A 57,671-nucleotide genomic window follows, 5' to 3' on the forward strand; every position below is an offset into this window, starting at 1 on the left:
TGTACAGTCGGGTTTGTTTGCCAAAACTTGCGATCTAAAAATTCGTTCTTTGTTTGTGCAGCAATCATTCCTACACAAAAAATGAAAATAGCGGTAAGTTGTTTTCTGTTCATTTGGTAAAAGAACTATAATAGTTTATAAATTAATAAATGATTCTATAATTTGATTGATATCTTCCTCTTTAGATACTTTATCAGAAAATAGATGCTTGTATAAAGCCTTATTATCAACTTTTTTCTTTAATGATAAGTTTGTATTTCTTCCATATACGTCACTCCATTTGTTTCTTACAGTTTGCCATTTAGCAGAGTGAGAAGTCCACCAATCTTGAGCAGCTTTACATCTACTATCTGGAACACGTACATAAGTATTGTATCCTTTTTCATGAGCTAAAACAAAATCTTTCTCATTTGCCTTTCTCACAACTTTCTGATTGTCTTGATCATGTAGCCATCCATAATCAGTAATTTCGTGTCTGTTTCCTCTTACAGTTACGTTATAATCGCTTCTTTTAGTGTATTCACGTCGAGGTAATGGAGCATCTGTAGTACTTTCCCAGTAGCTTTTACCGTTTAAGTGTACCCAATGTCCAGAACCTTCATATCTTGGGCTGTCGTCCACTTGAAACACTTTTTGAGTCCATTGTTTCTTTACATCCTTTTTTGATTTGTTTTCATAAATCCAAACATTATCACCATTATACATGTAAAAATCTTGATTTTGATAAGCCCAGTCCTGACGCCAGTGCTTTACGATATGAGGTGATGCAGGGTTTCCTACTTGTAATAAATGTTGAATTGAAATTTTGTTGCTTTCATTTTCAACTAGTTGAGCCCATTCTAAAGCCTTGTCGGACTTAGTTTTTGACGGCTTATAAAGAGAGTCTTTACTATTATTGAAAGTTTCAGCAAAATTAAATGTAACCTCAAAGCATCCACACATTTTTTTTATTGCTTCTCTGTCTTTACTCTTTTGAGCTTGAACAGCACTGATAGAGAGTGCTAAAGCAATAATTGATAAAATACTTTTCTTCATTTGTTTCTTTATTTAGATTAAATATATTCGCAAAAATATAAAATTTATTTAGACCGATTCAAAATAACTTATATATTTGCATCAAAAAATTATTAAGAATGTTTCTAAATAAACTGTGTTTGACATCTATGTTATTCAGTGTTACGATGTTTTCTCAAGTAGATCTTGAAAAAAAGAAAGACACTATTAAGAATAACGATCTTGATGAGGTTATTGTAACGGCTACAAGGACCAAAAGACAGTTATCGTCAGTACCTATGCCAGTGACTTTGGTTTCAAAAAAGCAAATTCAAAGATCAGGTTCAGTCAGGTTAAAAGACATATTATTAGAACAAACAGGAATTACCATTGTACAGGATGTAGGTAACTCAGAAGGAGTTCAGCTACAAGGTGTAGCAGCAGACTATACTTTAATTATGATAGATGGAGTTCCAATCGTGGGAAGAGTTGCTGGAAATATTGACTTGAATAGAATTACAGTCAATAATATAAAACAAATTGAAATTGTGAAAGGGCCGTCTTCTGCGCTCTATGGTTCTGAAGCTATGGGAGGAGTTATTAATATAATAACGGAAAAACCTGTAAGAGAAAGTCTAGATGGCCAATTTCACGTTTTGACTCGTGGAGGTGCTAGAAATGAACTAGATGTAAATAGTAACTTTACTTATAGAAGAAACAAAATAGGGCTTGTTGCTGGGGTTAATTTAAACTCAAGTGGAGGTTTTGATTTAACTCCATTATCACTTTCCAAAACTGTTAATCCTCATCAAAATTATACTTTCAATTCGAGATTTTTATATGATATATCTGAATCGTTAGAGTTCGATTTATCTGGAAGATATTATAATCAAGAGCAGTATGTAGGTGATATAACCAATATCCAAACAGACTGGAACTTTAATGCATTATTGAAGCAGAAAATTTCAGATAGATGGGATGTAACCTATACTTTATATGGTACTCAGTTTAAAACTAAAAGCTCGTTTAACGGTGAATCAGCAGTAAACAAGAGAAGTTTATTAAGACCAGAAGTTCGAAGTACTTATCGTTTTGAAAATTCAAGTACAATAGTAGGTGGTTTTGGAGGAAACTTTGATAAGTTGGATAGAACTTCAATAAATGGTGAAAAAGAGTTTAAATCTTGGTATGCCTACGGACAGTATGATTTTAATCCAATATCTAAATTAAATGTAATCTTAGGAGCAAGGTATGAAGGAAGCGATAGTTACCAATCGGCATTTAGCCCTAAAATATCTACTAGTTACGAGTTAAACGATAGGCTTACTTTAAAAGGTTCGGTTGGATACGGATTTAAAATCCCAGATTTTAGACAGCTATATTTTGATTTTAGAAATGTAAATAGTGGTTATATAGTTTTAGGAACTTATACCATTCATAATCTATTCGGAGGATTAGCCAATTTAAGTGCGATTCCAAAAGAATTGAAAACGGAATCATCAATAGGATATAATTTTGGATTTCAATGGGAACCAATTGATGGATTGAAGGTAAATGTAAACGGTTTTAGAAATAATATAAAAGACCTGATAGATACATTTGATACACAACTTCCTTATGATGTTTTAGGGTTACCTCAAGGAACCAGAACATTTTCATATAGAAACATTAGTAGTGTGTTCACTCAGGGAATTGAGCTAGATCTTAACTACAGGCTAAACAAAAACTTTCGATTATTAGCTGGGTATCAATTTTTGGATACAGGAAGTAATGAAGATCTAGATAAAATTGAAGATGGAATATTTTACAGAGATGAAAATGGAATTTCTCAAGAGTTATTGTCATCCTCTTACTTTGGATTGCCAAACCGTTCAAGACACATGATTAATGCAAGGTTGTTCTACGATAATTTCGAGCATAAATTTTCTGTTAGTTTAAGAGGTACCTATAGAAGTGAATATGTGCCATTTGATACCAATGGTAACACAGTAATTGATGACTTCGATAACTTTGTAAAGCCACTTACCCAAATTAATTTAACTGTTAATAAAACCATATTTAACAACATTGATTTACAATTAGGTATTGATAATGTGCTAAACGAAACTGCCATTAATAATAAAGAGCTATTTAATTTCACTGATTCAAATGGAAATGTTATAGCGAATGATGCCTATTTGCAACTAGGGAGAACAATTTTTGGAAGAATACAAATAAACATATAAATACAAACAAAGGATTATACAATGAAAAATTTAAGAACAGTTTTAGGGAGTTTAATTATAGCTTTCGTTTTTGCTTCTTGTAGCAGTAACGAAAATCAAGAACCAGATCAACAACTTCAACCAGTTGAGAGTAAAAAAATAGAAAATTTACACGCTCCAGCGGAAGGAAGAGGTAATTATACAGGTCCTTTTACAAAGTTTAATTTTTCTGAAGGAAAACAAGTAGAAGGAGATAATTGGGATATCGCATTTAGAGCTACCGAGATTATTGTAAACGGAGGAGAGAAAGGTTTTTTATTAGAAGATATTGATAGGGTTCACGATGCTTCAATGGTGTTAGTTGAATCAACTTTTGCTGGAATCACCGAAGCACCAGTAGACTCAGAATTTAGACAGGACGCAGCAGATGCTCTAGCGGTTACAAAAGGTAGTGGAAATGGATGGTATACTTATAATTTCAGTTCACATCTTATTACCCCGACTCCTGGAAGAATATTAATTGTAAAAACACATGATGGACACTACGCTAAAGTAGAAATTTTAAACTACTATAAAGACGAGGATACTTCATCAGAATCAAAATATTTCACCTTTACTTATACATACAATCCTAATAAAGGTGATAAAGCACTTCAGTAAGTATATTTATTGAATTTTGTTAGTTTTTGTTACGTAGAATAGCCTAATCTGGAAGATTAGGCTATTCTTTTTTAAAGCAAAAAACAGAAGCTTTTATAACCTCCGTTTTATTCGTTTGTTTTGTAACAATTACCTCGTATAATCTATTGCAATATCTAATTTAATAATAGCCGTAGCACCTCCTTGAGAAATATTTTGATCTATTGATTTTCTCAATTTTAAAGAATTCGAGGTTAGTTCAATAATTTCAAGGTCTCCATCACCAATATTTGTAAAAGAACTAATTTCATCAGGTAAATCAACTTCAACTAGCTCTCCGTTTGAAAGGATTAAAAGATTGTCTCTAAGTTCCCAATCTACAACACTTGTGGTGTTACCTATAACATAAGTGTCTTGCGTTGTTTGTCCATTAGAGTCAGATTGTTGTACGCTAAGATCATACGATCCAGAATAGTTTGCCTTATTTGGGTTTTCAGTAAAAGTAGTAGTCGCATCAATGTTAATAGCTCTACCTTCAAAGTTTCCGGTATATAGAGATATTGTGCCATTTGAAACATCAAAGTTTCCTGAATAGGTATAACTCGCTAAATTCCATTCTCCAAGGAGATCATCTGAGTTATAATTAATATCTTCATCAGATTTTGAACAGCTCATCAAGACTGTCATAGAGATTAACATTATGAAACTCTTTAAAAATGTTTTTTTCATATTATTTTTTAATTTAATGATTTAAAATACGCCGAAAAAGAGTACGATTCTATATTTATTGAGGGATAAAATATATCATAGCAGCTTTTTTTGGTTTTACAAAGTTATCATTTTTAGTGAAATATGTGGTTTCGGCTGGTTGTTTTTTTTAAAATAAGGATAAAGTACTTGTAAGAAACAGAATTAATTTTTGGTTTATTGGAAAAATTTAAACTCTGATTTGTCCTTATAAGTCTAATATAAAGCTTTGCATGTTGCTTATATTCGTAAACTCTATTAAATATTCTTGAAACTAATCAATTGATAAGAATGAAAAAGATAATAACTATTTTATACATTTTTATAGCCCTTATGAGTTGTAGAAAGGAAAACCAAAATCTAAAAATGTTACTGGCTACAGATGAAGTTCCTAAAGATATACCAATAGACTTTAAATATGGTTTAATTCCTGAAAATAAGCTAATCCATAAAGGGGCATTCAGTCCTAATTTACAAGAATATTATTATACAATTTCCGATAAGAATTTTGATAATTTTGATGTACATGTAATTAAAAAACTAGAAAAAGGTTGGTCTGAACCTGAAAAGGCATTTTTTGACAGTGACCATAATGAACATGGAATGAGTTTTTCCCCAGATGGAAAAGTACTTTATTTTAGTTCAACCAGACCTGTCGGTATTGAAAAGGTTCTTTCTACTTGGCATATTTGGAAATCGGAAAAAGTTAACGGGAAATGGACTAGCCCGACTTTTGTCGATATTCCGAATTTAAGAGATAAATTAGTTTCACACCCTGTAATGACAAATAATGGTAATTTATTTTTTCATGTGAGTAATTTAGATTACAGTGAAATGGATATTTATTATTCGAAAGAAGAAGGGAGTCATTTTAGGGATGCTGAAAAGGTTTCGTTTTCCAACATCGAAGATCAGAGAAAGTGTACCCCATATGTTTCTCCTAATGAAGATTTTCTAATTTATGCGGCAATTGGAAGTCAACTTGATTTATATATTAGTTTTAATGATGGGAAAGGAAATTGGGGAGAACCGAAAAAATTAAACGATCGAATCAACGATTCGGGACAGGGAAATCCTTATGTTACACCAGATAATAAATATCTATTTTTTACGATTGGAAAGCATGAAGACAAAAATTGGAAAGTGAAATGGGTTAATATTGAAAATGAGTTACGATAAAGTTAATTAAAATGAGCCACATGTTTGTAAGAAAAGTTTTGGTAATAATCTTAGTATTCGCAATTGTAAGTTGTAAATCAAGTAGAGTTGTTTCTCTAGAAGAAAGGAATGTATTATTCATTGGAAATAGCCTTACTTATTATAATGATATGCCCCAAATCCTTCAACAGATGTTAAATGAAACTGATTCGAAAATTAAGGTTGATCAAATAACGAATCCAGGACAATCATTATCAGGACATTTATCTGATATCATAGTTTCAAGAACAGAGAATGGAATTAGTGTAAGAAAAAAGGCAGAACATGAACTCACAGAAACTGAGAAAAAAATAAAGGGGAAAAGTTGGGATATTATAATACTTCAAACAGGAACTGTTGCTGTCATGATTCCTGAAAATAGAAGATTAAAAACTGCTATAGCTATTTCGGAGATTAAGGAGCTTGCAATTAATCCTAAATGTAAGTTTATTCTTTTTAATACATGGCCATCAAAAGATGAGTATCCGAAGCAATATTGTTACCCATCTCAGTTTATAGATCATGCTATTAAAAAAGAGAAGTGTTGTTCATTGATAATGGAAAATTTGGAAGACGAAATCAAATTAATAAACAATTCATACGATGAAATTTCCAAGGAGCTAGGACTGTTAAACTCGGATAATGGGAATAAGTTTTATAGAGTTTTAAAAGAATACCCAGAAATAGAGTTATATGAAGATGATTCTCATCCCAATAAATATGGAGCTTTTTTAAACGCATGTATCTTTTATCAACTTTTAACAAAAAGAAAACCGTCCGATTTAAAATTTATTGGAGAAATTGAACCCAAGAAAGCCGATTTTTTGAAGAGAATATCAGAATAAGAGAAAATCAATGCTAAGAAGTACTAATCATAGATGTTTTGAAAATAAATGTCATACCAGAAAGCTGAATAATATTATCAAAATCTATAAATAATTTTGTATAGTATTTGTAATAATTGATTTTAACCAATTAATCATTATTGTTGCTCGATAAGGCGTTAGGAGAAAGTAAATGTTAATTAGACAAATGTCCTTTCTAAGGGGGGGGTACTGCTGTACTTTGTAAAAAAATAAAGAACAAATTATGAAGCAAGTTTTAATAATCAATTTAAACTAGCAACGCTTGAGTTTTGCGGTATTAGTCCTGTAAATTTCACCTATATTTCTACAATCACTGGTTCTAGTGAAGAATTCAGAAAAACGTGGCTAGATAAGGTATATCAATTAGGTGCAGACCTAAAATAATTACTGTTAGTACGACATAATTAGCTCGTTAAATTAAAAGATTAATATTCGAATGATGTTTATTAATTAGAAATATTCTGTATTTGATAGAAAACAAATGCAGAATATTTTTATTTAAGGAAATAAGAAACATGACATAAAAGAAATTCTTTAGATTTCTTATGCTTAAACGAAGCATGCATTTTATGAAAATATTAAAAAAACTTAACTAAAGAAGTTATTCTAAAATCGCAAATTCGTAGTGTGAGTAATGATATAAATTGTCATAAAAAAAGAGCATAAACAAACCCACTAACAACTATTAAGAATTATATGAAATTACAGAAAGAAACGAATATTGAATTTGAAAAAATTGCAATAAAAAGAATTGATAAATTTCCTGACAGACCAACTATAATTTTTTTGCACGATTCTTTAGGATGTATAAAATTATGGAGAGACTTTCCCTTTAAATTGGGTGAACTTACGAAATGTAACGTTCTTGTTTATGATCGCCAGGGATATGGTGAATCTTGTGGGTTCTCATATTCTAAAAGGAACAATTATTATATGGAACAGGAGGCGGATATACTTTCGGAACTATTAGACTTTTGGCAAATTGATGACGCTATTCTTTTTGGACATAGTGATGGAGGATCAATTGCTTTGATAACAGCTGGAAAGTATCCAGAAAAAATTCGAGGAGTAATTGCAGAAGGAGCGCACATTTTTGTAGAGGATATTACTATCAAAGGAATTGAAGAAGCTATTCAACTCTATAAAACCACTAATTTAAAATCAAGGTTGGAGAAATATCATGGAGCTAAAACAAACGAAATGTTTTGGGCTTGGGCTTTTACATGGACAACAAAAGAATTCAGAAACTGGAATATTGAAGAATTTTTAAAAGATATTCAATGCCCCTCCCTTATAATTCAAGGTGGGGAAGATGAATATGGAACTTTAAAGCAAGTAACCGAAATTGTTAGACAAACAAAAGGGGAGTCAACTCAATTGGTTTTATCAGGAGTTAAACACACACCGCATAAAGAAGTACCAGAAATAATTTTTGAAAGAGTGAGCAGGTTTATAGATCAAAAAATGAGGTAAAAAAAGTGACACTTAAATGACTGAAACGACTTAGTCTTGAGAAAAATGTTCTTCAAAATTAGAAATAAAATCGTGCAGATATTTTTTTGATTTATCTGAGTTACGATATACTAAATAATGCGTTCTCTTTAGTCCATTTTTACCTATTTGTTTAAACATTATGTCGTTCGAAAGCTTGAATGAATTTATAGCCCACTTGGGCATACATATAATTCCCATATTGGCTTGAACCATTTCTAATGCAACTTCTGTGAGAGGAATGGCAGAAATCTTCTTTGGAGTTATTTTATTAGGTTTTAAAAATTGCTCATATACAGAAACGGTTTCTAAAGGAAAAGAATGAATTATTAAGTGGGTATTCTCAAAATCGAAAGGTTCTATAATTTTTTTTTCACTCAAAGGATTCTCTTTGTGTATTATGGCAAAAATTTCATCTTCATATATTTCTATACTTGATATAGTATCACTTGAAGGTTTTGTTGTAACCAAGGCAATGTCAATTTCATTTGATAAAATTTTAGGTATAGGTTGATGAGTCGCTTCAAGAATTAAATCAATATTAATTTCAGGATATAACACCGCCATTTTTTGGATAAAAGAAGCGAGTCCTTGATAAAAACTGTAACATTCTGTACTTACCTTAATTGTTCCAGCAGATCCATTTTGCAACTGTTTAATATTCTGGAAACCGATATCTATTTTTTCAAGTATTTCATTGCCTAGTTTATAAAGTTCAGAACCTTCATCTGTTAGTTTCCATTTATTGCGAGATCTGATAAAAACCTTAAAGCCTAGCCTTTCTTCGAGATCTTTTAATTGATGACTTAAGGCTGATTGAGTTAAAAATAGTTTTCCCGCAGAATTAGCGATGCTACCTTCATCGACAATGGTTTTTATTAATCTAAAATACTTGATTTCCATAGAAATCAAAGTTAAGGTTTTGTAGTTAATAGATTAATTGAAAAAAAATCACATTTACATTAAAAAGGATCAATCTATCGATGTAAAAATGCTTTGGTGTTACCCTTAATTTTGACAAAAACTAAATTTAATATCATGCAGAAACAAGAAGTTAGTTCGGTGAATAATTTATTGAAAGCAATACATACCTATTTTGAAGCCATTCATTATTGCGATACAGAAAAATTGAATAAAGTATTTCATAAGAGTTCAAGTCTTTTTGATGTAGATGGTGAAAATGTCTTTGTTGAACCAATAGAAAGCTTTAGCAATGATGTTGGAGGAAGAATATCACCAGCGAGTACAGGACAAGATTTAGAAGCAGAAATTTTAATGATAGATTGGTTATCACCAAAGTGTGCGACTGTAAAAATTAGAATCAGAGCACATCAAAACATATTTGTTGACCATTTGGGATTTGTTAATGGGGATAATGGATGGCAAATAGTTTCAAAAATTTGGCATTTAGAAACTATTATAAAGTAACAGAAAAGCACCTCGAAAGAGGTGCTTTAATTTATATGGTCTAATTGAATTAGCTCAATTTTTCAGCTAAATATTTTGCTGTGAATGATTTTTCATTCTTAATCAATTCTTCAGGAGTACCTGAAAAAATAAGATTACCCCCTTTTTTACCACCTTCAGCACCAAGGTCAATAATATAATCGGCACATTTTATAAGTTCAATATTATGTTCAATGACGATAATAGAATGCCCTTTTTCTATTAATGCATTAAAAGAATTCAAAAGCTTTTTAATATCATGAAAATGAAGCCCCGTCGTAGGTTCATCAAAAATGAACAATGCTTTATCTTTTGTATTCCCTTTAACCAAGAATGAGGCAAGTTTAATTCTTTGAGCCTCTCCACCTGATAAAGTAGAAGACGACTGTCCAAGTTGGACATAGCCTAATCCTACATCCTGCAACGGCTTTAGTTTTCGGGCGATTCGAGTCTCATTATGAAGCGTAAAAAAGGCCACGGCATCATCAATGGTTAGGTTAAGAATATCATCAATATTTTTCCCTTCAAAATTAACTTCTAAGACTTCTTTTTTGAAACGCTTTCCATTACAAGCTTCACATTCCAAATGAACGTCAGCCATAAATTGCATTTCAATAGTAACTTCTCCTTCACCTTTACAAACTTCACATCGTCCTCCTTCCACATTAAATGAAAAATGCTTCGGTTGATAGTTTCTTATTTTAGATAACTTCTGAGAAGACAATAATTTTCTAATATCGTCGTAAGCCTTGATATAGGTTACTGGATTTGACCTTGAAGACCTACCAATAGGGTTTTGATCGATAAACTCTACATGCTTCAAGAAATCGTAACTTCCGTTAACATCAGAATGCTGACCAAGTTTGTCGCCATAACCTATTAGTTTTTTCTGCATGGCCGGATATAGAATCTTTTTTACCAGAGTACTTTTTCCACTTCCAGATACTCCTGTAATAACCGTTAGATTATTTAAAGGAAAAGAAACATCAATATTTTTCAAATTATTTTCCCTAGCACCAATAACATTTATCATGTCCTTGGAAGCCCTTCGCTTCTTTGGAAGCTCAATATTTAATCTTTCAGATAGGTATTGCGATGTTAAAGATTCTGATTTTAAGATATCTTTAAAAGTACCCTCAGCAACAACATTCCCTCCATAAGTTCCCGCCTCAGGGCCAATATCAATAATATAATCGGCCTCTTTCATGATGTCTTCATCATGCTCAACAACAATTACAGTATTTCCAAGGTCTCGAAGATTTTTTAGAACTTTGATAAGGCGTTCTGTGTCTTTCGGATGCAACCCAATACTTGGTTCATCTAAAATATACATTGATCCTACCAAACTACTACCTAATGAAGTTGCTAAATTAATACGTTGGCTTTCTCCTCCTGATAGGGTGTTTGAAGTCCTGTTAAGTGTTAAATAACTTAATCCAACATCTCTTAAAAATTGCAATCTACTGTTAATTTCGGCGAGAAGTCTTTTACCAATTTTTTCTTCATGAGTAGATAGTTTGATGGAAGCAAAATAATCGGCTAATTCATCTAAAGGAAGTTCAACCAGTTCTGAAATGGTTTTTCCGTACACTTGAACATAATTGGCTTCTTTCCTCAAACGTTTACCATGGCACTCAGGACAAGTAGTTTTTCCTCGGTATCGAGAAAGCATTACCCGATTTTGAATTTTATAGCTTTTTTCTTCTAAGGTTTTAAAAAGATGATTGATACCTTTAAACCTTTTTGTTCCATTCCAAACCAATTCTTGTTGTTCTTCAGAAAGTTCAAACCAAGGTTTATGTATGGGAATTCCAAATTCTTCTGCATGAAGAATGAGGCTATTTTTATATTTTTTATAACTATCTGTTTTAAAAGGGAAGATGGCATCTTCATAAATAGATAAACCCGTGTTCGGAATTACAAGTTCTTCATCAATACCAACAACACTTCCATATCCTTCGCAAGTAGGGCAAGCACCATAAGGATTGTTAAAACTAAAAAAATGAGTGTTGGGTTCTAAAAACGTAATTCCGTCAAGCTCGAATTTATTGCTAAATTCAGCTGTGTTTTCAGTAGATAGGTTATGAATTTGACAAATTCCTTTCCCTTCAAAAAAAGCAGTCTGAACGGCATCACCTAATCGATTGTAAAAATCTTCTTCATGTTTAACCACAATTCTATCAACAACCAAGAAAAAATGGTCTCCACTAAAATCATTAATAGGAAAATCATCAATTCTATAGACAGTTTCCTTATATTTTAAACGGGCATACCCTTGTTGTTTTAATACCTGTAAAACTGTTTCTAACTTTCTGTTTTCGTTAATAGAAATAGGAGCAAGTAACAATAACTTTGTCCTTTCTTCAAACTCTTTAACAAAGTTAATTACATCAGTTACCGTATGTTTTTTAACCTCTTTACCAGAAATAGGAGAGTAGGTTTTACCAATACGAGCATACAATAATTTGATATAATCGTAAATTTCAGTGGATGTTCCTACTGTAGATCTTGGATTGGTAGAGTTCACCTTTTGTTCAATAGCAATTGCAGGAGCAATTCCCTTAATATAATCTACCTTAGGTTTATGAAGTTTTCCTAAGAACTGTCGGGCATATGAAGACAAACTTTCCACATAACGTCTTTGACCTTCAGCATATAAAGTATCAAAGGCTAAAGAAGATTTTCCCGAACCAGAGAGTCCAGTGATAACAACTAATTTATTTCTTGGGATTACAACATCAATATCTTTTAGGTTATGGAGCTTGGCCCCTTTTATGATGATATTTTCCTTAGGGTTAACCTTAGAAATGTCTTTTTTCATTTGTTTGTTTTTGCTACCTTCAATTATCAGTTGTGGATACTTATTTTAAAATATAAGCTTCTGAATTAGAGATATAATTAAAATAAAAATGTATGATCCACACGCTCTAAAAAATGAGGCATAAAAATACGGCTTTATTTCATATGAATAAAAAGAAGTTTTGAGGATATTGCATAAAAAAAGAACACCTATTTCTAGGTGTTCAAAATTATTTTATGGACATAAAACTAATTAACTGGCTCTAGTTCTTCTTCTTGAGCAGCAACCGCAGAAGCAAGTTGCTCTAAGTTTTCAGGAGCCACTAATTCTACTTTTTGATTTCTTAATCTAATCCACTCCTTTCCGTTATAAAAAGAATAGTTAGCTACACCAGATTTCCAATCTTTATCTAAAAATAACTGAAGAGTTACGTTTTTCTGCTGAGGCACAATTGGAATAAAAGGGTTAAAACCTTCGGCATTAACTAATATTTGATAAGTTCCTAATAAAGGAGAATACTCACCATTAATGTTAGTGGCTACATTTACAGGAGGATTTGTTGCTTGTGTAATATTTCCAGCTCCGTGAACTGTTTTTCTTACAACATCAACAACAAATTGAAGTTTGAAAGTGTAACCTCCGCTTAATCCATTTCCTATTACATATGGACCAGCTTGAAAAAGACCGATGTTATTCTTATTAGACATAGTTAATTATTTAAAATTTTATCCTTACTCATAAGGCTTTTCGGGGGAACGCCTCGTTTTTTTAGTAGTTTCTGAACTCTACTGGTTAGTTTATTTTAGAAAACATTATAGCGCTAAAAATGGTTTTCTTGATATAGCTTTTATCACTATATAGAACAAATTTAAATAGTAACTATCTGAAAAACAATACCTAAGCTACCTGAAAGATAGGTGAGGGGTTTTCCCAAATAACTTCAGGGGAAACCATCAAGGATTTTTCCTGTTACAAATGAAGAGTTAAATTTAAGATAACCTTTATTTAGTTAGTATATTCTTAAATATAACAATGGTAGTATTAAAAATTCTCTATACTATAATAAATAGCATTCGGAATATTTTGTAAATGGATTAAACAAGTTAAATATAAGAAAGAATGAAGAAAGAGCATGTCAATACACGGTGTGAGAAATAACTAGGCTTTTTGATCAACTAAACATATTATTAATGGAAATTAAATTCTTTATTACCCAGGGAAAAATTCTATTGTTACATTGCTCTTTTTGTCAGAAGAAGATAGGTTTATTATAAAAATTCGTTGAGAGTTCCATCGAGCTCTAAATTGAAATTTGTTATTAGGAATAGGTTTCAGGTTTTTGATTTTTCTCATATGTTCTGGAATGTCTTTATTATCAGTGTTTAATGCAACAGGAACAATTGAGTCGATTCCAAAAATACAGTAAATTAAACTTTCTTCAGTGCTTTTACTATTTAAACGAATTGTAGCTAAATTACTTGGAGTATATTCGACAGATTGAAATTGGTCTAGAATTACTTTTCCAGCATTTATAATTGTGGTATCTGCATTATAAATTGGTGAATATAAACCTACTTGTATAGTTCCATTATTATTAGATAAGTTTGTTGTTTGGTGAAACCCATTTTTAGCATATTGCCAAAAAGTATAATTTACTTGGGTGCCTACAGGGGTTTTTAACAACGTATCCCATTTAGACGAATAAATCGATATTTGATGAGATTCGTCATTTTCAACTTTTACAGACCAAATAATAGGACTGGGAAGGTTTAGATAGGTTTTAGCATGATCAAATTTCTTAAGGTGAGTAATTCCATTTATGTTTAGTTTTAATAGTTTTACTCTTTTGAAAGAGAGTGAAATACCTGTTAGGAAAAGCCCTACCAGTATATAGCTATAATGGTAGGGTTTTAATTCAAATTTATTGTAATCTAACTTCAAAATTTGCATTTTTATCAGAAGAAGCATTCACGATAAAAATTGTTTTATTGTGGTAGTTTCTTTCTTCTGCTTCGTATTCATTACCAGTGAACTTTGCATTATCAGAATTAATGAGAGCTTGCCACTGTTCTGGAACATCATCTTCATCAGTATTTAAAAATACAGGGTAAGGTTTTTCTGAACCGACAAATACAAGTGCTAACGAATTGACAGTTGTGTCACTTTTAATAGTTAATGTTTGTTTGCTGGATCCAGATTTTCCTTTAATAGATTGAAGTGTGTTTACTTTTTGAAAGCTACTTGTTAGTTTATGATCGACTTTCCCAGTAATACCAAACCATCCAGTTTTGAAATTGTGGTCTTCTTCTCCTGAGGTGTTTTGAATTTCAACATAATTACCTTCGGAATCGAAAATGAAAGGATATGGTACAGATCCTCCTTCTGATAATGTTTTCTTCTTTGAAAAGGTACTGGACTTAATGCTGAATTTAACAGAAGAGTCATCCTTAGGCTTAATAGTAAAAACATTATACCCATCAGGACGATCATTTGTTTTAGCTTCATCTCCTTGTTTTAATAAAATTGGCTTTTCGTTTTTTTTTAACTTCGTTGGAGTCAGGGTATCATTACTCATGATTTTAAGTTTTAAAAATTAATTCCTTACTCATAAGGCTTTTCGGGGGGCGCCTCGTTTTTTTAAGTAGTTTCTGAACTCTACTGTTTTGGTTAGATTATGAAAACATGGATAGCGCAATATGTTTTCATTATGGTAATTTTAGATTACCACATCAAAATTTTGATAGTTCAAAGTTCATTTATTTTTACCTGAAAAAATATATCAAGCTATATCATGTTGAATTTTGAAAAAGAGGGTGTTAGGTTTTGGGAGGGAGGTTTTTATAATAAAACAAAAATCCCCTTCATGAGAAGAGGATTTTATATTTTAAAAGGTAGTTTTTAGTGTGTTTTTTCTAGTTGTAAACTCACTTTTTCTTCTGTAATATTAGCCGAGTTAACGTTAAAAGGCATCCAATTTTCTTTTTCTAAGTCAAAGTAGTTTTCTAATACGGCTTCCGCGGTCCATAACGCTCCTTCAATCCAACCTTGAAATATTGAATATCCTTCTCCCACAACATAAATATTATCAAATTTTTCCGAAACGCCTTCGATATGATATGGACGCATGGTATTCCAATATTCTTTTGAAACATCTACGCCAACATTCCAGAAATTAACTCCACCACCATATGGAGCAACTCCCCAGTCCATACACGCTCCGGCTTCTGGAAGATTAATATTAGATAAATCAATCGTCTCTCCCTTACTTTCTGCTACTTTTTGAACGAAATTTTTGAATTGTTCATGAGCTGTTGAAAATAGCGGGTGGTTTTGTTGGAATTTGACATTGTCAGTTCCGAAACTATTTCTAATGAGTGGCATAACTTCAGCATAACTTGATTGACCTATTTCAGTATAAGCATCACCAAAAATACCTGTATCAATAATACCTCCAGATTCTTTTGATAAGAGTCCTGCCCAGTATCCAGGATTTAAATCGTCATCATATGATATTTGTAAAACAGCATATTTTTTTTCTTGAGGACCTTCCATCCAATATCTATGGATATAAGTTCCAAAGTTATAAATTTGACGCAACGGTAAATCGGTTGTCATTCGAGTATACTGATCTATTTTTCCAACATAGTTTTCCCACCAACCTTTATCATTTTTAAGTTCATACATTAAGTAAATTTTTAAAAGAGGTATTGGGGTAACTTGTTTTAATCGTTGGTTAACAGTTTTAATAATTTCTTCTTTCTTGTAAATACCTTCGTTATTATTGAAAATACCTTGTTTCCCACCAATTAATTTTTTTGCTACTACTGGAGGAACAGCTAAAACAACAGCATCTGAATTGTATACTATTCCGTTAACATTAACGATATAGTTATCGTTAGTATAAGTTATGTTCTGAACAGCAGAAGCTCTATGAATACACGACGGATCTAATTTGGAAATTAGGTACTCTAAGGTAGCAGGAATGGATCTTAAACCACCAGCCAGAGTTTTATATTTAGGGTCTCCAGCAAAATCTAAACCTACAATTGATGAAGCAGTGGATGCGTTCCAACTTGCGGGTACAGTATCATAACCTCCAGCATCTGTAAAAAGTTTAAAGTATTGATTGGAAATGTTCCCGTTTTCAGGCGAGTTAAAGTTACCACTTGTGTTTATAACATCTGAAAATCCAAATTTGTACAAATCTTGTTGTTCACCTTGAATAGGAATTTTTCTTTTTAAGGTATTACTTACAAATTGAAAAAGAGCATCTTTTCTATCGCTGTTATTTGGTAGTTGATTTTTATCAATTAGAGGGCGCTCATCGTTTTCAATGGCATTACGCATTGGTCCACTCATACCATCCTCGGAGTTGATTAATTTCTTTTCTTGGTCTTCAAGCTTATAAGGAACGTACCCATCTTTATAAACACCATATTTTTCCTTATTGTTTAAATCTTCTGTTTTTTGAACAAAACCTCTTAAATAATGCCAGTTTTCTGGTTTATCTGTAGGGAAATCTACCTTTGTAAGACCTAAATGCAAGTAATCGGCTTTGTTATCTTTCTCTTTGTATTTTTCTAGCTCCTTGCTTAGCTCATCAACTAAACTCAACGTATATGTTTCATATGATTCCTGACTTGGTAATCTCATTCCTCCTAGTTCACAATGTGTTGGAGAGATGTTTTTTGGATTGAGAAGTTCACCGTTATACTTACCCTCTAAGAGATTTTCTGGAGAAACTGTCATTAAACGCCCTCCAACGTGCTCTGTTGCTTCGAACAATGTTACTTTCTGACCATTTTTTAATAAACGCCATGCAGTGTATAATCCGGATACACCACCACCTACAATAATTGTATTTTTATTATTGTTTGCTCTTTCTTTCATTTTTTATATTATTTAATAGTTATAGATCATTTTTATATACTGCTATGAAATCAATTAGCAGTATTTTTCATAACCTAAAACTCGTAATAATTATCTGAAAAAAATATTTCACCGTATATCATACCCTTTTTAAGAAGAGTATTAATGAGGGCTACAGGAGAAAAATGTTAAAATAAAAATCCCCCTCGCAGAAGGGGGAAAGGAGGTTATATTATCGTTTTTCTGGTTCGAAAATGATTAAACGGATCTTCTGAATAGTTTTCTTTTATCTTGATTAGTTTATCATAGCTATCAGCAAAATAAGTTTTAGTAGGAATAGAGCTATCTTTAAAACTTATAAAAGCACCAGAGGTATTTGGAATATCGAAATCTCTACAAACTTCTATCCAATCTAACGCCCTGTTAGTATAGTCATATAACGTATTGTCTTGGAAATTCTTTATTTTTTCTTCGATATATTTTTTCATAGCAGGATCCATGTTTGCATCTAAAGCTTCCCACCAACATTGATATTGAATAGTATATTGTTTATCGTTATATGGAAAAGCACTATTGGTCTCAGGATGATTCTTATAAAAATCGCCTGTAATAGCTCCTAAAGTAATATAAGAAGTAATGGTGTTTTTTCTGTTATGCTCGTTTAATAAGAAAGAGCATAAACTTTCAATTAACTTTTGATGTCCGTTTTTACCATGCGCATTTAAACCATCATGATCTACCAAGCGAGAGGTTATTTTATGTGGAGCAGGAAGATCTAAATCTGGTTGTAAAGGAGTACCCATTAATAAATCATGACCTAATAAGGCAGTTCTGATTTCATTAAAAGATTCTCTATCCCATGAACTCATTAAATTTTCACCGTAATTACTTTTGTTTTTGAAATCAGCACCTGTTGCAGGTTCTATCGTTAGCATATCCTCAGAAACGGCAAGTACCCCTGTAAAGTTGGATTGAATATATTTTCTTAAACTATCTTCATTTCCTTCCCAATAACCATTAAATTGACAATTTAAATTAATGGTTTTATAAGGAACAGGAGTGTTTTCATTCCAAGATCTTGCACTCATTTTTAAGTTTGTACCAATAAGTTGAGGCGAGTTAATTGGTTGAATAAGCTCTTCCCATTTTTCCAATACCGCAAGAGCAGGAACATCTCCCACAACTTCATCAGGATTGATGCTACTATATGGATTCCAAACAATATTGAATCGGTGTAATACTTTGGGTAATTCGAATGTTTTAATTCTGAGCTCCGTTACTATTCCGTAACTCATTCCGCCTCCACCTCTTAATGCCCAAAGCAAATCTGGAACCTCACTGTTTTTTTCATCGAGTTCTAAAAATTCTCCATTACCAAGTAAAATCGTAGCTCCAACTAGACGTTCGCAGCACATACCATATTTACGAGTCCATGGACCCCAGCCACCACCCATGGTGAACCCAGCAATACCAACAGTAGCGCAAGTACCATGAGGAATCATCACATCTTGGTCAGCAAGTCTTGAGGTAAGATCTTTGAAGCGAATACCTGGACGGATGTAGGCAATTTTGTCACCATCAACATTTTTAACAAAGACCTTTTCATTATCATGTTCAGGGTAGTTCATTTTTGAAACATCAATAAGAACTACATTCGTTCCAGTACACTCTCCTTCATGATCATGCCCTCCAGCTCTTACTTTAAATGGAAGTTTATTATTTTTTGCTGCCTTGAATGTATTTTGAACATCTTCTGGACTTTCACAATAAACAATAACAAAAGGATTGAATTGGAGTCTCCTATTGAAAATACGGCTATTTTTAAAATGTTCGTAAACATTATCCAAGCTTCCCCAGTTTGTGGATACCGTTACATTTACTGGTAAAGACTTTTGAATTTCTTTTAAAAAATTATCAATGTTTTCTTTTAGTAATTTATTTACTTCTTCTTGAATATCGGTTTTCATAGATATTGTAATTTAAGGATTAAAGCTTAAAAATACCTTTTGTTAGACCTCTCATTTAAAAGAGTTCTTTAAGCGATTAAAAATTCGATTTAAGTATATAAAAAAGGGGTATGAGTGAGATTCTAAAATGAAGAAAGAGTATTTTAAAAGATACTCTAATATTCGATCTAATAAAAAAGAGGCGAACTTAACTTTTTAAGTGACCTCTTTTTCGTTTTAAGGAGTTAAACTTGTAATATTAACTTAAGTTAGGGTAAAAGAAACTTAAGATTTCCGTTGGGTTTTTCGAGTTAGACATAGTAGCTCTTGCATTGACAGCTTGTATGTCGTCTAAATTATTAAGCCATGCAACTGCTTCCTGACAAGCGGACTGTAATCCACCTTTATTCGTTCCTTTAGAAGTAAATTTATACGAGGCAACTGGTTGATTACTAGAGTCACAAATGACTTCCGCTTTGTCGAAAAAAATAACAGCATGAGCATTTTCACTTCGGCGATCATCTTGAACCACTTTATAGGTTTTTCTTTGTTCACTCGTTAAAGTATTAATAAAGTTAGCCACTTTATCATTATTTGGACTTCCTGTTTCGATAATTTTAAAATCCCATTTGGTATTCTTAGACATAATTTTAAGTTTTTAGTTTTCCTACTCATAAGGCTTTTCGGATTACGCCTCGTTTTTTAAGTAGTTTCTGAACTCTACCAAGTTTTTTGTATTATACTTTATTGTTCAAATAGAAGGCTTAGCCATTAACTGTGAAATAACCGTTTGCTGGATGTCCGCTTCTGTCCTCAACCTTTGCACCAACAATAATAGGAGCATCTTTTGGTGATAAACTCGCCTCAGCCTTATTTTTACCAATCAATGGACAGCTCATGTAAAATCCTATTTTTACCTTTTTACCATTGGAAATAGTTTCAAAATAGGCTGTTCCTTCTGCTCCCTTTGAGGTACCACCAACATCGTTGAGGTCGAACCTATAAGTTGCTCCAGGCTCAATAGTAGAGGGAGGATCAAGTTTGATATTGTGCCAGTTTCCATCGATAATATTATCGCTTGAAAAAATTAATGGCTTAGAGGTATTATTTGTTACGTTAAAATGACAACTGAAATTAGGCATAATTTTAAGTTTTTAGTTTTCCTACTCATAAGGCTTTTCGGATTACGCCTCGTTTTTTTAATACCATTAGTTGTTTAAAATTGTAAATGATATAAGTAGTTTCTGAACTCTACTGTTTGATTAGATTAGGTTTTGAAAACTAATACTAGCGCCAGTGGTTGTTTTCTGAGGTAAAACTACTGGTTAAAAGGATGAGGAAAGAGTTGTATGTTGCGAATACGGGATTTTATGTTGTAAAAACCGATTTTTATGTTGTGAATAGCTTTTGATCTGTTTTGAAGAGCGGGAGAGATAAGAAAAACTAAGAGGATTCATCCCCTTATTAAATTTTTGATGATTACTTTAAATGATTATTCGTAATTGATAATAAAACGAAATTGTCAACTTGAACTCGTTTCAGATTCTCATCATAAACATTTGCTTCATAGTATGATGGGATTCCGAAATAAATTCGGAATGGCGCAATATCGTAATAATGACCTTAATGGATAATCAAATTATTTCATAAGAAAACTAAAACTTATTTTAAAATGTCAAACTTTTTAATAGTGTCTTTGTACTTATCACTAAAGGACAGAATATGGTTTTTTCTTAAAGTTATTGAATGATCTGTAAGCGAAAATTCTTCAACCATACCTAAATTCACTACGAATTTTCGATGTACCTGTTTAAAAATAGTATTGTTAATGTACTTTAGTATTTTACTCAGTGAAATTTGTATGACAAAGCTTTCTTTTTCCGTTACTATGGTACAATATCTATTTTCAACTTCAATATAAATAATGGTTGATAGCTGTACTTTTTTTAGCGAGTCTTTCTTTTTAACAAACAAAAAATCATCACTTATTACGGTATTTTCTTGGTTTCCGGCGAACACATTAGGTTGCTCGTAAAACTTTTCAATTGCCATTTCAATGACGTATAAAAGCTCCAGTTCATTAAAAGGCTTTAATAGATAACGAAAGGGCTTGGTTAATTTGGCTCGTTCAAAAATGGAACGATCTTTTGAACCTGTTAAAAAAATAAAAGGTTTTAAGGAGTTGGGTACCGTCGAAATGGTTTCGGCAAAGGTAATTCCTTCGGGATTTTCACCTAAAAAGATATCTACAATTACTAAATCTACTGGTAATTTATAAAATAGGGTTAAAGCTTCCTGATATGTTTCAGCGATAGCCAAAACCTGATACCCATTTTTTTCTAAAGTTTCTTTTAGTTCACTTGAAATTTCGGGGTTATCTTCAATAATTAAAATATTAATTTGATCCATGGATTGAGGGTTTAGGGAAACAAATACTAAATTTTGAACCTTTGTTAGGAGAGCTTTCAATAAAAAGCTCTGCGTTGTTCTTTTTTATGAGTGATTTACATAAATGAATGCCTAAGCCAGTACCTAGTTCATTTTGATTTTTCTTTTTGTTTAGTAAAGGACTTTCTTTTTGTAGTTCAACGATAGTTTCTTTATTCATCCCAATTCCCGAATCTTCAATAACAAATTCCTCAAATAACTCAGAAGAAGTATTATAAATTTTAATAGTTCCTCCTGAATTAGAAAATTTAATGGCATTATCTAACAAATTTCTAATAATGATTTTTAAAGAATCTAAATCTGCCAAAACAAAACTGGAAGGTTGTACAAAGTTTTCAAAAGTCAATTCTTTGCTGTCAAACAAGGGTTGGTAATTAAAAGAAACTTGATTTACTACAGAATTAAGATCCAGCGATTCTATATGAAAATACAATTGTTCGGTTTGCATGGTTGCCCAGTTTAGCAAATTGTCTAATAAATTATAGGAGCTATTGGCAATAGCGGCATTTTTAACGATAATACCTCCTAAATCCTGATAATTCTTGTCTTGAATTTTACCAAGTAAAGTAGCATTACTTTTTTTCATAAGGTTCACGGAAGAACGTAAATCATGACTTACTACCGAAAAAAGTTTGTCTTTGGTTTGATTTAAAAGCGCTAATTCTTCTTTTTGAGATGAAATAATTTTATGCGATTTGTTTTTTTGAACAAATGAATAGACACCAACTATTAATAGTAATAATAATAGGACAGAGGCTACAATAAAACCATTTCGTTGAGCCAATTTAGTTTTGTTTTCTAAAGCTAACAAATCAATTTCTTTTTGTTTTTCTTGTTCTATTATTTTTTTTTCTAATTCATATACCTCTTGAAGCTTTTCCGGATCGAAAATAGAATCCTTCCATCTTTTTTCCTCTTTCAAATATTCCAAAGCTTTTTCGAAATTTTTTCTGTTTTTTTCGACAATAGACATATTTTTGGCAGTTTTCCTTTTCAAATCGTAGCTACTGGTTTCAAGAGCTAAATTATAGGCTTTAGTAAAATAGCGTATTGCAATAGCATCTTTATATTGCTCGTAATAGAGATTGGCTATGTTGTTATAAGCTTCGGTAAGTTCTATTTTGTTTTGATTTTTTTCTATGAGGTTCAAATATTTAGATAAATAGCTGTTGGCATTTTCGTAATCTTTAAGATGTATATAGCAAACACCAATATCATTTAGAAGAGAGGTTTCTTTGATTTCATCAAAGAAAGAAAGTTTTTTAGTTTCTATTTGTTTAAAATAACTAAGTGCCTCTTTAAAATTATTTTTTTCAAGAGCAATTCCTCCCAAATTATTTATTACTTTATAAAAAAATGGAAATTGTTTGGGTATTTTTTTAAATAGCGCTTTTGATTCCTTGAAGATACTTTTCCTCATAAAACTATATCCTCGCATATAGTGATAGTAACTAAAAATAGCTGAGTCATTTTTGTTTAAAAGGGCTTTGGAAGAGTTTACCAAAACAGAATCCCATAGCCCAGTTTTAAAATATTGACTAGTAGTTTTTAATAACTTTTTTTTATTGCTTAAACTATCTAGCTTTTGAAAAAAATAGGTGTGTTTTTTTATTTTTATTTCTTGTGAAATTAAAACGCAACAATACAACAACGATAGTAATACTAGCGTTTTTTTAAAAAACATAAAATAAGTTTTATTTAAAAATTAGTCTTTCGTAGTTTTAACTGTTGTTTCAGTTCCTCTAGATGTTTCAGGGTCTATATCCCACAAGAAAACTTGAGCTTTAGAAATTTCTTCGAAACCAATTCCTTGTGGTAATGAGATATCATTTTCTTTAACGATGAATCTTATTGTGTAGGCATTAAATTCTCCATAACTCTGATATTTTTCAGGATATTTTTCAATAGGAAACTTAGTGTATAGGTCTTCGGTATTATGAATAAAAGACTGAACTTTTGGTTTTCCTTTACTATTTATTGAAAAAATAGAGGATACATTAATATATTCAAACTTTTCTTCTTCTTTTAGTTCATTTATAGGGTGTTGTTTTGGAATAAATACAAGAGTTTTAATATTTATTCCATGAAACTTTTTAGTCCTATAAGCCTCTACCATAGTTGGTAGTGGTTGATTAAAATTATTTGGAAAGTAAATATGTCCACTGTATTGAATAGAAACTATTTTTGTGGGTACAATATCACAAGGAGGTTTTTTAATAACGTATTCAAAATGCTTCTTAGTTATCTGATAGGCATTGCTTTCTATTAACATAAATAGTGTTTTTATAATTAAGTATGGTTAAGGTAAAAATACTGATATGAGATTAAAAAACAAATAAAAATACTTATTACATGTTTGTTCACCATTCAAATTTAGGTAAGCTATTCTTCTTTATTTAATTAAGGAAGAGAGCCTTTAAAACTTAATATTTTCATTTAAAAATTGCATGTAAAGAAAAGGTGATTTCTTAAATAAAATTTAAAATATATTTGCATTTCATTGTAAAAAAAGCAATATTTGTAACAGTTTATAAATCAATATTTAACGCCTATAGTACATAATTACTTTTAAAAAAGAGTTTTACCCCTAATCAAAAAGATGGTTCCAACCGTCTTTTATAAAAGTAATTATATGGACAAAAATGTAGTAAAAGATAGTTCTTTAGTCAAAGACTATATAAATGGAAATGAAAATGCCATTGCAATATTGATTAAAAGACATCAGCAAAAATTGTATAGCTTCATATACAGCAAAATTCAAGACAGAGATTCTACCGAAGATATTTTTCAAGACACCTTTATTAAAGTAATCAGAACACTCAAGCGTGGTCATTATAATGAAGAAGGTAAGTTTTTACCTTGGGTAATGAGAATTGCGCATAATTTGGTAATTGATCATTTTAGAAAGAATAACAGGATGCCAATGTTTAGTGGTTCTGATGACTTTGATATTTTTTCTGTAATCAGTGATGGCGAGCTAAACGCAGAAGCAAAAATTATAAGAAAGCAGATATTGAACGATGTTAAAAAGTTAATTGATGAACTTCCTGAAGAGCAAAGAGAAGTTTTAGTAATGCGTATGTATAATGATTTAAGTTTTAACGAAATCTCTGAAAACACAGGAGTTAGCATCAATACAGCTTTAGGAAGAATGCGTTATGCTCTAATTAATTTAAGAAAGATCGTTGAAAAAAATAATGTAATTTTAGTGAACTAAGCAATAAATGCAAAAACTTAGCGTTAAGTGTTTGATAACAAATTAATAAATAAGAAATACATGACGCAACTTTACTCTAGAGAAAAGTCTAATGACTCAAAAAATAACCCCAGAAAAGAAACAATTCAATTTTTACTTGATTTTTCAAAAAGCCTCAAAGTAATAAAATCAAAATCAAACTATCTCATTGAATTGAATTTGAATTAAGAGTGGAAAAAGCTTCAACAGATGTTGGAGCTTTTTTTATTTATATTTTTTTATGATAGTTCTAAAATAGAAAGAGAGGTAGATAGAATGAAATACGTATCTTTGCTGATAATATTTAATGATTAAAAATAAATTGAGAAGAATGAGAAATTTGAAAAGATTGCTGATTTTGTTGGTTATAATGACTAATATTAAGTGTTCTAACAATGAGGAGCTTACAGGCACAAGCAGAACCAATAAGGAATTATTAAGCTCTAAAGAATGGAAGTTTGATAAATTCATCTTTATAAGCTCTGATTATAATCCAGGGAACTTCAGTACTGAAAAGATTGAGGAGTATGTAAATTCGCTTTACCTTAACAAGATTGTTTACAAATTTAATTCAGATAACTCTGGTTATCTCTTATTTAATACAGAAAATAGAATTTTTACTTGGCAGTTGAATAATAATGAGTTGAAATTAGATTTTGAAAATAATGATTATGATACTGATTATCTTTTAAATTCGATCGATGAAAATACATTAAACATGACGTTTGACCATAGCTCAACGGGAATTATAGATGGAGTAGAAACGACATTCAAAGGAAACTACTTTTATAAATAAAACTAAATCTACAAAAAAATTAAATAAAAAACATCTTATCTCGTAAGATGTTTTTTATTTAATCAAAGATTTTCTTCCTACAGTTTTGGTAATGATATCCTTTTCAATATCCCATCCACGGGCAGGAGAGTATTCTCTTCCATAATATATTATTTGAAGATGTAATTTATTCCAAAGTTCTTTAGGAAATAATCGTTTGGCATCTTTTTCAGTTTGATTAACACTTTTTCCATTGGATAAGTTCCAACGATACATTAATCTATGAATATGGGTGTCAACTGGAAAAGCAGGAATGTCAAAAGCTTGTGCCATAACTACACTAGCTGTCTTATGACCAACGGCGGGGAGTTCTTCTAAAGCATCGAAATCAACAGGTACCTCACCATTGTGTTTTTCAATTAAAATTTTTGATAAACCATGAATTCCTTTTGATTTCATAGGAGAAAGTCCAACAGGTCTAATAATCTCTTTAATTTCCTCTACGGTAAGCTTAACCATGTCATAAGGGTTATCAGCCTTTTCAAAAAGTAACGGTGTAATGGTGTTAACCCTAGCATCTGTACTTTGTGCTGAAAGTAAAACAGCGATTAGTAAAGTATAGGGGTCTTTGTGATCTAAAGGAATTGGAGTTTCAGGGTATAACTCTTCTAGAGTATCGATTACAAATTGAACTTTTTCAGCTTTAGTCATATAAATAAAATTTTATAAACGATTTATTTATCAAATATCTTAAACAAATGTACAAACTTAAAGTGCTAAGTTTTATCATTTATCGACTTATTTGTAAATTTGAATATTAAAAAAAATCACAAATATCTAGAATATGACTACATTACAAATAGGTGATAAAGCTCCAAATTTTGAAGCGAAAGACGAAAAAGGAAACGAAAGAAAATTATCTGATTATTCAGGTAAAAAATTAGTGTTATTCTTTTATCCTAAAGCAAGTACACCTGGTTGTACAGCTGAGGCATGTAATTTGAGAGATAATTACCAGAGTTTTTTAGCAAAAGGATATGAAATTCTTGGAGTAAGTGCTGATAGCGCAAAACGCCAACAAAACTGGATAAATAAGCACGAACTACCTTTTTCTTTACTTGCGGATGAAGAAAAGGAAGTAATTAATGCTTTCGGTGTTTGGGGTCCTAAAAAGTTTATGGGAAGAGAGTATGATGGAATTCATAGAACTACGTTTGTAATTGATGAAAATGGCGTAATTGAAGACGTTATCGCCAAAGTAAAGACTAAGGAACATACTAGTCAGATATTAAAATAAAAAAAGAGCGATTTTAAATCGCTCTTTTTTTATGCTTCTTGTAATTCTCTTTTTATTTCAGATTGAGAGCTTTTTGCTAAATTATCTCTCAATTCTTTTTGTAGTTCTTTACTAGTTTTACTACTTCCGTCGTGACTCCACCCTGGCGGCATAAAAACATATTTTAAACGGGTAGCAAGGGGTAATCCTTTCTTTCGCACGAAAAAGTCTTTAAAAATCTCTTTCCACTCATGGAAAATAACGTTGATAGGACCTTTATCTTCTAAATCTTTTGTCAAGCCAAATTTTAACTTTTCATACTCAGTTTCATCTTCTTCGGCCTGAAAAGTTCCAAATATTCTATCCCAAATAATTAAAACCATTCCCATGTTTTTATCTAAGTACTTTGTATTTGAGGCATGATGCACTCTGTGATGAGAAGGTGTTACGAAAAAGTATCCCCACCATCCTAATTTACTTTTAATAAAGTTTGTATGACAAAGTGTACCATAATTTTGGTTCATAGCATAAGCAAACATAATATGTAATGGCGCAATACCAGCAAACGCTAATGGTAAGAAAAACATATATCGAAATAATGGTTGTAGTACAGGAGATCTAAATCCAGTAGATATATTATAAAACTGAGAATTATGATGAGTTACATGAACTGCCCAAAAGAATCGAGAGTGATGATCTACATAATGATGTATATAGTATAAAAAGTCTTGACCTATAAAAGCTACTAACCAATATACAACTTGATTATCCCAAGTAACAAATCTGTATTTGTAACACAGTCCCATTACTAGGAAAGAAAAGGCTTTCATCAGTAAATCTAAACTAAAATTCGCTAGTGCAAAATACACATTCGTAGCGGTGTCCTTAAATTCATAGTTTTTAGCCTTTGTTCTATAGCTAAAGTACATTTCTACGAATATTACTAATAAGAAGAACGGGGCGCTCCAGTAATAAAGGGTGTCTTGATTTAAAATATCAAACATAATTTTCACTTAAATTTAGACAAAAGTATTTTTTTTCTTTTTAATAGAACTGATAAATATCATTTTTATCAACCAACTTATTGTTAACTTTTTATTTTTTCTACGATATCGAAAAGTCAAGAATGAGTTCAGTTATAACCTTTGTTGAATCCAAGCTTTAAAACTATAAAAATTTTGCGGAGCAACACCATGACCTACAGGATATTCTGAATACTCGTGCCCTAAGTTGTTTTCAGAAAGAAAAACAGGGGCTTTTCTTGCCCACTCTATAGGTAACACTTGATCCACAGTACCATGAGAGATATAATAATCAGTTTTTATCTCTGGATGTATTTCAATAGGTAATAATTCGTCATTAATATAACCACTCAAAGCAACGACATGTTCAACTTTATTAGGGTAATTTAAACTTAAAGCATAGCTTAAAATAGCACCTTGGCTAAACCCTAGTAAAAAAGTTTTGTCAGAAGCAGTATTATATTTCTTCTTTACTTCATCAATAAAGTTAGCAATTTTGTCTACCGATTCTTTTGCTTGAGGAATGTCTGAAAATTTTCCATTGACTGAATCGAAATTAATAGCATACCAAGCATATGCGCCATATCCCATTTCATAAGGAGCTTGGGCACTTATAATTAGTAATTCATCAGGTAGTTCTTCTGCAAATGAAAATAAATCTTGCTCATTGCTTCCATACCCATGTAGTAAAATTAATAACGGAGGATTTGCAACCGTTGTTTTTGGTTGTCTAACGATGTATTGTAAACTCATTATTGAATTCCTTTAAACCAATCTTGAAATTGTTCACCTAAAAATGGAACTAATTTTTCTTCTTCATTAATAGCTCCAATAAGGCTAACGAACCAAAAAGCAACTAATAGAGCCGTAATAGCCCAAGAAACAACTCCACTTACATATCCTCTGATGAACCATTCATTTATGAATGATAATAAATGTAAGCCTACCATTTGTCTTAAATAAAAACTGGTAAATTCATTTTTAGAGCTGTTATTTAATACAAAAGCAATTATGGTTCCTATAATAGTGATATGTGCGATAATTGCATTGGTTTTTCCGTCTTGTGCTGCAGATAAGTTACGCATGGTTTGCTAAAATTAATTGGTTATTATTATAAGATCCGTACACTTTTCCTTTTAATGTTTTATCAAAGAAAATACTATTCTTTGAAGTTGATAAAACATCTTTTTCTGAAAAAGTATATTCATCTTTTGTTGAGAATAAAGATAAATTGGCTTTACTATTTTCCTGTATACCATTAAATTCAATTCCAAAGCGTTGCTTTGGAGTTATAGATAAGGATCTTTGGATAGTTTCTAAGTCTAAAATAGTATTCAATGCACCAAAAGCACTTTCAAAACCAATGGTTCCGTCTTTGGCGGTTGAAAACTCTACTTTTTTATATTCAATGTCAATAGGATTGTGATCAGTAGTGATAATATCTATGATACCATTTTTAACACCTTCAATTAGGGCTGCCGTATCCTCTTTGGTACGCAATGGAGGGTTAACTTTTTTGCGGGCATCAAAACCATGAAGTTCATCATCTGTTAAAAACAAATTATGAATGCTTACACTGCATGTTATGTCCAATCCTTTTTCTTTAGCTTCTTTAATCAAATTAACAGATTTAGCTGTTGATATCGTTGGAATATGAAGTTTTCCTCCAGTATACTCCAATAAAAAGAGATCTCTTGCAACTTGAATTTCTTCTGCTAGGGAAGGAATGCCCTTCAAACCAAGAATAGTGCTGTTTACACCTTCATTGGCAACACCTTCACCTGCAATAGCTTTATTTTTAGGAAAGCTCATAACCAAACCATTGAAGTTTTGCGCATATAATAAGGCAATCTTTAAAAGATTATCATTGGCAATAGGTTTTTTATAATCTCCAAAAGCTATTGCTCCTGATTGTTGCATGTCAAACAACTCAGCCATTTCAACACCTTCGCTTTTCTGAGTAAGAGCTCCAATAGGAAATAAATCAGTAGCAAAACCATTGGCTTTGTTTATCAAAAATTCAATAGCTGCTTTGTTTTCCGTAATAGGTTGTGTGTTTGGATTCACAGCAACTGCAGTAAAACCACTTTGAGCTGCAACATTCAATCCATGTTTTATTGTTTCTCTTTCTTCATATCCAGGTTCTCCTAATGATACACTAGTGTCAAACCAACCTGTAGAAACATGTAAATCATTTAATTCTACTGTTTGATATCCGTCTTCAGTAGAAATATTATCGTCAATTTTTGAAATGGTTCCGTCAATAATTAAAATATCTTTAGTTTGATTATGAAACGGACTAGAAGTGTCTATAATAGTAGCCGATTTAAGCAGCGTTGTCATGATTTGAAGAATTTTAAGATCAAAATTTCAAAAAACAAAGATACAATGGAAAGTGCTAAAAACCATTTCCAAAGCCATTGAACTTCATTTTTTTTCTTAATACTATCAAGCGTACTTTTTACGGAAGTAGAAAAATTGAGCTTTTCTTTTTGATTTACAAAGTTTTGAGTGTCTGTAAATGCAAGTAAACTTTCTTTAGTATTATAATTAAAAGCGATTCGTTTTAAGGTATCCTTCTGTTTTAAAATATAATTAAACCCAGATTCAGTCGGTTGCTCAGTAGTTGTAACCCTTACTTTGTTTTGAAAAACCTGTTGAAGAGGAATAAAAGAATTGTTTTTATTGGCAATAGTTAACACAGCGTCTTTACCGAAAGAATCATTAATATCGATACTATTTTCCTTTTCTACTGTATAATATAATTCTGTTATTTTCAAGCTTTGTTTACCAATATTATAAAAAACAGGTACAATCAAAGGAGAGTTACTAAAATTGCTAAACTTTTTATCTAGAGGACTTGATACCCAGAAAACAGAAGCTGTCTGTAATTTAATCTGAGAAATAAAATCCTTTCTATTTTCAAAGGAAAGAATACTACTTGCTCTAGGTAAGATTGTGCTATAAGAAATAGTAGTATGTGGGTATTGAAAATTACGAACATTTTTTTCAAAAACATTAGAAAATATTGGATGTCCGAAATTAATATTAGTAATTTTTAAACTGTCTGTATTTTTCTTGAAAGGTGTTGTTTTTATATCTAGCTTTCCAAATAAATTTCTGTAAGAAGAAATATTGCTATTAGCATTTGGAATAACAAGTAAGTTGCCACCTTTTTGAACATAATCTTTTATACTTTCTTGTAATGAAAGGGGGATTTCCTCTAATTCATTTAAAATAACAAGTTGTTGTTTTGCAATGGCGTTGTAATTTGTTTTTTGTAATGATGATTGGGTAAAATTGAATTCATCAGAAGTATAAATTTTGGGTAATGAAGAACTTGTTGCTCCGATTGATAAAATATTAGTTTTTTCGTTTGTAGTTAACGTAAAATAAAAGCTATTATCAAAAGCATAAGCATCGCTATAATTTAATAGTAACTTCCCCAATAGAATTGGTGTTTTTTGAACAGAAAAAGCCACATTTTTAATGGTGTTTTCTTCAATATCAAACGTCTGCTTATTCACTAAAGATTCATCATTATAAATGGCAATAGGAATATTCTTTTTCGCTATACCTTGATTCTTTACAATGATATTGACTTCCATTGTATTGGCTTTTTTCTTTTCAATATATACACTGTCTATAGAAAGATTTTCTTTTAGCTGGGGTACGAGTTGAACCAAAGAAGTATTATAATTTATATCATTCAATTCATTTTCTTGAATATTTTGAAAATCAGAAATAAGAACTCTTTTAAACGATTCAATATCATTATTTTTTTGAGTAGTCATTTTTAATAAAACATCCTTAATGCTCTTTTGAGAAGCAGAGTTCTTTATTTGAAAAAGAATGTTTTTTAACTCGTTAGCAGTTTTTTCTGGGTAAAAATTTGTATTCGTTTGTAATGAATATAGGCTGTTATCAGATAGGCTCTCTACTAAATCTTGAATGGCTATTTGTAAAAGATCTCCTCTTTTCCCTTTCGTTTGCGTACTTAATGAATTGTCTAAATAAATGGAATAGTGTAATTTTTCATTAGCTTTTCTATTGCTAAAATAGGGTTGAGCAAAAGCTAAGATTAAAAATGTTAACAGCAATAATCTGGTTAGTAAAATCAACCACTTTTTAATACGAGAGCTTTTACGAGTTTGTAAAGCTAGCTTTTGTAAAAATGCTACATTAGTAAAAGGTACTTTTACAAAACGTTGCAATTGAAATAGATGTACTATTATAGGGATTAATAGTAGTGCTAAAAAATATAAAACTTCCGGGTGTTTAAACTGCATATTTTATGACTAAGAAATATTCGTTATCGATACCATTTTTTCAATTTTTTTCTTCAAATATTGTATTCAATAATAATATCGAGGATCACTTAGCGAGTAAAAATAATCAAAAACATGATTAATTAACAAACAAGTTAAAAATATGTTAGAAGCCTGTATGATTTTCAGTCAAAAGTGAAATTTTACTATTTTTGATTCATGACTACAAACCAAAGTGACTGTATAACTCCGAAAGAACTTAATCTTGAAAAATATAAAGCCTACACAAACCATGTATTAAAATATTCTCGGGAGGATAAAGAATATGTTAAGCGTAATATAGATTTATCTTTTATAAATGGTAGTTTATTAAGAATAAGCTTTAACAATCAAATACCTCAGCATTAATGGAGGTAATCTATTATACAGTTACATGTCCTTATCCTAGAAAAACCCAATAATGAAAACATACCAAATTCCTTTTAAAAGCACAGGTTTCTTTTCGAAAACAATGCTTCATTATCTTGAAAAGAACACCTTGATTCAGCCATTTTACAATAACTTTCCTTCATTTGAAGGTTTTGAAAAACAAATAGCGGAAAAAAAATCCTCATATAGTTTAGATACAAGAAATAATTTATTTACTGTACTTACAAATCAGTATAAAAATGTTAATGTTTCTGAAGAAACACAAGCGAATTTAGCAAAGTTAAAAGAAGCCAATACATTTACCATAACAACAGGACATCAGTTAAATCTATTTACAGGACCGCTATATTTTCTTTACAAAATAGTGTCAGCCATTAATTTATGTGAAGAGTTGTCCGTGAAGTTTCCTGAAGAAAATTTTGTTCCAGTATATTGGATGGCAACTGAAGATCATGATTTCGATGAAATCAATTATTTTAACTTTAAAGGGAAAAAAGTACGTTGGAATTCTGAGCAAAAAGGTGGGGTAGGGCGATTTAAAACAGAAGGGTTAAATGAAGTTTTTTCTGTGTTGTTAGACCATTTTGGAACTTCAAAAAATGCAGAATATTTAAAAGGTCTTTTCCAAAAAGGGTATTTAGAGCATGATAGGCTAGCGGATGCAACAAGGTATATAGCAAATGAACTATTTGGAAAGTACGGTTTAGTTATTGTTGAGGCAGATGATGCTCACTTGAAAAGAGAATTAATTCCTTTCGTAAAAGAGGAGTTGTTTCATCAAACCTCATATAGCACTGTTTCGGAAACATCGAAATTACTTGAGAAGAATTATAAGATTCAAGTAAACCCAAGGGAAATAAATTTATTTTACTTACTAGATGAATTACGAGAGAGAATTGTTTTTGAAAATAATACTTACAAAGTAAATAACACAGATATTTCTTTTACTAGAGAAGAAATTGAATTAGAACTTGAAAAACATCCAGAAAGGTTTTCTCCTAATGTTATTGTTCGTCCTTTATATCAGGAAGTCATTTTGCCAAACCTTTGTTATATCGGAGGAGGTGGAGAATTGGCTTATTGGATGCAATTAAAGGAGTATTTTAATAAGGTATCAGTTCCTTTTCCAATTTTATTACTAAGAAATTCCGTTCAAGTGCTCACAGAGAAACAAGAGCGCAAATTATCCAATTTAAACATCAGTACAGAGGAGTTGTTTTTTAAACAGAACGACTTATTAAAGTTAAAAGTTAATGAGAATGCTAAAGAAACGGTTAATTTTAAAGAGCAAAGAAAATTTTTAGAAGATCAATTCGTTATGCTTAGAAAGGTTGCTGAAAAAACGGATGTCTCATTTATTGGAGCTGTGAATGCTCAAGAAAAAAAGCAGTTAAAAGGATTGCAAAATTTAGAAAAACGATTGTTACGAGCTGAAAAACGTAAGCAACAAGATTTAGTGTCTCGTATAACAATGCTTCAAGATGAAGTTTTACCGAATCAAAGTTTGGAGGAGCGACAACGAAATTTTTCAGAATATTATTTGGAATATGGAGCTTCATTTATTGATGCACTAAAAGAAAATTTAAAGCCTTTAGATTTGGAGTTTACCGTTTTGGTGATGAAGTAAAGCGTATTTCATAAGCCTCCGTCAATTTTGATGCCCTCTGATATACTTCCGAAGCATAGATAGTTTGAATAATAAAAAATAAACAGATGAAAGGGAAAATGATAATTGCGATTTGCTTAATGTTCTTTAAAGTGTCATTTGGACAAACAAAGACAGTTCATGTATACGTTGCGTTGTGTGACAATAAATTTCAAGGTATTGTTCCTGTTCCAAAAAAACTAGGAGATGGAAAAGACCCTAAAAATAATTTGTATTGGGGAGCTGCTTATGGCGTAAAATCATATTTGAAATATAAAACTAAAGATTGGCAACTTGTAAAAAAGATTGCATCCTCAAAATCTGAAGTTTTAGAAAAACTACTGTTTAAACATACAGTAATGGATGTCTATTTGTTGGCAGAAGCCTATGATGGAGAATTTATTAAAGAATGTATTGGAGATTTTTTAAAGGCTTTGAATACTCAAAATAGAGAAAGAATTTTATACAATAATAAAAAGCTTGATTTTGGAGGTAGTGCTAATTTAGTAGCCTATATCGGTCACGATGGTTTAATGGATTTCAATATAGATATTGATTATAAGAATGTAGACAACGATACTAAGAAAGACGCGATAATTCTAGCTTGCTTTAGTAAAGATTATTTTTCAACAGAAGTAAAAAAGTCTGGAGCAAATCCATTGTTATGGACTACGCATTTAATGGCTCCAGAAGCCTACACTTTGAAATCTGCGATTGATGGTTGGATATTAAACGAAGCAGGAAGCCAAGTAAAAGAAAGAGCAGCTCAGGTTTATAATAAATACCAAAAGTGTGGTATACGAGGAGCAAGGAACTTATTTACAACTGGATTTTAAGGTTTCAAATTTGAGTTTTTGGCTGAACATATTGTTGAAATTGCTTCTTGCTGGGTTCATATTATTTACGATGTATGGACATGGTTGGCTTATTTTTCTTTATGTCATTTTAGGAGATTCAAGTTTTGCTGGGAATTTTAAACCTCACCTTCCTATTTTTGCTAGTTTAAGTTTTGTTCTCTTTTCAATATTTTATTTAAAGGAGCTGTTTTTGGGATATGAAGATGTCTCAAGACAAAAGACTATTCGTTCTCTTATTTTAATTAGCCTATTAATAATACCTTATTTTATCGGTCATAGATATTTTGTTTTAAGTCAGATAGATAGAGATGGTATTGAGATGTATATTGTATTAATTTTTACTATTATGGTGCCAATAGCACTTTTGGTTCATAGAATTTCGGCATTTAGAAAGAATAATTAGTGAGGCTATTCTATAAAAAGTAAATTCTTTTTAGTTGTTTTGCACTCTGAAACTGGATAATTAGTTAAATTACCATGAAATCATTACACCCAAAAAATATTCATAATAAAGGTTACGATTTTCAATTACTTTTAAAAAGTAATTCGAATTTAAAACCATTTATCCAAGAAAAGCATGGGAAATTAACTATTGACTTCTCAAACCCTGTTGCAGTTAAAATCTTAAACAAGGCAATTCTTAAAACACATTATAATATTGGTTTTTGGGAGTTTCCTGATGAAAACTTATGCCCACCTATCCCTGGAAGGGTCGATTATATTCATTATTTAGCGGATTTGGTAAGTGGAGTATCTAACGTGAAGGTTTTAGATATAGGTACTGGAGCTACATGTATTTATCCACTTTTAGGAACAGCTGTTTATAATTGGAGTTTTATAGCTTCTGATATTAATAAAAGATCGCTAGAAGTGGCAAAAAAGAACATTGATGAAAATCAGCTACAAGATAAGATTGAACTTCGACATCAAAAGAATTTGGCAAATATTTTAGAAGGAATAATTAAGGAAGAAGATAAGTTCGCAGTTACGATGTGTAATCCTCCTTTTTATGCTTCGGCAGAAGAGGCCAGAGGAGCAAATAAAAGGAAAACTAAGAACTTAGGAAATACTGCTGTTCGAAATTTTGCGGGTGTTGATAATGAATTATGGTACAAGGGAGGAGAAAAAGCGTTTCTTCATAATTATTTGTATCAAAGTTCTTTATTTCCTAAGGCAAGTTTATGGTTTACTAGCTTGGTTTCAAAAAAAGAGAACGTTAAAAGTTTAGAATTATCAGGTAAAAAACTCGGGGTAACATCGTTTAAAAGTATTCAAATGAATCAAGGAAACAAGGTTACCCGCATAGTTTGTTGGCAATTTTAATCGTAGGGAGATAGCCAAGGAGTTAATTTCCCATATGTTTATTTAGCTATTTTCTAAATCGTTTTTAATATCTGAAATCTCTTTAAGTTTTTTCATTTCCTTTTGAACACCCTTACGAATTACGAAAAACAGGATTATTCCAATAATTACATAGGATATATTCATTAGAATCACTTGCCATTTTTGTAAGTAAATACTAAATTCAGGAGTAATCATAAAAAAGCCTACGGTATATAGAGTGATAATTATAGGGGCAATAATTTCATGAATAAATTTTCTATATGAATGAAATTTAGCAGTATTTTCAGTTGTTTTTAAAATATCATCAAGCTCGTTTATTTTTCTTGCTTTACCAATACTTATTATTTCTATACATATTCTAACGATAAGCCCTGAGATCATTAATCCTGCACCAATTCTACTCAGTAAATGCTTTACTGGGGCTACATAGTAAAAGAATAATGATATTCCAATACACGTTATCATTAGGATTAGAATTGTCCCGTAATAGAAAAAGAAGTTTTCTTGTTGTTTCTTTTTAATTTTATTGTAAATACTATTAATATATTCGGAATTTGGTTTTCTACTTTCTTTATCGTTATTCCAGTTTTCTTGTAGTTGTTTAAAATCCATACTCATCACTAAATATTTTTAAGAATTTTTTCAAGACGCTTTTTTACTCTATGTATTTTAACTCGAACGTTAATGGCAGAAATACCCATTATTTCGGCTATGGTATCATTATCTTCATTTTCCAAAACCATCATGATTAACAAACGATCTACTTTTTTTAGTTGACCTATGGCCTTATATAAATCAGATATAGGATTTTTATGAGAAGCCTCATCTTGAGTTTCTTCAACTACTTCTTTAAACTCCTGTGTTCTAATTTCTCCTTTTTTGTTTTCTTTTTTTACAAATTGTAGACAAGTGTTTACAGTAATTCGATAAATCCAAGTTTTATAAGAAGACAATCCCTTGAACTTATGTAGGTTGTTCCATACACTGATAAAAACCTCTTGAGATAAATCATTGGCACTATCTTCATCACCCTTAACAAAACCAAGGCACATTTGTAGTACCATCCCTTGGTTTTGCTGGTATATTCGCTCGAAAACTTCTTTGTTATTGGTTGTCATTAGCAAGAAAATTATTCAAGGTTTGGTTAAACCACTCTGGTTGGTCAAACATAACAAAGTGTTTACTATTTGATGCCATGACAATAGATTTATTTTTTAGGTTTTCATATTGTTTTTCAAAGTTCTTCTGAGCAATATCAACACTAGGAAAAGAGGCTCCAATGACAAGTGTTTTGCATTGTATCTTCTTTAAAGAATCTCTTAAATCTAATTTCAATAAATCTGTATACCCATATACCCAAGTTTTTCTATCCGCTTCAAGAATCCAGTTACTAATAGCCTCTTTTTTATCTTTATTATTTGTCATGTTATTTGCCATCATGGTAGCCATTCCTTTGAATTGGTTTTCATCCATTTCCAACATTTGCTTATTATACGGACTTTCGTAAAACAAATACTCCGCTTTAACATTTGGCATCATTACCTCTCTCATACAAGGAAGTGAGTCCACTAAAACAATCTTATTTACTTTATTTGGAAATGCAGCGGCAATATCAATAGCAAGATTTCCGCCCATACTATGACCAATAATGATTATATTTTCTAGTTTGTTTTTTCTAATGTATTCAATAATAGCGTTTTTCACATTTGAATACCAAGGCATTTTGATGGGAGCGTTCCCGTTAAATCCAGCATAAGAAAAATAAAATGCTTTTCCTTTATTTTTTAGTTGGCTATTAGTTTCTTTCCAAACAGATCCTGAAACAGTAAAACCAGGTAAGTAGAGTATAGGCGTACCTTTTCCTTCGATAGTAACATGAATTGGACTTTTCGAATTATTGTTTTTTATGTCATTCTGAAAAGAATAACTGAAAGAAGAAAGTAGAATGGTAATTACTAATAATGTTGTTTTGATAAAACGTGTCATAATATGTTTTTTAGTTGGTTTTACCCTTTGATTCCAAAAAACATATTTGTTACACTTTTAAATTTAATTTTTTTGATTTTTTTCTGAAAAAGATTTTTTTTTAAAAAATACTCCTATTTAATGGGGTGTTTTTTAGAGTTTAAAAAGTTTATGAGTTTCAGTTTTTCCGTTATGACGAATTTTTAAAAAATAAATTCCCGAAGCAAGTTTCGGCAGTGGAATAGTGATTTTATTATTTATTGAACTTTTATTATCATTTAAAATGAGTTGCCCTCTACTATTAAATAATTGATAAGAAGTTGAAAAAGATTCTTCCAAGGTATTCAAGTACAGTTTATCATTGAAAGGGTTGGGGTAAACAAACCACTTTTTTTCATGATTATTGATCGGGCTGTCGTAAGAAGATAATGTATCACCTAAACAATTTGAAGCAACGGAATGTGATTCCTTCAGGAGCTCTGAAACTTTAGAATCGGTGAAACTTTGATTAAATGAATGATTGAAGAAAGTTGTATCAATAACTAAATTACTTGCTCCTAAAAAATCCTGTAAAAGTGTACCAAATATTTGACGATAATCATATTGTACGGTTTCGATTTGGTAATTGTTATCACTGGTAGCTTCAGATAGGCTAACATTTACACCTGAAACACCACCTTTAACAGGATTGCCAAAAACGAACATAGGTGCAATTTCACCATGGTCGGTACCTAAATTACCATTTTCTTTAGCCTTTCTTCCAAATTCAGAAAAGGTAAGACCAACAACATCGTCGGCAATTGTTTGTGAAGTTAAATCATTCATAAAGGCCTTAACAGACTCAGATACATTATTTAATAAGTCGTGATGTTTTCCTTGAATATCATTTGTTGCTTGATTTTGACTATTATGAGTATCAAATCCACCAATTCTCACCATATAAACTTTAGATTTCAAGCCGCCACTTATTAGTCGAGCAACGGTTTTTAGCTGATTGGAAAGGTCTGTGTCTGGATAAGTAACATCATTTCTACCGCTATTAAAAGCATCTGAAATAGATTGAGAGTATTGATTTGATAAATTACTAGTGTTAATAATATATTGTAATTCAGTTCCAAAATCGGAGTTTGGAATATTGGAAGGAGCAGTTCCGCCTAAACCGTTAAGTTCAGTGTAAAATCCAGCAGGATCTTGTCCTGATATATTGATAGAGAGTCCATGTTCTTCTTCTCCATGAAACCCTAATTCAGTTTTACTAGAACCTATTTGAACCCCCAGAGGATAGTTTTCTCTTAATTCTTCTGAATAATACTTTTCAATGAATCTACCAATCCATCCTGAATCATTTCCATTTTCCCAGCTATTTCCATCGTTTCCGGTAGAGTAGAGGTCCTTGGATGCAAAATGACTTTTATTTTGAGAAGGATAGCCCACCGATTGTAAGATTCTTAGTGTTCCTTGGTCATATAACGATTTGAAACCTTCCAAAGCTGGGTGTAAACCTAATTGTTGATTTTCTGATAATGTACTATCTAAGGTAATAAAGCCATTATTACCAGAGTTTGGAATTTTAATAGTAGGTCTTAAATTTACGTATTGGTCGTATTGATTTATTGGAATTAAGGTGTTTAATCCATCATTTCCTCCTGCTAAGTTAATCAGAACCAATTTACGGTTTGACAGATCACCACAATCGGTAAGAGTATTCGATTTTAGCATAGCTCTTAACTCAAAAGGCATTAACCCTAAAACAGAAACAGTAGAAGTAAGTTTTAAAAAGGAGCGTCTTTTCATCTTGTTATAATTTTAGAGGTTACATTAATTGAAATTCAGGAGCATTAATCATTCTCGTTATTAAAGCATTTAAGCGAGATTTTACAACAGAGTCATCACCAGTTCCTTCATATTGTAACCAAGCATTGGTCCAGTAGTAGTCAGGAAATCCTTCTAATAGGTTTTCTACAAAGTAATCTTTTCTGTCACTATCAATTCCTTCGGAATACAGATAATCAGAAAGTTCTGTTATGAGTTCCGTTGCATTTGAAGGATTAGTCATATTTGCTTTTATAAAGTTTGGTAGATCTAATTCTACTCGAATTCTTCCATTATTACCAACTCTATTTCTTCCTGAAATCAAGGAATCGATCATTTTGTATCTCGATAACACGGTGTTAGAAGAAAACCAATGACGATCAAAATCGGGTTCTTGATAATGAGCAGGATAGCCTGCTACAGAATCTGGTCCCCAAAGATTCATTCCGGCCGCGGCCAAATAAGAATTGTGAATGAAACTGAAAAAAGTATAAAAATCACTACTGTTGTCAGTAGGATGTGGTATGTCAAGTTTAAAGAATGAAATCGTCTCACTAATTAATTGTAGAGGGCTTTTTACAATGCTACCCAAAATTTCATCAGTTGAGTCCGAATCATCTAAATCATAAAAATGTTGAGAAGTTAATAATGTTTTTAATGTTGGAAGTATGTTGTAATTATCATTTTTAAGCTGAGCAGCAAGTGGCGTTATAATGTTATTTTCCACATTTTCATCCCACTCACTTTTAACAAAAAAGCGATAAAGTTTTCTACAGTAAGAAATAGCGGTGGCATCCATAGAAAAAACCATCTCTACATATTCATTAAGTTCATCTACAATACCATTTTCTGTGTTTCTTCCTGTAATAGTTTGATAATTAAAAGCACTGCTAAAGGTTTTATCGTTTTGGTCATGTTGATTTATAACGATTCTTCCCATAGGTAAATTCGTATCTGAATCTATTATACTACGATCTGCCTTGGTTTTGATACCTGAAAATACTTTCGCCGTTTGTTGAATATCGTGTTCTGTATAATTGGTGTAATTTCCATTACCATTTTGCGGTCCTTTTAAAATTGTAAATAATTCTAAAAATTCTCTGGCATAGTTTTCATTTGGGTTATTCGCATTATTTTGGGTATTATCCAGATAGTTTAACATGGAGTTGTCAAACGTAATTTTTTTCGCTAATGCTTTTAAGTTACCAAAAGCATAATATTCCAAAAGCCTTAAATGATCAAAAAAATGCGTTGAACTTCCTGCTCCATCGTCCTTAGAAACAGTAAAAGAAGTATGTAGGAAAAATGTGAGTTTAGCTTTGAGAGAACTCTTGTTAATTGTGTTATACCACCACCAAGAAGTTACAATACGTCTTTTTCTTCCTTGACCACTAAAAGAATTCGGATTTTCAGAAGAAGAAGTCCAATTACCATCTGGCGAACCATTAGGAAGAGGGTCATAAGGTTCTGTCCATTCTATATTCTGATTTTCAGTGAGCTTTGAGAAAGCCTGTTCAGGAGTTAATTCAGCAAATTGATTCAGTGCTTCAACAGAATAATTAAAAGAAGCTCGGCGTAAAAGGTGCTTCGCTTTTCGAAGCCCTAAAGCTTGCGTATATTGTTGTAAACCATTCATTAATTTAGGGGATAGAAATGTTTACTCAATATAGTTAAAAAATATTAAAGTATTGTAAAACAGGTGTTAAGTGCTGTTTTTCGGCGTTCTTCGAAGGAAATTAACTGTTAAAAGACTACTTCTTTACAAATTGGACTCCATATTTTTTAGCAATGCTATCTACAATGCTTTTTGAAGGTCTTCCATTTTTAGAAACTTTGGCCATTTCACTAAAAAAATTTTCAAACCCTCCAGGTGTAATTGTATTCATTGTAATACCAGTTATTGTATCTGTATTTACGAATTTATGAGGTACACCTCTTGGTAGTCGGATGAAATCCCCTTGCTTGGCGTTAATTTCTTTTTTTCCACAAGTAAAGGTGTAGGTTCCTTTTAGTACATAAAATAGCTCATCTTCATTTGAATGTACATGTAATGGTGGACCACCTTCTGGAGGTGTTTCAGTAACAATAACAGAATATTCGCCATTCGATTGACTACTGATAATTTTACCCGTTATTTTTACACCAAGTAGATTCCATTGTTCTCCCTTATCAGAAGAAATATAAATAGGCTGGGTATTGTTATGGCTATGAGAGTGTGTTTTTTTACAGCAAAAACTTAATACTGAAATTAAAGTTAGAAAAAGAATATGTTTGATATTCATATTTGAAGGGGTGTTATTTGAATAATTTCTATAAATACTTGTGGTTAAATATATAAAATGTTGCTTTTTAGCGGGACCTTTTCTGAAATTATCTTTTGTGATTTTCTTAAGATGGATATTGTTATTTTTGATTTTTAACAAACTGATACTATCCACTACAAAACAAATTAATTTATAAAGAATGAAAGAGATCGATAAGATAGCATTTATTGAAACAAAAAATGGACAAATATTAAGTACACGTTCAAAAGGGAAAAGTACATTTTATATTCCAGGAGGTAAGAGAGATGAAGGAGAGAGCGATGAAGAAACGCTAATACGTGAAATGCATGAAGAGTTAAAAGTAAATATTAAGAAAGAGACAATTAATTACATTGGAACTTTTAGTGCTCAGGCTGATGGCGCTAGAGATGGAGTATTTGTAAAAATGACTTGCTATGAAGCAGAATATACAGGGGCTTTAGAAGCATCAAGTGAAATAGAAGAATTCAAATGGCTGAATTATAAGGATATTGACATAGTTTCTGAAGTTGATAAAGTAATTTTCGATTTTTTAAAAGAAAAAGGTGAACTTCAGTAGTAAGAAAAGACTGATTTATGTTGATAAAAAAGAAAAGCAAGTAAAAACTTAGAGATAGGCGTATTTACTTGCTTTCGGGGGACAACACTAAAAGTTTGGTTAGTATGATTCACTACATTGTCATAGCAAACATAGCTATTCTTTTTTGAAAAATTTTACGGATTTCCGTAGATATGGTGATTTTTTTTGAAAAAAAATATGTTAAAGTTTAGGGGCTATTTTATTGAACATGAGTTTAATAAAAAATGATTTGACTTAGGTGCATAAAAAAACAATCACCGAGTGAACGGTGATTGAATGCTATCGGGGGACAACACTAAAGTACATACATTTTGTATATACGAGATTGTAAGTTTGAATGTATTACGGGGGCAAATCTACAAGCTCTTTTTGTAATTTTCTTACGGGTATCCGTAGAAACCTAAATTTTTTAAAAAAAAATTAAAGAGCCTATTTTTTGTATAAAATCTATTGTAATATCAATAAAAAGAATGTAGGTTTAATAGCTTGTCTTTTAGTGTTTTGTATTTGCTGTGAGCTCATCGAAGAGAGTTTCAAATTGATTTACTGAAGTATAAGGAGAATGACCACTAAAGTAATAGGAGGCCAAATCATGGATCAATTCATACGCTTTGATATAATATTCTTTGGGAAATTTCTTTGGGAAGTTTGTGTGGGAAGACCAATCTTGAATGAAATAAGAAATATACCAAACACCTTCAGCAATATTTCTATTTAGCTTTGATTTTTTAGTGATCTTTTTACATTCTTCTGAAAGCTTTATAAGAAGATTTAAAAAAGCATTGTGGTTCCAATTTAATTCCGTTCTTAATTCGAGTAAAAAAGAACCTTCTTCGGCGTTTAATTCGTCAATTAGTTTCATATCGAGCAAAATATGAATTATAAGAAGATCAAAAAATTGATTAATCTAATTTGTTAACTATAAAAAATATAGTTACATAAGTAATTTAAGTTTAGTATTTTTGTTGAAACTATATAAGTAAAATATGTATCAAATAAAAGGTAAAGAATATCCTTGTTGTACAAGTGTAACCATGGGGATTATTGGAGGGAAGTGGAAAACAGTTATTTTATTTTACTTAATGGATGGTAAGCTTCGTTACAACGAGCTTCGAAAAAAAATGAAAGGAGTTACGGAAAGAACTTTGAGTTTACAATTGCAACAACTACAGGAAGATGGAGTGGTAAAAAGAAAAGTATATACTTCGAAACCACCCTTAAAAGTAGAATATTCGTTAACTGAATTTGGAACCACCTTAATTCCTCTACTTAAAGCGATTGCAGATTGGGGAGTGGTGGCTGTCGAAAATTACTCTGAAAACCCAATAAAAAATTAATCGTAATAACGTATTATTCTTCCATTGTCTTGACCTAAAACACTGCGTGCGTAGGCGTTTATAACTTTATTCATTGGAATAGGGTTATGTCCAGGAAAGTAATCTTTGTACTTTTCATAAGCATCTTGAACAACTCCTAATGATACGGCATTAACTCTTAAATTGTTTGGTAATTCAAGGGAAACGGCTTTTACAAAACTATGAATAGCACCATTTACCATGGCAGCACTTGATGTTTTTAAAACAGGATCATCAGCTAAAATACCCGTTGATAGTGTAATCGAACCACCAGGTGTTAAATACTTTTGAGCAATTCTAACCAAATTAACTTGGCCCATTAACTTACTTTTTATTCCAATATAAAAGTCTTCTTCAGTTAAGTTCTTAAAAAAGTCCCATTTCGCTTCACCTGCAATACAAATAACGGCATCAAGACTATCCACGTTTTTCATTACATTTTCTATTGACTCACTATCTGTTATATCAATAGTTACATCTCCTGTCTTTCTTCCAGCTATAATAACATCATGGTTCTCTGAAAAGTGAGCAGATACTTTTTTGCCAATGATTCCTTGTCCTCCAATAATAAGAATTTTCATACTTTATGTTTTTTGATTTGTCATAGCCAACAATGTTGTCATGGCTTTTTCTTTGTCTTTTACATCAACGAAAATATGATCATGATAATATCCAGCAATAACATTACAACTAATGTTATTATTTCCTAACTCATTAGAAAAAGCAGCCGTTAAACCAACAGCTTCTAGTGAGGAATGAATATTAAGTGTAATCCAAGCAGCTGTGTATTGATAGGTTAATCCATATCTGTCCGCATTCTCTTTCGAAAGCACTAGCGTTATTCCTTCAGGTTCCTTTACTTCACAAATAGTAATTTCTCGAGGAATATGGTTGATATCTTTTAAAGTAGTAAAAACATATTCCCCCTTATTTAAAACAGGTTCCATATTACTTATAAGAGCATTGAGGTTAGTTTCTCCTGACATAAATTAGAGTTTCGCTGTTGATTGATCATTTCAGAGAGATTATCGTGTTAAACAAATATCTCTGAACTTTTCTATGAAAGTAAATTTAGGGATATTATTTAATAAAAAAGGCAGTAATTTTTGGTTACTGCCTTTTCTTTATTTTTTAGATAATTACTTGATATTCTTTAGTATTTCTTCAGGGTTCGCTCTTTCAGTATAATCTTCAGGAACAAAAGCGTATTTTATTATTCCTTCAGAATTTACAACATAAGTAGCGGGCATTGGAAGTTCATAATCTTCATTTCCGTTATGTTTCGGTACATCAATATTAAAAGAATGATAAACCTCTCTTAAATCATCTGGTAATTGAAAAACGAGTCCTAATTGCTTGGCTACCTTATTATCGATATCACTTAAAACTTCAAATGATAAATTGTTTTTTTCAACTGTGTTTAACGAATTATCTGGAGTTTCTGGAGAAATAGCTATCAGAGAAGTATTATATTTTTCAAATTCTGGTAATAAGTTTTGTAAAGCACGAAGTTCTATGTTGCAATATGGACACCATCCTCCTCGGTAAAAAGAAATTACAACTGATCCTTTGGAAAGGAGGCTTTTAAGGCTTATTTTATTTCCTAAAGCATTAGGTAATTCAAAATCCGGAATTAAATCTCCAACTTTTAAAGCTTTCTCAGACAAACTATTATTTTTTAAGGCCTCTGTACCTCGAGCCATGATTTCTAATTTTTCTTTAGGAATGGCTTTTGATGATGCCTCTTTTTTGGCTTTTAACTCTTCTATTAAGTTCATAATTCTATCTTTTTTAATAATTATAAGACAAAGATCAATTAGAATAGGAAGCGAAAAAATGTGAAATTTGTCTAAAAGATGTCATATTTTCCTAATGCTGTTTTCTATATTGAGTTGGTGTTACTCCAACATTTCGTTTGAAATATTTTATAAAATAATAAGGTTCTCGAAAGCCTAATTGATAGGCGATTGTTTTGCTTGAGTCTTTTGTAGCTATTAATAGCTCTTTAGCCTTTTTAATAACTTGCTGGCTAATCACTGTACAAGGAGTTGTATTGGTTTCTTTTTTAACCTCGTTTATCAATTTTTTTAGCGGAATGTTAAGCATTTCCGCATAGGTAGCAGCACAATAATTATTTTCAATGTTTTCTTCTATAAGGTTTATGAAGTTTTTGACAATTGAAGTTTTATCTTTTTGGAGAAAACTTTCTTCAATTTTTTCAAATATGATGGTTAAGTAACTATGAATTAATGCAATGTTGTCCTTTTTTTCAGAGGATAATGATAACAAGAGTGATTTTACTAGTTGAATATTGTTTAAGTTATTGGTCTTATGTTTGTTCGGAAAGCAAGAAAGCAAAGGGAGTAAATCTTCTACAAATTCTTTTTTGAGAGTTAAAATATAACCTTCATAAAAAGGAGACACACTTGTTACCTTGAAGGTGTTTTCAAAACAAAAAAAACTCTTTTTAGGAATTTTATAAGTGTTTTCTTGCGATTGAATTGATATGTCACCTGCAATCATAAACAGGATGTTTAAATCTAAACCAGTGTAGTTAGATTGATTTTCTAATTTTTGTACAGACCACATAAAAGCTTCAGTTGAAATTATAGAATTAAAAAGTCGCTTTTTTGAGTGAAACTTACGTTTTGGAAAGTTGCTTTGCTACTTTTAATTCGCAAAAAATCAATACACATATAATTGAAAGCTCGAGTAGGATATAAGCCCAAGCTAAATAGGTTAGTTTGTCTCGATGGATAGCCACTAAAATTAAGGATATAATACAATAAAGAAAGTTAAAAAGAGCAATAACTCTCAAATTGATATGACTCTTTCTTTTACTGTTAAAATAAAAATAAGCGTCCAATAAAGCAAAAAAGCAAGGAATGCTGGCAAGTACGTATAAACTTGAAATAGGAATTCCAACGAGTTTATTAAATTGAGTGAAAATAATACCTAAGAAGAAGGCAGAGCACAAAGCTCCAATACCATCAATTAAAAATAAGTTTTTGGGTGAAATTTTTGTTTTTTTATTAAGCAATTTTAGTTCCATTTTTTACTTTTCTTTCAGGGCTTAATAAAGTTACTTCTTTTTCATCTCCTAAACCACCTAGAATAAGACACTCGCTCATAATATTCGCAATTTGTTTTTTAGGAAAATTGACAACGGCTACAACTTGTTTACCAATTAGGTCTTCAGGTTGATATAATTTCGTTATCTGAGCTGAGGTTTTTTTAATACCAAACTCACCAAAATCTACTTGTATTTTATAGGCTGGATTCCTTACTTCTTCGAAAACTTCGGCATGAATAATTGTCCCGATTCTCATATCCACTTTAGTAAAGTCCGTCCAAGAAATTAAATTACTATTTGTATCGCTCATTTTGGTGTAGTTTTTATCAAAAATACATGTTTTTTCCTTTGACTGTTATTCAGAAAAATGTTAAATAATAAGAAGTGATTGAAGTTGGTTTCTCTACTCAATACATTCATACCTTTTTTAACTACGTTTATTCTTATAAATACGACGCTAAGTAATTTTATTTTATACTGAAACTATTATTTTTTGATATTTGAAATGTTAATAATGAGTTTTACTATTAAAACGATTGAGAGGTAAAGAAATACCGGAATGAAGAGAAAAAGGTTTAAACTTGCGGTTTTTAAACCTTTTTTTTATTCTTGGATACTTCCAGTAATCTACTTGCTGCACTAAAAGGAGTGGTTTTACCTTCTTCTAATTCGGAGAATTCATTGTTTAATAATTCTTTTATTTTGGGGTCATTATAAAAATTATCTTTTAATTTTTGATTTATAGTTTCAAGTAACCAGAACTTATTTTGATTATTACGTTTTTTATCGAAAAAGAGCTCTCGTTTGTTGTCAGTAATGTATTCATCAATCATACTATAAATAGCATCGATACCCTTGTTTTCGAGTGCACTAGCTACCATTACTTTTGGAGTCCAGCCATTTTCCTTTGGAGGGTATAAGTGTAATGCCCTGTTAAACTCAATTTTGGCAATTTTGGCATTTTTAGTATTATCTCCATCAGCTTTATTGATAACAATAGCATCAGCCATTTCTATAATACCTCTTTTAATTCCTTGAAGCTCGTCGCCAGCGCCTGCCAGTTTTAATAGTAAAAAGAAATCCACCATAGAATGTACAGCCGTTTCGGATTGTCCAACACCAACAGTTTCAATAATAATAGTATTATAACCAGCAGCTTCACATAGAATAATACTTTCTCTTGTTTTTTGGGCAACTCCACCTAAAGATGTTCCCGAAGGAGAGGGACGAATAAAGGCGTTTTCATCCGTAACCAATTGTTCCATTCTGGTTTTGTCCCCTAAAATACTTCCCTTGTTAATGGAACTACTTGGATCAACTGCTAGTACAGCAACTTTCTTACCTAAAGAAGTTAAATATTTACCAAAAGCTTCAATAAATGTACTTTTACCAACTCCTGGAACTCCCGTAATTCCTATTCTCGTCGAATTATTGGCATGAGGTAAACAAGCATCTAAAATTTCATTTGCTTTTTGCTGATGTTTTGGATTGGTGCTTTCAACTAAGGTAATGGCTCTGCTTAAGAAAGTGATATCACCAGATAATATTTTCTCAACGAATTCGGTAACAGAAGGTTGTTTTCTTCTGTTAAACTTAATTTTTTCAGCTGAAGATTTACTAGTAGTTTCAGGTTGTGAAACACCATCTTTTTCAGTAAGTGCAGACTTGTTTTTTTTTGCCATTTGTGTGATGAACAGTTGTTGTTGTGTAGTCATAAAAAGATAAGTAACTTCTTGAGTATCGATTGTAAAAAAAGAACGCTACTTTCATATCTACGCTACATAATGTAAATTTAAAAAGAAAATTTTAGGCAAAAATGCAACGCAGTAAAAAAAGTGTCGTCTATTAGAGCAAGAAACCAAAAATGAGAGTGACTAAACAGCTTCATCAGCCCATCATAGAGGCATGTAAATTAAATGATGCAAAAGCACAAATGCAATTGTATGATTTGTATTGCGATGCTATGTATACAGTTGCTTTACGGTATGTAAAGGATACTTATGAAGCTGAGGACGTAATGCAAGATGCCTTTATAAAGGCTTTTAAAAAAATAAATTTATATAAAGAAGAGGTAGCTTTCGGAGCTTGGTTGAAAAAGATAGTTATTAATCAAAGCATTGATTGGTTAAAGAAGAAAAAGCTAGCAGTTGTACCTATAAACGAGGAGATAACTACCATAATTGAAGATGATGATTGGCAGGTTACATCGAAAGTAGGCTACGACGAAATTGTTGGCAGTATTAATAAGTTGAAAGAAAAATATAGGCTTGTACTCACTTTATATCTGTTAGAAGGATATGATCATAATGAGATTTCTCAAATTTTGGGAATCTCGGAGGTGACCTCAAGAACTCATTTAATGAGAGGAAAAAAACAAGTACAAGAACATTTAAAAACCTCGTATTATGGATAGAGATATTAGGGAGATATTAAAGGATAATACTAGTAATAAGGAGAAATTATCTAGTAACCATAGAAGTCGTTTTCAGGAAAAGTTAATGAAAGAGCTTCATGAAGAAAAAAAGGAGAAATTCTCATACAAATGGTTACTTGCTGCAGCTTCAATTGTATTGTTGCTAGGAGTAACATTTCAGGTATATGTGAATACTGTTGCAGTTGATCCCCAGCCTATTAAACAAGATGGTGAAGAGGTGAACTCAAATGTTCAACGTATTAGTTTGGGGAGTATATCGCCAGAATTAAAAACAGTAGAATCTTATTATATCAACAAGATAAATTATGAGTTAAGTCAATTAGAATTGACAGAAGAAAATAAAGAACTTTTTGATGGTTATATTGCTCAGTTAGAGGAATTGACCAAAGAATATAAATCGTTAACCGATGAGCTCAATACAAAAGGGATTAACGATGATACTATCAATGCATTGATTGGAAATCTGCAATTACGTTTACAGCTGTTAAAACGTATGCAAAAACAATTACATGAATTTAAAAATCCAAATCAAAATGACATTCAAACCATTTAAACTAAGTGTGCTCTTATTGTTGATAACAGGCGGTGTTTGGGCACAAAAAGTAGAGAAGAAATTTAACGAGAAGTTTTATACTAATAAAGATGTAGTAATTGATATTAATGCTTCAAATGCTGAGATTGATGTAACTACATGGGATAAAAATGAAGTGGCTGTAGAGGCCGTTATTGAAGTAGAAGGGCTTGAAAAAAAGGAAGCTCAACAATATTTAGATAACTGGGATTTCGAGGTTTTAGGTAATAAATCTAAAATAGAGGTAAGAGCGAACAAAGGAAGATATAGAACTTTTGGAAAGGATAATTTTATTGTTTTTAATGAAGGTAAACAGATATTTCCCGGAGATATTAAGATGATAGAAATTCCAGAGGTTGATTTCGGGGAAATTATTAGTTCAAAAGTTGTTATTCCAGAAATAGATTTTCCTGAAATGGAGTTGGGAGAAGTTATTATCCCAGAAATTGGAGAAATAGCATTCGATTTTGATAAGTATGCAAAAGATGGAAATACCTATTTTTTTGAGTGGAAAGACGGTGTTAATGATGTGAAAATTCGTTCAAAAAAGGAATGGGAAAAATTTAAAAAATCGAAAGAATATAAAAAGCTTAAAAAGCAGCAAGAAAAGATTAAGAAAGAATTAAAAGCGAAACAAAAAGAGTTAAGAAAGGTAAGAGAAAAGCAAAGAGAAGAGTTGATGAAAGCTCGAGAGGAGCAAAGAAAGGCGATGAAAGAGCATAAAAAAGAGTTGTTAAAAGCTCGTGAAGCTCAAAGGGAAGCTTTAATTGAACAAAGAAAAGCTTTTGTAGAAGCACGAAAAGCAATTGAAAAAATTAATTCTAAAGAAATAAGAGAGTCTATTGAAAAGGCGAGATTAGTAAGTAAAAATGGAAATACTTTTGTGTATTCTTTCCCTCCAGGTGATTCGAATGACTTGTTTGTAAATGGGAAAAAAGTTAAGATCACTAAAAAAATTACAATCAAAGTGCCAAAAGGAGCTACTTTCGATTTAAATACACGTCACTGTAAGGTGAAGTTACCAAAAACCAAAGCTTCTGGTAAGGTTAGCTATGGTTCGTTTAAAGCAGATGCGATTAACGGAGGTAAATTGAATGTATCATTTTCACCTGTAATAATCAATTCATTAAACGCTTGTTCTTTGTTTTTAAATAATGTAACCGATGCTCAGTTAGCATCGGTTACTGAAACTATTGTTGATTCAAAGTCATCTGATATTTTAATAGGGAATTTATACAAAGATGTGCAAGTAAGTAATAGCTTCGGAGATGTTGATATTCAAAAAATTCATAAAGGATATAATACCTTAAAGGTTTACTTAAATTATTCCAATGCAGTTATTGATGGAACTGTAATTGACGATCAAATTATATATACTATTAATAATAAATCTCCTATGTTTCCAAACAGACCCTCTATGGAACTTACTATGGAGAATGGTGAAAAAAAGTTAAATGGAACTTTTAGCTTAACATCAAAGGATAATAAAATTCAAATTAAAGGGAAATATTCTCAGTTAAGGGTTAAGGAAATGTAGGTTGTTTGCTTAAAACTTAATAAACATTGCTAATTGTATTTTAATAGATCTATGAAAAACTTTAATTAGTAGAATACTTCAATTTAGAAATTTTAAAGGGAAGCATTCTTTTAAACACACCAAAAAAACTTCGTAAGTCGAGCCTTTCAAAAGATGCTAATAAAAAAAGAACTCAAAAATGAGCTCTTTTTTATGTTATGGGAATCTATATTTTAGGGAATCTCTTTCTTAAATACAATTTAAAATTAAGAAGGTTTTAAAGGTTACTTTTCACTTTTTAGATACTTAGAATGATTTAAAGGATGAGTATTATTAGTTATTGGGTAAACCATTAAACGATCGATTAATCGACAAATGCGTTTTTTTCAAGGGTTAAATAAAATTGCTATAGTATAATTACATATATTCTCTGTAAGTTTATGGAATGAAATTAAAGAGGTTGTAATTGTTTTTGAGAAGCTTACATATATTTTATGCCATTACCATTTTCATCTCAGTGGTAAACTGTGCTTTGGCGCAGAATTATACTTCTTTTAATGTAAAGCATTTCGATACCAATAGTGGATTGTCCAATGATTGGGTTTCTGATATCACTCAGGATAAAGATGGCTATATATGGTTTGCCACCCAATATGGACTTAACAGATTTGATGGGAAAAAGTTTAAGCCCTATATATATATTCCAGGAGATTCATTGGCGATTAAAGCTAATTGGGTGAGATCAATTGTACAACTTAATGACAAAATTTATGTCGGAACTTATGGTGGTGGAGTTGACGAATTTGATTTGTATAAAGAAACATTTTCTTCTTTAAAAATTGTTGGTCCTGAAGAAAAAGAGGCTGTGATTATTCACAAACTTTTAAAATTGGACTCCGAACAATTATTAATTTCTTCTTCAAATGGAGTGTATTCTTTTGATCCTAAGAAACGAAATTCTACTTTAAAATTTAGCAAAAGAGTTTCTAATATTCAAAGAGTAGAAAATGAGGTTTTAGTATCTAAATCAGAAGAGCTTTCTTTGTTAGAAAGCAACCGATTACATTTTATTCATAAACTTAACTCTAATGTTGTTAGTTTTAACAAGATTTCTGAAGATACCTATGTTGTTTGTAGTGAAAATGAGTTATACTTACTAAAAAGAAACAAAGAAAATTGGTTTAAAGAAGCGATAAAATTTAATGGTAATTATAAAACGCTGTTTAATAGTAAACCATTTATTTATAAAGATAAAAATAAGGGGTTTTGGATAAATGGAGGAGATAGGCTGTATAGGTTTTCCGATGATTTTAAGGATTCAACAGTGTATAATATAAAAGAGTTATTAGAGGTAAAACTAGAGGAAACTTTAAGACTTAATTGTATGTTTCAAGATCGAGAGGGGAGTTATTGGCTAGGAACCAATAGAGGTGTTTTTCAATTGATCGCGCATAAACCTTTTCGACATAGTTATTTAAATAATGTTGGTGCTGTAAGAGAAATTGCAGAAACTGATGGGAAAATTTGGTTTTCCAATAACAAAGGGTTATTTGTTTGGGATAAAATAAATAATGTAAAACGCAAACTCAGCGGTCAGCAGTTTAGATCTTTTTGTATAGCCAGTGATCAATATTTATATGCTTTTGGAAAAACAGAAAGCAATGTTCCCGCTATTTTTAAAATTAATCCACAAACCGAAAGTATTGAATATATTGAGAATGAAAACCTAAGAAGATTTTCCGATTGGAAAATACTAGAAGACAATAGTAACAGACTTTGGATATCGCAGTGGGGGTCAATCACAATTTTAGATTTAAAATCGAATGAGTTTAAAAACATTCCAATTTTAAAAAAAAGCAATATAGGAATCATTGATATGCTTTTAGATAAGAACGATAATTTGTGGTTAGCTACATCTGGAGGTGGTTTGTATAAAATAAAGAATGTAAGCGATATCATAGATAATAACTTCGAAATTTCAAAATACCAATACAACTTAAGAGATAACAATAGTATAAGTTCGAATATAGTTCAAGCGCTTCATGAAGATGTAGATCAAAACATTTGGGTGGGAACCGATGGTGGATTGAATTTGTATGATGATACTAAAGATAATTTTACTCGATTTATTAGAGATGAATCAATGGTAAGTGATAAAATTTATGGTATTACTTCTGATAAAAATAGTGGGTTATGGCTCAGTACAGCGAGTGCTGGGATTATAAATTATAAAAATGGAAAGTTTATTGGATACACCCAAGAAGATGGATTGTTTGGTAATGGAATGCTTATTGGATCTATCTATAAAAATAAAGATGGTTTTATCTGGATAGGCGGTGAAAATGGACTTCATTATTTTCATCCAGATGATTTTAAACCTGTTGAAAAGGAAAAGCAAAACTTAGTATTAGAGTCATACAAGAAGTATAAAAAAGATACACTTGAAGAGTTTAACTTTCCTTGTAAAAATGGAATAAACACGTTTAGAGTAGCACCGGAAGATCATATAGTTTCATTTGAATTTAAAACACTTACTTATGAAAAGTCAGAAGATGTTCGATATTCCTTCTTCTTGGAGGGCTACCACAAAAATTGGTTACCACCACAAAGTAATGGAGTATTAACTTTGTCAAATCTTTCAAAGGGAGACTATAAGCTTAAAGTAAAATCATTTCAAAAGGATAACCGTTGGATTATAGAATATCCGAGTATTCCTGTTACTGTGATTCCTTTTTGGTATTATTCAAATACAGCACTCTTTATTTATGGTTTATTGTTGCTACTCTTAGCTTATACTTTGTATAATTTACAATTACAGAAAAGACTAGCAAAAAAAGAAAATGAACTAACAAAAGAACTGTCTGAATCAAAAAATAAATGGTTTCATAGAATAGCTCATGAATTCAGAAGCCCTTTAACGGTTATTTTTAACGCAATTCATCAATTAAAAATAGCGAGTGGTAATTCAGATACTTTCCAGAACAAACATCTTACAAGCATTCATAATCAGTCAAGTTATCTCTCAAATCAGGTAGAACAAATTCTTGAAATAGCAAAAATACAAGACAATCGAATGAGTACCCATATAACCGATTTTGATTTTATCTCATTCATTAAAAATATGGTTCACTCTTTTGGATCGCTCGCTGAAGATAAGAATATGAAAATTACATTAACAAGTTCTCACGATTCATTATGGATAGCCACCGATGAAGATAAATGGAGAAAAATTATAACAAATCTAATTTCAAATGCAATAAAGTATACTCCAGAAAAAGGAGAAATTCATGTCAATGTTCAATATTTTGATAAACTTAGAAGGTTGTTGGTTAGTATAAAAGATACAGGTAAAGGAATGTCTAAAGAGTTTATGAAAGAAGTGTTTAACCCATTTACAAAGGAAGATATAGAAAGTTCTGTAGGAGTTGGGTTAGGTTTAACTTTAACCAAAGAGTTGGTGAACTTATTAGCTGGTGAAATAAACGTTATTAGTGATAAAAACCATGGAACAGAATTCATCATTACAATGGGTAATATTGAAAACTTAACTACTCCTTTACATATCGACGAGGTTGTTACTGATCAAACTGAAGAAAATCTTTCTACAGTATTAATTGCTGAAGATCATGGTGAAATAAGAAAGTATTTGGAATTAAGTTTGCAGCCATATTATAATGTAATAAGCTGTGAAAATGGAAAAAAGGCATGGAAACAATGTGAGAAACATATTCCCGATATAGTTATTTCTGATGTAGCAATGCCAGAATTGGACGGAATAGAATTAGCTGAAAAAATTAAAGGAACAGAAATTACCAGTCATATACCTCTGATTTTGTTAACAGGGAAGTCGTCCAAAAAAGATCAGTTGAAAGGATTAAAAGTTGGTGCTGAAGCCTATGTTACGAAACCTTTTGATAATGATGAATTATTAATTCGAGTAAGCAACTTGTTAAACCTTAGAAAGAAGTTACAATTAAAATACCAACAGAATATACATTCCAAATCTGAAAATGAGCTAATAAATACTTTTGTTTCGAAAGTACTTTTATCTGTTAAAGAAAATATTCATGACGAAAATTTCGGAGTTCCTGAGTTGGCCGAGACAATGAACTTTAATAGAGTGCAATTGTACCGTAAATTAAAAAATCTAACAGGGTATTCGCCTTCAATGTATATCAGAAAAGTAAAAATAGATACGGCGAAAGAGCTATTAAAACAAAAGGATATTACCATAGCAGAAATAGCATATTCTCTTGGGTTCAAAGATCCATCTTATTTTTCAAAAGTATTTACTGAAGAAGTAAATAAAACTCCATCAGAATATAAAGAGCAGTTGTAAAAAGGAGTAGAGAAGCTCTTTTTAACTGTGTTTAAAGCCTTATAAATAGTGAGATGTAACTAAATTACCATGTTTTGTAACGAGAGTGCAAGTAGTCGTGGTTTGATAAAACTAGTTTTAACTATTGAAAAGTTAAAGTTAAATTATCAATCATTTGTCGTTATGGAATTTCAAGTTTTTTTAATCATTATCTCTATCTTATTCTTGATGGTAAAGTCCTTATCAAGAGTACCAGAATTACAATTAAGTTATAGCTCAAAATTTGCCCCTAGTATTTTAAAAATTGATCTCAGTTGCAAAGGGAGTATTGATTATTTTGATGACTGCCCATCAATGAAAAATACGATAATTCCAAAGGGATATAAAAAGCAAATCAAAGAAACTTTACCCGAAACCTTAACAATTCTGTCTTATTTTGCCACATCGTTGTTTAATAAGAATAGTATAGAATCTGTTTTCTGGGATATTGTAGAAAACTGTATTTCTCACCTAGGTTTAGAAGACTGTGTTATTTATTATGTAGAAAATGATAAACTTATCCAAAAGGCTGCTTTTGGTAATAAAGGTAATGGAGCAGAACAGAAAGTACTAAGCCCAATCACGATTAATATGGGAGAAGGAATTGTGGGTGCCGTTGCTCAAAAAGGGGTTTATCAGATAGTAAATGATACTAGCATGGATAATAGATATATTGTAGATGATGCATTGAGAAAATCTGAATTAGCAGTGCCTATTGTGGTTAACAAAGTAGTGATTGGAGTTTTAGATTCTGAAAGTAGTATCCCGAATTTTTATACAAAAAACCATTTGTTTCTATTTCAATTATTAGCAAATTTGATTGAAAAGAAAATTCAAAAAATTTATGAAAAAGGAATTAAAATAAAACATGACAATATTTATTTTGAACAGGCCACTGAACTAATGGAAAAATCGAAAATCTATAGAGATAGTAAGCTAAGTTTAAATTGTGTGGCTTCAAAATTGAATATTAGTGCTAATTATTTATCACAAATTATAAATAAACTTCAAGGATGTAACTTTTCTGATTTTCTAAATGCTTATCGTGTAAAAGATGTAAAGAGAAAAATAAAAAACCATCATTTTTCACAGTACACTATTTTATCAATAGGGTTGGAAGCTGGTTTTAATTCGAAATCCGCTTTTTACAACGCTTTTAAAAAACATACAGGTGTTTCGCCTAGCCAGTATCGCGCTAAAGTTATAAA

Annotated in this window: 56 protein-coding genes (2 of these 56 cut by a window edge); 21 read left to right on the forward strand and 35 right to left on the reverse strand. The window is 31.1% G+C overall.

Features of this window, described 5'->3' with window-relative positions:
• Positions 1-113, reverse strand: the 5' end (the start) of a protein-coding gene (locus ACKTTV_RS17290) for an ankyrin repeat domain-containing protein (protein ID WP_408032124.1). 1,381 nt of this gene lie to the left of the window's left edge; only the first 113 of its 1,494 coding nucleotides appear in the window; its start codon is at positions 111-113; its stop codon lies beyond the left edge, outside the window.
• A 22-nt stretch (positions 114-135) separates the two neighbouring features.
• The gene (locus ACKTTV_RS17295) at positions 136-1,035 is read right to left on the reverse strand and encodes a DUF6607 family protein (RefSeq protein WP_408032125.1); all 900 of its coding nucleotides are present in this window, start codon (positions 1,033-1,035) and stop codon (positions 136-138) included.
• Between the two features lie 128 nt (positions 1,036-1,163).
• Between ACKTTV_RS17295 and ACKTTV_RS17300 the strand changes: the two genes are divergently transcribed.
• Together ACKTTV_RS17300 and ACKTTV_RS17305 are read left to right on the forward strand one after the other, a co-directional pair.
• On the forward strand, positions 1,164-3,218 hold the full coding sequence (locus ACKTTV_RS17300) for a TonB-dependent receptor plug domain-containing protein (RefSeq protein WP_408032212.1): 2,055 nt from the start codon (positions 1,164-1,166) through the stop codon (positions 3,216-3,218).
• A gap of 21 nt (positions 3,219-3,239) precedes the next feature.
• Entirely contained in the window at positions 3,240-3,857 is a 618-nt protein-coding gene (locus ACKTTV_RS17305) for an HmuY family protein (protein ID WP_408032126.1), read from the forward strand.
• Positions 3,858-3,986: 129 nt separating this feature from the next.
• Here the strand turns inward: ACKTTV_RS17305 and ACKTTV_RS17310 are convergent, their stop codons facing one another.
• The gene (locus ACKTTV_RS17310) at positions 3,987-4,565 is read right to left on the reverse strand and encodes a hypothetical protein (protein ID WP_408032127.1); all 579 of its coding nucleotides are present in this window, start codon (positions 4,563-4,565) and stop codon (positions 3,987-3,989) included.
• A 309-nt stretch (positions 4,566-4,874) separates the two neighbouring features.
• On the opposite strand from ACKTTV_RS17310, the gene ACKTTV_RS17315 reads away from it, so the two are divergent.
• From ACKTTV_RS17315 to ACKTTV_RS17325, 3 genes are all read left to right on the forward strand, one after another.
• Positions 4,875-5,762 (forward strand): TolB family protein, encoded by an 888-nt coding sequence (locus tag ACKTTV_RS17315; protein WP_408032128.1) that lies wholly within the window; start codon positions 4,875-4,877, stop codon positions 5,760-5,762.
• A gap of 20 nt (positions 5,763-5,782) precedes the next feature.
• Positions 5,783-6,625, forward strand: coding sequence for an SGNH/GDSL hydrolase family protein (locus ACKTTV_RS17320; protein ID WP_408032129.1), 843 nt, complete (start codon positions 5,783-5,785; stop codon positions 6,623-6,625).
• Positions 6,626-7,342: 717 nt separating this feature from the next.
• Complete coding sequence (locus tag ACKTTV_RS17325; RefSeq protein ID WP_408032130.1) at positions 7,343-8,119, forward strand: alpha/beta fold hydrolase; 777 nt, start codon at positions 7,343-7,345, stop codon at positions 8,117-8,119.
• A 30-nt stretch (positions 8,120-8,149) separates the two neighbouring features.
• On the opposite strand, the gene ACKTTV_RS17330 is transcribed toward ACKTTV_RS17325, so the two are convergent.
• Positions 8,150-9,040: a LysR family transcriptional regulator gene (locus ACKTTV_RS17330; protein WP_408032131.1), complete on the reverse strand. Its 891-nt coding sequence runs from the start codon at positions 9,038-9,040 to the stop codon at positions 8,150-8,152.
• Between the two features lie 135 nt (positions 9,041-9,175).
• Here ACKTTV_RS17330 and ACKTTV_RS17335 point away from each other — a divergent pair, with 135 nt between their 5' ends.
• Positions 9,176-9,565 (forward strand): nuclear transport factor 2 family protein, encoded by a 390-nt coding sequence (locus tag ACKTTV_RS17335; protein ID WP_408032132.1) that lies wholly within the window; start codon positions 9,176-9,178, stop codon positions 9,563-9,565.
• Positions 9,566-9,614: 49 nt separating this feature from the next.
• On the opposite strand, the gene uvrA is transcribed toward ACKTTV_RS17335, so the two are convergent.
• From uvrA to ACKTTV_RS17390, 11 genes are all read right to left on the reverse strand, one after another.
• A complete protein-coding gene (uvrA, locus tag ACKTTV_RS17340) occupies positions 9,615-12,404 on the reverse strand; it encodes an excinuclease ABC subunit UvrA (protein WP_408032133.1) in 2,790 nt (929 codons plus the stop codon).
• A 227-nt stretch (positions 12,405-12,631) separates the two neighbouring features.
• Entirely contained in the window at positions 12,632-13,090 is a 459-nt protein-coding gene (locus ACKTTV_RS17345; RefSeq protein ID WP_408032134.1) for a DUF1842 domain-containing protein, read from the reverse strand.
• 502 nt (positions 13,091-13,592) lie between these two features.
• On the reverse strand, positions 13,593-14,333 hold the full coding sequence (locus ACKTTV_RS17350) for a hypothetical protein (RefSeq protein ID WP_408032135.1): 741 nt from the start codon (positions 14,331-14,333) through the stop codon (positions 13,593-13,595).
• A complete protein-coding gene (locus tag ACKTTV_RS17355; protein WP_408032136.1) occupies positions 14,305-14,958 on the reverse strand; it encodes a hypothetical protein in 654 nt (217 codons plus the stop codon). The genes ACKTTV_RS17350 and ACKTTV_RS17355 overlap by 29 nt, the downstream gene beginning before the upstream one ends.
• A gap of 323 nt (positions 14,959-15,281) precedes the next feature.
• A complete protein-coding gene (locus tag ACKTTV_RS17360) occupies positions 15,282-17,273 on the reverse strand; it encodes an FAD-dependent oxidoreductase (RefSeq protein ID WP_408032137.1) in 1,992 nt (663 codons plus the stop codon).
• Positions 17,274-17,479: 206 nt separating this feature from the next.
• Positions 17,480-19,219 carry an FAD-dependent oxidoreductase gene (locus ACKTTV_RS17365; RefSeq protein WP_408032138.1) on the reverse strand — a complete coding sequence of 580 codons (1,740 nt, stop codon included), beginning with the start codon at positions 19,217-19,219 and terminating at the stop codon, positions 17,480-17,482.
• A 238-nt stretch (positions 19,220-19,457) separates the two neighbouring features.
• Positions 19,458-19,844 carry a hypothetical protein gene (locus ACKTTV_RS17370; protein WP_408032139.1) on the reverse strand — a complete coding sequence of 129 codons (387 nt, stop codon included), beginning with the start codon at positions 19,842-19,844 and terminating at the stop codon, positions 19,458-19,460.
• A 118-nt stretch (positions 19,845-19,962) separates the two neighbouring features.
• Positions 19,963-20,340, reverse strand: coding sequence for a hypothetical protein (locus ACKTTV_RS17375; RefSeq protein WP_408032140.1), 378 nt, complete (start codon positions 20,338-20,340; stop codon positions 19,963-19,965).
• Positions 20,341-20,860: 520 nt separating this feature from the next.
• The gene (locus ACKTTV_RS17380) at positions 20,861-21,607 is read right to left on the reverse strand and encodes a LytR/AlgR family response regulator transcription factor (protein ID WP_408032141.1); all 747 of its coding nucleotides are present in this window, start codon (positions 21,605-21,607) and stop codon (positions 20,861-20,863) included.
• Positions 21,594-23,330, reverse strand: a complete 1,737-nt coding sequence (locus tag ACKTTV_RS17385; RefSeq protein ID WP_408032142.1) for a tetratricopeptide repeat-containing sensor histidine kinase — start codon at positions 23,328-23,330, stop codon at positions 21,594-21,596. Before ACKTTV_RS17385 ends, ACKTTV_RS17380 begins: the two co-directional genes overlap by 14 nt.
• Before the next feature lie 21 nt (positions 23,331-23,351).
• Complete coding sequence (locus ACKTTV_RS17390) at positions 23,352-23,918, reverse strand: hypothetical protein (RefSeq protein ID WP_408032143.1); 567 nt, start codon at positions 23,916-23,918, stop codon at positions 23,352-23,354.
• Between the two features lie 360 nt (positions 23,919-24,278).
• Between ACKTTV_RS17390 and ACKTTV_RS17395 the strand changes: the two genes are divergently transcribed.
• Both ACKTTV_RS17395 and ACKTTV_RS17400 read left to right on the forward strand, forming a co-directional pair.
• Positions 24,279-24,863: an RNA polymerase sigma factor gene (locus tag ACKTTV_RS17395; RefSeq protein WP_408032144.1), complete on the forward strand. Its 585-nt coding sequence runs from the start codon at positions 24,279-24,281 to the stop codon at positions 24,861-24,863.
• Between the two features lie 349 nt (positions 24,864-25,212).
• Positions 25,213-25,677: a DUF5640 domain-containing protein gene (locus tag ACKTTV_RS17400; protein ID WP_408032145.1), complete on the forward strand. Its 465-nt coding sequence runs from the start codon at positions 25,213-25,215 to the stop codon at positions 25,675-25,677.
• A 54-nt stretch (positions 25,678-25,731) separates the two neighbouring features.
• Here the strand turns inward: ACKTTV_RS17400 and ACKTTV_RS17405 are convergent, their stop codons facing one another.
• Positions 25,732-26,367: an endonuclease III domain-containing protein gene (locus tag ACKTTV_RS17405; protein WP_408032146.1), complete on the reverse strand. Its 636-nt coding sequence runs from the start codon at positions 26,365-26,367 to the stop codon at positions 25,732-25,734.
• 133 nt (positions 26,368-26,500) lie between these two features.
• Between ACKTTV_RS17405 and bcp the strand changes: the two genes are divergently transcribed.
• The gene (gene bcp / locus ACKTTV_RS17410) at positions 26,501-26,953 is read left to right on the forward strand and encodes a thioredoxin-dependent thiol peroxidase (protein ID WP_408032147.1); all 453 of its coding nucleotides are present in this window, start codon (positions 26,501-26,503) and stop codon (positions 26,951-26,953) included.
• A 29-nt stretch (positions 26,954-26,982) separates the two neighbouring features.
• Here the strand turns inward: bcp and ACKTTV_RS17415 are convergent, their stop codons facing one another.
• From ACKTTV_RS17415 to ACKTTV_RS17435, 5 genes are all read right to left on the reverse strand, one after another.
• On the reverse strand, positions 26,983-27,936 hold the full coding sequence (locus ACKTTV_RS17415; protein ID WP_408032148.1) for a sterol desaturase family protein: 954 nt from the start codon (positions 27,934-27,936) through the stop codon (positions 26,983-26,985).
• Positions 27,937-28,068: 132 nt separating this feature from the next.
• The gene (locus ACKTTV_RS17420) at positions 28,069-28,707 is read right to left on the reverse strand and encodes an alpha/beta hydrolase (RefSeq protein WP_408032149.1); all 639 of its coding nucleotides are present in this window, start codon (positions 28,705-28,707) and stop codon (positions 28,069-28,071) included.
• A complete protein-coding gene (locus ACKTTV_RS17425; protein ID WP_408032150.1) occupies positions 28,707-29,039 on the reverse strand; it encodes a hypothetical protein in 333 nt (110 codons plus the stop codon). Before ACKTTV_RS17425 ends, ACKTTV_RS17420 begins: the two co-directional genes overlap by 1 nt.
• Positions 29,032-30,297, reverse strand: a complete 1,266-nt coding sequence (locus ACKTTV_RS17430; protein WP_408032151.1) for a dihydroorotase — start codon at positions 30,295-30,297, stop codon at positions 29,032-29,034. Before ACKTTV_RS17430 ends, ACKTTV_RS17425 begins: the two co-directional genes overlap by 8 nt.
• Positions 30,294-32,243, reverse strand: a complete 1,950-nt coding sequence (locus ACKTTV_RS17435) for a BatA domain-containing protein (protein WP_408032152.1) — start codon at positions 32,241-32,243, stop codon at positions 30,294-30,296. The genes ACKTTV_RS17430 and ACKTTV_RS17435 overlap by 4 nt, the downstream gene beginning before the upstream one ends.
• 198 nt (positions 32,244-32,441) lie before the next feature.
• Here ACKTTV_RS17435 and ACKTTV_RS17440 point away from each other — a divergent pair, with 198 nt between their 5' ends.
• The 5 genes from ACKTTV_RS17440 to rlmF all read left to right on the forward strand — a co-directional run bounded on the left by ACKTTV_RS17440 (position 32,442) and on the right by rlmF (position 36,476).
• Positions 32,442-32,630 (forward strand): hypothetical protein, encoded by a 189-nt coding sequence (locus tag ACKTTV_RS17440; RefSeq protein WP_408032153.1) that lies wholly within the window; start codon positions 32,442-32,444, stop codon positions 32,628-32,630.
• Between the two features lie 52 nt (positions 32,631-32,682).
• Entirely contained in the window at positions 32,683-34,278 is a 1,596-nt protein-coding gene (gene bshC, locus ACKTTV_RS17445) for a bacillithiol biosynthesis cysteine-adding enzyme BshC (RefSeq protein ID WP_408032154.1), read from the forward strand.
• 86 nt (positions 34,279-34,364) lie between these two features.
• Entirely contained in the window at positions 34,365-35,132 is a 768-nt protein-coding gene (locus ACKTTV_RS17450; protein WP_408032155.1) for a hypothetical protein, read from the forward strand.
• Positions 35,133-35,202: 70 nt separating this feature from the next.
• Entirely contained in the window at positions 35,203-35,556 is a 354-nt protein-coding gene (locus ACKTTV_RS17455; protein ID WP_408032156.1) for a hypothetical protein, read from the forward strand.
• A 74-nt stretch (positions 35,557-35,630) separates the two neighbouring features.
• On the forward strand, positions 35,631-36,476 hold the full coding sequence (gene rlmF, locus ACKTTV_RS17460; protein WP_408032157.1) for a 23S rRNA (adenine(1618)-N(6))-methyltransferase RlmF: 846 nt from the start codon (positions 35,631-35,633) through the stop codon (positions 36,474-36,476).
• A gap of 42 nt (positions 36,477-36,518) precedes the next feature.
• Here rlmF and ACKTTV_RS17465 read toward each other — a convergent pair whose 3' ends face one another.
• The 6 genes from ACKTTV_RS17465 to ACKTTV_RS17490 all read right to left on the reverse strand — a co-directional run bounded on the left by ACKTTV_RS17465 (position 36,519) and on the right by ACKTTV_RS17490 (position 42,556).
• Complete coding sequence (locus ACKTTV_RS17465; protein WP_408032158.1) at positions 36,519-37,109, reverse strand: hypothetical protein; 591 nt, start codon at positions 37,107-37,109, stop codon at positions 36,519-36,521.
• 8 nt (positions 37,110-37,117) lie between these two features.
• Positions 37,118-37,615 (reverse strand): RNA polymerase sigma factor, encoded by a 498-nt coding sequence (locus ACKTTV_RS17470; protein WP_408032159.1) that lies wholly within the window; start codon positions 37,613-37,615, stop codon positions 37,118-37,120.
• A complete protein-coding gene (locus tag ACKTTV_RS17475) occupies positions 37,602-38,483 on the reverse strand; it encodes an alpha/beta fold hydrolase (protein WP_408032160.1) in 882 nt (293 codons plus the stop codon). The genes ACKTTV_RS17470 and ACKTTV_RS17475 overlap by 14 nt, the downstream gene beginning before the upstream one ends.
• A 132-nt stretch (positions 38,484-38,615) precedes the next feature.
• The gene (locus ACKTTV_RS17480; protein ID WP_408032161.1) at positions 38,616-40,256 is read right to left on the reverse strand and encodes a DUF1501 domain-containing protein; all 1,641 of its coding nucleotides are present in this window, start codon (positions 40,254-40,256) and stop codon (positions 38,616-38,618) included.
• 19 nt (positions 40,257-40,275) lie between these two features.
• Positions 40,276-41,910, reverse strand: a complete 1,635-nt coding sequence (locus ACKTTV_RS17485) for a DUF1800 family protein (protein ID WP_408032162.1) — start codon at positions 41,908-41,910, stop codon at positions 40,276-40,278.
• Positions 41,911-42,025: 115 nt separating this feature from the next.
• Positions 42,026-42,556 (reverse strand): cupin domain-containing protein, encoded by a 531-nt coding sequence (locus tag ACKTTV_RS17490; protein WP_408032163.1) that lies wholly within the window; start codon positions 42,554-42,556, stop codon positions 42,026-42,028.
• Between the two features lie 181 nt (positions 42,557-42,737).
• On the opposite strand from ACKTTV_RS17490, the gene ACKTTV_RS17495 reads away from it, so the two are divergent.
• Entirely contained in the window at positions 42,738-43,136 is a 399-nt protein-coding gene (locus ACKTTV_RS17495) for an NUDIX hydrolase (protein ID WP_408032164.1), read from the forward strand.
• 514 nt (positions 43,137-43,650) lie between these two features.
• Here the strand turns inward: ACKTTV_RS17495 and ACKTTV_RS17500 are convergent.
• Complete coding sequence (locus ACKTTV_RS17500; protein ID WP_408032165.1) at positions 43,651-44,019, reverse strand: hypothetical protein; 369 nt, start codon at positions 44,017-44,019, stop codon at positions 43,651-43,653.
• 124 nt (positions 44,020-44,143) lie between these two features.
• Here ACKTTV_RS17500 and ACKTTV_RS17505 point away from each other — a divergent pair, with 124 nt between their 5' ends.
• Positions 44,144-44,494: a winged helix-turn-helix transcriptional regulator gene (locus ACKTTV_RS17505; protein WP_408032166.1), complete on the forward strand. Its 351-nt coding sequence runs from the start codon at positions 44,144-44,146 to the stop codon at positions 44,492-44,494.
• On the opposite strand, the gene ACKTTV_RS17510 is transcribed toward ACKTTV_RS17505, so the two are convergent.
• The 7 genes from ACKTTV_RS17510 to meaB all read right to left on the reverse strand — a co-directional run bounded on the left by ACKTTV_RS17510 (position 44,491) and on the right by meaB (position 49,267).
• Positions 44,491-45,093: a short chain dehydrogenase gene (locus tag ACKTTV_RS17510; protein ID WP_408032167.1), complete on the reverse strand. Its 603-nt coding sequence runs from the start codon at positions 45,091-45,093 to the stop codon at positions 44,491-44,493. The genes ACKTTV_RS17505 and ACKTTV_RS17510 overlap by 4 nt on opposite strands.
• Positions 45,094-45,096: 3 nt before the next feature.
• Entirely contained in the window at positions 45,097-45,498 is a 402-nt protein-coding gene (locus tag ACKTTV_RS17515; protein WP_408032168.1) for an ACT domain-containing protein, read from the reverse strand.
• Between the two features lie 153 nt (positions 45,499-45,651).
• Complete coding sequence (locus ACKTTV_RS17520; protein WP_408032213.1) at positions 45,652-46,293, reverse strand: peroxiredoxin-like family protein; 642 nt, start codon at positions 46,291-46,293, stop codon at positions 45,652-45,654.
• 88 nt (positions 46,294-46,381) lie between these two features.
• A complete protein-coding gene (locus tag ACKTTV_RS17525; protein ID WP_408032169.1) occupies positions 46,382-47,101 on the reverse strand; it encodes a helix-turn-helix domain-containing protein in 720 nt (239 codons plus the stop codon).
• A 52-nt stretch (positions 47,102-47,153) separates the two neighbouring features.
• On the reverse strand, positions 47,154-47,564 hold the full coding sequence (locus tag ACKTTV_RS17530; protein WP_408032170.1) for a hypothetical protein: 411 nt from the start codon (positions 47,562-47,564) through the stop codon (positions 47,154-47,156).
• Positions 47,545-47,895: a tRNA-binding protein gene (locus ACKTTV_RS17535; RefSeq protein ID WP_408032171.1), complete on the reverse strand. Its 351-nt coding sequence runs from the start codon at positions 47,893-47,895 to the stop codon at positions 47,545-47,547. The genes ACKTTV_RS17530 and ACKTTV_RS17535 overlap by 20 nt, the downstream gene beginning before the upstream one ends.
• 280 nt (positions 47,896-48,175) lie before the next feature.
• Positions 48,176-49,267 (reverse strand): methylmalonyl Co-A mutase-associated GTPase MeaB, encoded by a 1,092-nt coding sequence (gene meaB / locus ACKTTV_RS17540; protein ID WP_408032172.1) that lies wholly within the window; start codon positions 49,265-49,267, stop codon positions 48,176-48,178.
• A gap of 182 nt (positions 49,268-49,449) precedes the next feature.
• Between meaB and ACKTTV_RS17545 the strand changes: the two genes are divergently transcribed.
• From ACKTTV_RS17545 to ACKTTV_RS17565, 5 genes are all read left to right on the forward strand, one after another.
• A complete protein-coding gene (locus ACKTTV_RS17545; protein WP_408032173.1) occupies positions 49,450-49,998 on the forward strand; it encodes an RNA polymerase sigma factor in 549 nt (182 codons plus the stop codon).
• Positions 49,991-50,572, forward strand: coding sequence for a hypothetical protein (locus tag ACKTTV_RS17550; protein ID WP_408032174.1), 582 nt, complete (start codon positions 49,991-49,993; stop codon positions 50,570-50,572). The genes ACKTTV_RS17545 and ACKTTV_RS17550 overlap by 8 nt, the downstream gene beginning before the upstream one ends.
• Positions 50,529-52,127 carry a CCDC174 family protein gene (locus ACKTTV_RS17555; protein WP_408032175.1) on the forward strand — a complete coding sequence of 533 codons (1,599 nt, stop codon included), beginning with the start codon at positions 50,529-50,531 and terminating at the stop codon, positions 52,125-52,127. Before ACKTTV_RS17550 ends, ACKTTV_RS17555 begins: the two co-directional genes overlap by 44 nt.
• 451 nt (positions 52,128-52,578) lie before the next feature.
• Positions 52,579-56,445, forward strand: coding sequence for a hybrid sensor histidine kinase/response regulator transcription factor (locus ACKTTV_RS17560; protein ID WP_408032176.1), 3,867 nt, complete (start codon positions 52,579-52,581; stop codon positions 56,443-56,445).
• 69 nt (positions 56,446-56,514) lie between these two features.
• Positions 56,515-57,671: the 5' portion of a helix-turn-helix domain-containing protein gene (locus tag ACKTTV_RS17565; RefSeq protein ID WP_408032177.1), read on the forward strand. The gene runs 10 nt beyond the window's last position; 1,157 of the gene's 1,167 nt are visible here — the first part of the coding sequence; the start codon lies at positions 56,515-56,517; its stop codon lies beyond the right edge, outside the window.

The organism is Tenacibaculum xiamenense (assembly GCF_964513065.1).
In the GTDB taxonomy this organism is placed as follows: Bacteria; Bacteroidota; Bacteroidia; order Flavobacteriales; family Flavobacteriaceae; genus Polaribacter; species Polaribacter xiamenense.

Excerpts from the sequence above, each read along its gene's own strand:
- ACKTTV_RS17295 (WP_408032125.1), bottom strand. The coding sequence starts at position 1,035 with ATGAAGAAAAGTATTTTATCAATTATTGCTTTAGCACTCTCTATCAGT.
- ACKTTV_RS17300 (WP_408032212.1), top strand. The coding sequence starts at position 1,164 with ATGTTATTCAGTGTTACGATGTTTTCTCAAGTAGATCTTGAAAAAAAG.
- ACKTTV_RS17305 (WP_408032126.1), top strand. The coding sequence starts at position 3,240 with ATGAAAAATTTAAGAACAGTTTTAGGGAGTTTAATTATAGCTTTCGTT.
- ACKTTV_RS17310 (WP_408032127.1), bottom strand. The coding sequence starts at position 4,565 with ATGAAAAAAACATTTTTAAAGAGTTTCATAATGTTAATCTCTATGACA.
- ACKTTV_RS17315 (WP_408032128.1), top strand. The coding sequence starts at position 4,875 with ATGAAAAAGATAATAACTATTTTATACATTTTTATAGCCCTTATGAGT.
- ACKTTV_RS17320 (WP_408032129.1), top strand. The coding sequence starts at position 5,783 with ATGTTTGTAAGAAAAGTTTTGGTAATAATCTTAGTATTCGCAATTGTA.
- ACKTTV_RS17325 (WP_408032130.1), top strand. The coding sequence starts at position 7,343 with ATGAAATTACAGAAAGAAACGAATATTGAATTTGAAAAAATTGCAATA.
- ACKTTV_RS17330 (WP_408032131.1), bottom strand. The coding sequence starts at position 9,040 with ATGGAAATCAAGTATTTTAGATTAATAAAAACCATTGTCGATGAAGGT.
- ACKTTV_RS17335 (WP_408032132.1), top strand. The coding sequence starts at position 9,176 with ATGCAGAAACAAGAAGTTAGTTCGGTGAATAATTTATTGAAAGCAATA.
- uvrA (WP_408032133.1), bottom strand. The coding sequence starts at position 12,404 with ATGAAAAAAGACATTTCTAAGGTTAACCCTAAGGAAAATATCATCATA.
- ACKTTV_RS17345 (WP_408032134.1), bottom strand. The coding sequence starts at position 13,090 with ATGTCTAATAAGAATAACATCGGTCTTTTTCAAGCTGGTCCATATGTA.
- ACKTTV_RS17350 (WP_408032135.1), bottom strand. The coding sequence starts at position 14,333 with ATGCAAATTTTGAAGTTAGATTACAATAAATTTGAATTAAAACCCTAC.
- ACKTTV_RS17355 (WP_408032136.1), bottom strand. The coding sequence starts at position 14,958 with ATGAGTAATGATACCCTGACTCCAACGAAGTTAAAAAAAAACGAAAAG.
- ACKTTV_RS17360 (WP_408032137.1), bottom strand. The coding sequence starts at position 17,273 with ATGAAAGAAAGAGCAAACAATAATAAAAATACAATTATTGTAGGTGGT.
- ACKTTV_RS17365 (WP_408032138.1), bottom strand. The coding sequence starts at position 19,219 with ATGAAAACCGATATTCAAGAAGAAGTAAATAAATTACTAAAAGAAAAC.
- ACKTTV_RS17370 (WP_408032139.1), bottom strand. The coding sequence starts at position 19,844 with ATGTCTAAGAATACCAAATGGGATTTTAAAATTATCGAAACAGGAAGT.
- ACKTTV_RS17375 (WP_408032140.1), bottom strand. The coding sequence starts at position 20,340 with ATGCCTAATTTCAGTTGTCATTTTAACGTAACAAATAATACCTCTAAG.
- ACKTTV_RS17380 (WP_408032141.1), bottom strand. The coding sequence starts at position 21,607 with ATGGATCAAATTAATATTTTAATTATTGAAGATAACCCCGAAATTTCA.
- ACKTTV_RS17385 (WP_408032142.1), bottom strand. The coding sequence starts at position 23,330 with ATGTTTTTTAAAAAAACGCTAGTATTACTATCGTTGTTGTATTGTTGC.
- ACKTTV_RS17390 (WP_408032143.1), bottom strand. The coding sequence starts at position 23,918 with ATGTTAATAGAAAGCAATGCCTATCAGATAACTAAGAAGCATTTTGAA.
- ACKTTV_RS17395 (WP_408032144.1), top strand. The coding sequence starts at position 24,279 with ATGGACAAAAATGTAGTAAAAGATAGTTCTTTAGTCAAAGACTATATA.
- ACKTTV_RS17400 (WP_408032145.1), top strand. The coding sequence starts at position 25,213 with ATGAGAAATTTGAAAAGATTGCTGATTTTGTTGGTTATAATGACTAAT.
- ACKTTV_RS17405 (WP_408032146.1), bottom strand. The coding sequence starts at position 26,367 with ATGACTAAAGCTGAAAAAGTTCAATTTGTAATCGATACTCTAGAAGAG.
- bcp (WP_408032147.1), top strand. The coding sequence starts at position 26,501 with ATGACTACATTACAAATAGGTGATAAAGCTCCAAATTTTGAAGCGAAA.
- ACKTTV_RS17415 (WP_408032148.1), bottom strand. The coding sequence starts at position 27,936 with ATGTTTGATATTTTAAATCAAGACACCCTTTATTACTGGAGCGCCCCG.
- ACKTTV_RS17420 (WP_408032149.1), bottom strand. The coding sequence starts at position 28,707 with ATGAGTTTACAATACATCGTTAGACAACCAAAAACAACGGTTGCAAAT.
- ACKTTV_RS17425 (WP_408032150.1), bottom strand. The coding sequence starts at position 29,039 with ATGCGTAACTTATCTGCAGCACAAGACGGAAAAACCAATGCAATTATC.
- ACKTTV_RS17430 (WP_408032151.1), bottom strand. The coding sequence starts at position 30,297 with ATGACAACGCTGCTTAAATCGGCTACTATTATAGACACTTCTAGTCCG.
- ACKTTV_RS17435 (WP_408032152.1), bottom strand. The coding sequence starts at position 32,243 with ATGCAGTTTAAACACCCGGAAGTTTTATATTTTTTAGCACTACTATTA.
- ACKTTV_RS17440 (WP_408032153.1), top strand. The coding sequence starts at position 32,442 with ATGACTACAAACCAAAGTGACTGTATAACTCCGAAAGAACTTAATCTT.
- bshC (WP_408032154.1), top strand. The coding sequence starts at position 32,683 with ATGAAAACATACCAAATTCCTTTTAAAAGCACAGGTTTCTTTTCGAAA.
- ACKTTV_RS17450 (WP_408032155.1), top strand. The coding sequence starts at position 34,365 with ATGAAAGGGAAAATGATAATTGCGATTTGCTTAATGTTCTTTAAAGTG.
- ACKTTV_RS17455 (WP_408032156.1), top strand. The coding sequence starts at position 35,203 with ATGTATGGACATGGTTGGCTTATTTTTCTTTATGTCATTTTAGGAGAT.
- rlmF (WP_408032157.1), top strand. The coding sequence starts at position 35,631 with ATGAAATCATTACACCCAAAAAATATTCATAATAAAGGTTACGATTTT.
- ACKTTV_RS17465 (WP_408032158.1), bottom strand. The coding sequence starts at position 37,109 with ATGGATTTTAAACAACTACAAGAAAACTGGAATAACGATAAAGAAAGT.
- ACKTTV_RS17470 (WP_408032159.1), bottom strand. The coding sequence starts at position 37,615 with ATGACAACCAATAACAAAGAAGTTTTCGAGCGAATATACCAGCAAAAC.
- ACKTTV_RS17475 (WP_408032160.1), bottom strand. The coding sequence starts at position 38,483 with ATGACACGTTTTATCAAAACAACATTATTAGTAATTACCATTCTACTT.
- ACKTTV_RS17480 (WP_408032161.1), bottom strand. The coding sequence starts at position 40,256 with ATGAAAAGACGCTCCTTTTTAAAACTTACTTCTACTGTTTCTGTTTTA.
- ACKTTV_RS17485 (WP_408032162.1), bottom strand. The coding sequence starts at position 41,910 with ATGAATGGTTTACAACAATATACGCAAGCTTTAGGGCTTCGAAAAGCG.
- ACKTTV_RS17490 (WP_408032163.1), bottom strand. The coding sequence starts at position 42,556 with ATGAATATCAAACATATTCTTTTTCTAACTTTAATTTCAGTATTAAGT.
- ACKTTV_RS17495 (WP_408032164.1), top strand. The coding sequence starts at position 42,738 with ATGAAAGAGATCGATAAGATAGCATTTATTGAAACAAAAAATGGACAA.
- ACKTTV_RS17500 (WP_408032165.1), bottom strand. The coding sequence starts at position 44,019 with ATGAAACTAATTGACGAATTAAACGCCGAAGAAGGTTCTTTTTTACTC.
- ACKTTV_RS17505 (WP_408032166.1), top strand. The coding sequence starts at position 44,144 with ATGTATCAAATAAAAGGTAAAGAATATCCTTGTTGTACAAGTGTAACC.
- ACKTTV_RS17510 (WP_408032167.1), bottom strand. The coding sequence starts at position 45,093 with ATGAAAATTCTTATTATTGGAGGACAAGGAATCATTGGCAAAAAAGTA.
- ACKTTV_RS17515 (WP_408032168.1), bottom strand. The coding sequence starts at position 45,498 with ATGTCAGGAGAAACTAACCTCAATGCTCTTATAAGTAATATGGAACCT.
- ACKTTV_RS17525 (WP_408032169.1), bottom strand. The coding sequence starts at position 47,101 with ATGTGGTCTGTACAAAAATTAGAAAATCAATCTAACTACACTGGTTTA.
- ACKTTV_RS17530 (WP_408032170.1), bottom strand. The coding sequence starts at position 47,564 with ATGGAACTAAAATTGCTTAATAAAAAAACAAAAATTTCACCCAAAAAC.
- ACKTTV_RS17535 (WP_408032171.1), bottom strand. The coding sequence starts at position 47,895 with ATGAGCGATACAAATAGTAATTTAATTTCTTGGACGGACTTTACTAAA.
- meaB (WP_408032172.1), bottom strand. The coding sequence starts at position 49,267 with ATGGCAAAAAAAAACAAGTCTGCACTTACTGAAAAAGATGGTGTTTCA.
- ACKTTV_RS17545 (WP_408032173.1), top strand. The coding sequence starts at position 49,450 with ATGAGAGTGACTAAACAGCTTCATCAGCCCATCATAGAGGCATGTAAA.
- ACKTTV_RS17550 (WP_408032174.1), top strand. The coding sequence starts at position 49,991 with ATGGATAGAGATATTAGGGAGATATTAAAGGATAATACTAGTAATAAG.
- ACKTTV_RS17555 (WP_408032175.1), top strand. The coding sequence starts at position 50,529 with ATGAATTTAAAAATCCAAATCAAAATGACATTCAAACCATTTAAACTA.